Source organism: Paenibacillus sp. FSL W8-0919 (assembly GCF_038003785.1).
Taxonomy (GTDB): Bacteria; Bacillota; Bacilli; order Paenibacillales; family Paenibacillaceae; genus Paenibacillus_AQ; species Paenibacillus_AQ lactis.
The window spans coordinates 57,672-115,342 of record NZ_JBBOPV010000002.1 but is presented as its reverse complement, the minus strand read 5'-3'; the positions used below and the strand labels follow the sequence as shown (position 1 = coordinate 115,342).

Genomic DNA, 57,671 nt, shown 5'->3' with positions numbered 1-57,671 from the left:
TGAATGCGACAAACCCTGCGGTCGCCTGGACCTCCAGCGACCCAGCCGTCGCGGCGGTGAGCCAGAGCGGCGAGGTGACGCCGATCGCTGAAGGTACGGCGATCATTACGGTGACAACGGCCGATGGCGGGTACACGGCTTCCGCTACGGTTATGGTGCAGTCAGCGCCTGTGGCAACAGGGACGGTCATCGGCTCGGTATATGGCATTGGTAATACGCCGCTGACTGGTGCATCGGTATCGGCCGGCGGCGTAACGGACGTCACCTACGCTAATGGGGATTTTGCGCTAACGAACGTGACCGCAGGCATCCATACGCTTACGGTGACGGCAGAGGGTTATGGCAGCCATACGACAACCGTGAATGTCTTAGCGGGTGAGACAGCGGATGTAGGACGCATCGATCTGAGCGCTGCCAATCCCCCTGTACTGGAGACCCCTGAACCCGTTGAATCTCCATCCTATAGCGGGGGTCCTTCTTCCGCTCCTGTCCCTGCCCCTACGGCGGATCCAAGGATGACCGTGACGATCAACGGTCAACACGTTCGGGTGACCATCAAGAAAGAACAGGAGCCTGACGGACGTACCGTTCTACGGCTTATCCCGGGCGCCGAGCTGGTACGGTCGTGGGCTGCCGGCGGGGATGAAATCGTCATCGACATCGACAATGAAGAGCCGGTGGTGAAGGTGGATCTTCCGGCGGAAGCGCTGCAGGAACTCCTTGCGGCTAGGCCGAACGCCGCCATTCGGATTGGGGTGAACGGCGCAAGCTACAGCGTTCCGCTGCCCGTTCTAAGCGACCTTCGGAATCGAGCGGCTGTAACGATCGCCATTGCGAAAATGACGAAGTCTGCAAACCGCGAGCTGGAGGAAGAGCTGGCCCGCCAAGGGTACGTCATGCTGGCGGAACCGACGAGCTTTGACTTGTACGGCGATGGTGATGAGAGACTTGAAGCCGAGGGCACGTACATGGAGCGGACATTCTCAATGAACGCTGTGGCTGATCCTAATCGTTCCACGGTCATCCGGGTGGATGATGCTGGGAAGCTGCACTATGTCCCGTCCGTTTTCGAAAGGGAGACGGCGACTTTGTACAGCGCGCATAACGGCATATACACTGCGGTACGCTCTAACCGAACCTTCGAGGATATCCGGGGGCATTGGGCGCAAGACGATATCGAGCGGATGGCGAACAAGCTGATCGTGAACGGATCGGCTGACGGCAGGTTAGACCCCAACCGTACGGTGACCCGCGCCGAGTTCGTAGCGATGCTCGCCCGTGCGCTCGAGCTGGCCGATAAGCCGCAGCGAGCTTCTTACTCTGATGTTGCACCGAACGAAGCGTGGTACGCGGGTGCGGTTGGAGCGGCTTCCGCGGCCGGCCTGATCGAAGGCTATGCCGACGGTTCGTTCCGTCCGGACGCTGGGGTCACGCGAGAGCAGGCGGCGGTTATGCTGGGCAGAGCTGTCCGGTACGCAGGAGAGCTTCCGCAGCAGGACGCCTCCGTGTTAGAACGTTTCTCGGATCATGCCGAGGTATCCGGCTGGGCCAAGGGACCGGCTGCCGAGCTGCTGGCCGCGGGCTTGATCGAAGGCATCGGGAATGCAGCGTTCGCTCCGCAGGCATTTGCAACGCGGGCCCAAAGCGCCGCTCTCTTACACCGGATGCTCCACTACTTGAATTTCATCAACTAATCGCAGCCGCATGGCTCACGCGTACATTCCGCCAGAATGTGCGCGTTTTTTTGCGTTTCTTCCTTGATCATGCCTGTCCGCAATCTCGAAACATAGTATAGTATACAAATAGAAGGTAGATTGGTTAGCGGATTTCGGCTTGCGGGAAGCGGATGGGGTGAGGATATAACGAATGGAGAACATGGCAAGGCATCGCATCATCGGTTTTGATCGGGAAATGATGAGCTTCACGGATTGGCTGACGGACGCCCGGGCGAAGACATCCATCTTTTCGATATCAGGGATCGGGGGCATTGGCAAAACAACGCTGCTGCTTCAAATGGCTCGCACGGCAAGGCAGTTTTCCGTACGTTCTCTTTGGCTGGACGGACGAGGCGGCTTAACGACATCGGGTTCTTTTCTGGCGAGCCTGGAGATGAGTCTGGCAACCGAATACGGTAGAACCCGGGATCGGGATGCGGCGCTGCTGTCTTACATCGCTTCGGAGCTGTCGCTGGTGCCTACCGTCTTGCTCATAGACAACTGTGAGGAGATTGAAAGGCTGGAAGGCTGGCTGTTTTCGAGCTTCCTTCCGGAATTGAAGTCTGCCCGCGTGTTGTTCGTATGTGCCTCGCGCAATGGACTGCCGCTCCAGTGGCAGACGAATCCGGAATGGAAGTCCCGACTACGAAGATTCCCTTTGCGGCTGTTTACGCGAGAAGAGGTCTACGATTATTTAGGTAGCAGCGGCTTGCCTGTGGAATTGCAAAGGGAAGGGAGATTGCCCAGAAGACGGACGGCCACCCGTTGTCGCTCGCCTTGACCGTGGATATGCTGTTTTCCGAATCTGCGGAAGAGCGGGATGTATGGCGGGAAGTTCCGGCAGTTTTGAGCGCCGAATTTTTGCGGGAAGCAGCCTCCCCCAACCTCTACCGCGCGCTGACGGCCTTGTCGCTCCTGCCAGCAGCCGATGAGGCGCTGCTGAACCGTTTGTTGGACAAGCCCTTGGAAGGGGCGGACTACTACCAGCTGACGGCCCTTTCATTTGTTCGGGATACGATGGATGGAATATCGCTGCATCAGGTCGTCGCTCGAATCCTACGGGAGGATTTCGCCCGCAGAACCCCCGAGCAATTCGAAGCGGTTCGCCATCGGGCGTTCGTCCTGCTGGCGGAGCGGTTTCATTCGGTCGATCAACGGATGCAGATGCGCCTGAGTGCCCATATCATGGAGCTGTACCGCGAATTCTTGCCCTCGGCCCATGCTTATGCCAATTTCTCGTCAAGCCTGAAGCCCGGCGAGCAGAAGCCGTTCCAGCTGGAGGATCTGCCGGAGTTGCAGCGCTTTATGAAGGCGTCGATTCTCGGTTCCGACTGGCAGTCCGAGCTGGTCGAACCCGCCGATTACCCGGCTTTGCTGGACGGGATTGCCGCTCGATTTCCCGAGGGGATCTTTGTTGTGCGGGACGAGAAGGGGAGACCGCTGGCGTTCTGCGCAGGTCTGTGGCTGCACGCCTTGAGCATGCCCTTGCTGGAACGATACGCGCCTGGATGCAGACAGATGCTGGGCGAAGAAGCTTTTTCGCTGCATGAGCTTCCTCTGGAGGCGGCCGATACGATATTCGTCCTGTTGTCCGCAGTCAATTCCGAGCATTCCTTATATCGTCCCGAAGAGCTGGGGGCCTTGCTGATGGAGCAGTGGCTGGTCCATATGACTAGGGGGCTGCGGGGGATCCTGGCGGCAGCGGATCCGCAGTTGAATGCCTTATTATCGGTACTAGGCTTTCAAGCGTGCGGGAAAGTGACGGGATTCGCGGGCATCGAGTTGACGACATGGGAGCTTGATTTTCGGCAATCGGCCTTTGATCAGTGGATTCAGCGGATCATTCGGCAAACAGAGACAGCAGCAGCTCAACCAGCGCTTCCAAGGGAGAACGATCATCGTCTATCCATTGAAAGAAATGAAATGAAGCAAATGCTGGAACGGCTGTTTGAGCTAGACAAGCTAGAAGAACTCCCTGTCATGCGGCGTTTCTGTTGGAGCGGGATGCAGGTGAGGGCAACCATTCAGGAGATTCTGGCCGACACTCATCAGGCGGGGCCGCTGACGGCAATGGAGAAGGAAATCTTAATCGCGGGTTATCTGCGCAAGGACCGGAATAAAAGCGAGCTCGCAGCATCCTTTCATATGAGCAGGGCGACCTTTTACCGTCATATGCGTTTGGCCGAACAGCATCTGGCTTATGTGCTTGGCGATAGGCTGAGGCAGGCGGAAGTTGTTTTCAACAAAAATATTTGATAATTTGATATTTCTGAGCCAGATTGAACCTGAAAGATAATTATAAGAGCAGAGTAAATCGTTTTTTCGACTACTCAGGATAGTATTTGGCCGGGTGTCTGAACTTGAGGGAACAAAATTTATAATGTAAAAGAGGCAAAAACCCGACGTCATGGGGAATTTTGCCTCTATTTAATAAGCAATATACTACCTGTAATAATATCTCAGAGCACTTTCACTTGAATAATATGGGCAATCATTGGCCCTATGTTTATATAAGCCGGCCATCCCCCATTTTGAAGTTACATCAGTGAGACTGGACCATCCTTTTCCTGGAGCTGGGGGACCATATAAGACCGAATTAATAATTCCTGTGTGCTCGTTGCCAGAAGTGGAATAATAAATTCTATAACCAGCTGCACCCGAAGAGCTGGATTTGTAACTACCATCCGTCCAATAAGCGCTAGGATTATCCATCCAATATGGGTTGGTTGAGGACGTACTATACCAAGCATATGAGTGACAGTTATAGACTGAAGTTGCGTCCCTCAGTTTAGTTGCATTTGGATAGGAAAGTGCAATATCTTTTGCGATTTGCGCCTTATCTGCAGAGGATAACATCTCAGGGTTTTGGTAAACTAATACATTTGTCCCGTTCGGAGTTTTAACGTATGTGTTCGCCTGAACAGATGAATCATGACCTGACTTTAGTTCTTTCAGCTGTTCAGCAGACAACTTAGAAGATAGAACATTTTGCGATAGCATAACCTTCAAATACATAGAATCACGATAATTAGTCTGTTCAACATTCAAAGAGGAATTTTTCTTATTGTATTTTTCAAACAGCTTAATTCCCGCATCATCTCTTTTAAGAAGTTCTTGGAGACCGTTAAAATTTGATGCTACAGCATTGAAACCTTGTTCATATGAATTGAAAGCAAGCATATCAACTAGAAGAGGATAGTTCAAAACAGATTCAATTAGTGCTTCTGTGGAGAGTTTAGTTAATACGTCTTCAGGAATCTGGCTTACTTTTAGTTTTTCTTCTTTGTCCGCAAGATCTTTCCACTCATCTGTGCCAGGTTTTATAGGATATTCATACGGTTTATCAATAACAGATGGTGTCTGATCCCTGATTTCCTCGGCACTTACAATGAATCCAAGACTCATTAACATTACTGATAATACAAGGGCTAGGGAAAATACCTTTTTCAATAATTTCATTGATTAAGCACCTCACCTTTTTATTGTTAATAAGCTTAAATTACATTAAATGTGCTCCGTGTAACCACCTCCTAATAAATGTTTTAATCACATATTTTATGTCTTTTTATTCTGTCAAATATATAACACCCATAATAAGGTAAATGTTTTGTTTATTTTCTTTTTTTTTTATAAATCTCATCATTCAACTCCCTTCACTGGCAGGATTTACCCCCTCCCATAATGATCGACCGCGAAGCCGAACAATACCTTCATCACAAACAACACGCCAATGATCAGCATATAAGACGTGATTCCCGGCAGCATGGGCATGCAGGCCAGACCGGCGGCCATCAGCAAGCTCGCTGCGAATAATTGCGTGTGCTTCCCGATTAAAGCATTCACGATAAATGCTCCGATCACCGTATAAGCCCATATTCCCAAGGCATAACCCGTGTCGGTATTCAGTAGAAAAGCGATCAGGACGATATGGACATGGATCGCAATGAATACGATTCGATTGGCAGGCCGCGCTGCATAGAAGTTGCTGGTGGAAGCCGTAAAATTCGCAATGCAGCCGGCAAACACGTCGAAAATTAATAATAAGGCCAACGTGCTGCGCCATGCCGGCAAATGGCCGGTCATTTCCGGGAATCGGTAATATAACGCAGCCGTCAGCATGCCCCCAAACAGCAGGATTGTCAGAATGGCTCCTACCGATTGCCTTTCTCCAAATACATCGTGCAAATAAGAAGGAATTCGCAGCTGTTTCATTTCGCTTCACTCCCATCATGATTGGAACAGTCCATAGGCTTTCAATAAAAGTTATGTAGTAGATTTATTATTTCACTCTAAAACAATTATATCGACACGAATCCGATGGTTCAATATGTTTTGTAGTATTTTTATTGAATCAGTCTAAAACTTTGATTAAACTTACATATGAGGTGAAGGCTGATGAACGGCTACGAACGACGGAAGCAGAAGAAAATGGAGCAAATTTTCGAGGCATCGATTGAATTATTTTTCAAACACGGCTTTCAGAAGGTCAACGTTAATGAAATCGCGCAGCAAGCAGAGGTCTCTCCTGCAACGATATATAATTACTTCGGTACAAAAGAGAAGCTCTATGCCGATTCCTTGATCCATTGGATGGACAAGCAGCTGGAGCAGTATGAAGCCATTCTGGATTCCGGGTTGACTTTTCCGGAGAAGACGAAGGAAATCATGCAACTGGAGACACGGAATCTGAACATTTTGGGCGAGGAATTTCCGAAAGTCCCATCCTCCGAGTTGAGTGGGCTGATGGACATAATGGACCGTTACAGCGAGGAGAAAATCGTGGGCTTTTTCAAAAGGTTTATCACGCTTGGCAAGCAAGAGGGATATATTCGGGAGGATCGATCAGAAGAGATGTTGGTGCGTTACTTCACGATGTTCCAGAATGAACTGCGGCGGCATTGGGAGTCAGCGGATCAAGACCGGATGACCTGGAGCATGGATCAATGGATGGAATTGTTTTTCTACGGGGCAGCTGGACGGGAGAACTAACATGAAAAGGCTCATTCTAACCTGAACAGGAGTTAGAGTTGGGCCTTTTGTACGTTAAATCCATGAAAGAAGAATAATAAAGTCTATTATCTAGAATTTTTGGGCATATCTTGCATTTATACAAATATAATATACCAATATTAACCAAAAAAATATTTGCGAGGTGTGCTATGAATTCCGTTTATATCACAAGTGTGGGAAAGTTTCTCCCTGGTTCTCCGGTTAGTAACGAAGAGATGGAAGATTACCTTGGCAAGATTGGAGGAAAATCTTCCAAAACCAAAAGGCTCATTCTGGAAAAGAATCAAATTCGGTTCCGCTATTATGCCATGGATAAAGAGCAAAAGAGCTTATACACAAACGCTGAGATGGCTTCCCTGGCCATTCGGGATGCCTTGGATCGAAACGGCAACGTAACCGAACAAGATATCGACTTCTTAGCGACAGGTACGACAAGAGCAGATTTGCTCCTGCCAGGGTTTGCGAGTATGGTGCATGCAGAGACTGGCCTCCCCCCTATGGAAATTGCATCTCATTCCGGTTTATGCGCCAGCGGGATGCATGCACTCAAGAATGCGTATGTACATATCAAAGCTGGCGAGCACCGAGCAGCCATCGCCTGTTCCAGCGAGTTTTTGAGTCGCGAATTCAAACATACGAAATTTGAAGCGCAGGGGATTTATAGCAACAACCGGGTGCCTTTTGACACGGACTTCTTACGTTTTATGCTTTCAGATGGGGCAGGAGCAGCTGTATTGCAAAATGAGCCCTCCCCCAATGGGCCGTCGCTGCGTATTGAATGGATCGATAACCAATCCTATGCGAACCAGTATGAGGTGTGTATGTATTCAGGCATGAGTAAGGAGAGTGGAATCCGTTCCTGGCTGGACTATCCATCCATTCATGAAGCAGCCGACCAAGGAGCTCTGAATTTGAAGCAGGATGTAAGGCTTGTCAATGAAATAACAAAGGTAGGCACCAATCGAATACTGGAGCTCGTGGAGGAAGGGAGAATTGATCCTGAGAGAATAGACTGGATGGTGTGCCACTATTCATCGCATTTTTTCAGGGACGAAGTCTTCCGGCTACTGGACCTTGGCGGAGTGAGGATTCCGGAAGAGAAATGGTTTACGAATTTATATACAAAAGGGAACACAGGCGCAGCATCGATCTATATTATGCTGGAGGAGCTGATGAATGAAGGACATCTCACTGAAGGAGAGCAGGTGCTCTGCATCGTTCCGGAAAGCGGTAGATCTCATGCCTTGTCCGTTGTCGCGCACCTCCAATATGAGCTTGCCGGTGGAGGTGTAAATGTTAATTTCGATCAGCACCTCGCTCTGATTCTCATAGCCATATTTGATAGCGTTTTCGATTATCGGCTGCAGCAGCAGCTTGGGGACGTATACATCCAGGGTTTCCTCCGCGACGTTAACCCGATATTCCAGCCGGTCGTTGAACCGGATTTGCTGCAGCTTCAGGTAATCGCGCACATAGCTCATGTCATTCTTCAGCTGGACGCTGCGGTCAGGCCCGATGCTGTACCTTAGCAGCCGGGATAGAATCAGCACGATTTCCTGGGCTTGATTCGCGTCGATCTTAATGGCATAGCGCAGAGTTTCCAGAACATTGAAAATAAAATGCGGATGGAACTGCGATTGCAGCTGCTTCACCTCGATAATCGTGCGGAGCTCCGACAGCTCTTTATTTTTCTCGATCAACTCTTTCAACCGATCCAGCATTACATTGTACTCATTACCGAGAATTTGAAACTCGTCGTTCGTCTGAATGTCGACATAGCCATTGAAATTACCTTCGCGCAGCTGTTCCAAGGCATGGATTAATTTATCGATCGATTCGGAGTTGCGCGCCGACATTTTATTCGCCAGAAACTCGATCAACACCCACAACAGCAGGCCGGCAGCAAGGACAAAAAACGATACCGTAAAGTAGGTATATTGCTCCGATTTGTAGGAATTCAGCGTAACGACTTGAATCGGCGTACCGGGGATTCGCTTGGCATACATGTAGTATTTGCCTTCGTTCAGCAGTACGCGTCCCTTGTTATCGAGCTTGGGGCTGAATTTATTCAAGCCGCCTTTGGTCACATTGCTCGTCGTGGCTATGATGGTGTTATGCTCATCGGTGATCATGGCAATCTCATTATTTTGCTTGAAAATCACCTTCTGCATATCGGCTTCGTACAGCTGATAAATGATATAGCCGATCGTCTCGTTGTCCTTCACGATGGCTTGGCCAAACGTATAGCTCGTATCGCGGTCATGCGAATAACGGAAGCTGTTCATTTCCGTCAGCGTGTCGCCGGGCCGCTGGTCGATCCGATGAATGAGGTTGCCGAAGGCGAAATTGGAATACAGCACGTCGGGCGGGGCGGAGCTGGCCAGAAAGACCCCGTCGGTATTGACGATATGAAAAATGCTCTTGACCTTCTGCCGATTGTTGAAATCATAGAACTCGGAATATACCTGCTCGCTGCCCAGATGGGAGCTTACATAATGGATTACGGTAGGAGAAGCGGCCATCCGCTGAATCTCCTCCTCATACTGCCGGTATACGTCCGATATGGTCTGGCTGATGGACTGGGCGGCTTCGGTCGTTTTTTGGGTCAGGTTCATTCTGCCATTCACGATCGTAAACGCCAGGAACAATACGATTAAGATGGAGAACGGGATCATCGCATAGATGCGAAATAAATGACGGGTTGATTCCTTGAAGTTACGATTACGGATATGCTTCATGCTGCCCTCCACCTGCGGTTAGCTGTCAAACCTATTATACTGACTCGGAGCAACCGCAGATAATCCATATACATCCAAGCCGCTCCCTACAGACTGCAGGTGCCGACTTGGATGTATTCTGTGTTTTGTTGGTTTTACATGGAAACTTCCTTCTGTCCGGAGAGCTTCAGGAAGACGAGCAGGGATACCACCGTAATGACGGTCAGAATCGTGGACAGCGCTGCCGCCACCCCGTAGTTCCCGCGGACGACCTCGGTATAGATGGCCACCGTTACGGTCTTGGTCTTACCCGTATACAGAATGATGGACGTGCTTAACTCCGTAATGATGGTAATCCAGCTCAGGATCGCGCCGGACACAACGCCGGCCAGCATCATCGGGAGCGTAATCTTGAAGAACGTCTTCATCTGGGAAGCTCCCAGACTGATGGCTGCTTCCTCGATCCCGTCGTTAATCTGATGCAGGATCGCTGCGCTGGATCGGATCGTATACGGCAGGCGCCGGATGACAAAGGAGATGATCATAATGACGACCGTTCCGCTCAAAGCGAGCGGCTTATTGTTGAACGTGATCAGCAGCGCGATCCCGAGAATGGAGCCGGGAACGATATACGGGAACATCGTGAAGATATCCAGCGTGTTGGTTAGCGCATTCTTTCTGCGAACGGTAACGTAGGCGATCAGAATGGCCAGCAGGATGATGACGATCAGCGACACGATGGCCAGGAAGAACGTGTTCAGAATGACGCCGCCAATATTGCTGAAGGCATCCTGGTAGCTTTGGAGCGAGAATCCTTTAACGAACACTCTGCCGTTGGATTTCAGGAACGAAGTATAGATGACATAGAGCTGCGGCAGCAGCGCGATTAACGTGTACAGATAGATAACTACATGGGCCGCGATATTGCCGATGCCCTTCTTCTTCTTGGCTTCGATCGGATGCAGTGCGCTCATCGTAAAGGATTTGCGATTGGCCACGAACTTTTGCAGCAGGAAGATCGTAGTGGCGAACAGAACGACGATGACGCTGATCGCTGCCGCAAAGCCGTCGTCGCCGCCGACCTCGCTGATGAACTCGTTAAAGATCAGCACGGGCACGGTCTTGTAGCCCTCGCCGATCAGCATCGGCGTACCGAAGTCGGCCAGCGCGCGCATGAAGACGAGCAGACCCCCGGCCAGCAAGGTTGGGGTAATGAGCGGGAGGAGCACTTTGCGCATTTTGCTTAGGCCCTTATAGCCCATGCTTTCCGCAGCTTCCATCAGCGATTGGTCCATATTCTTCAAGGCGCCCGATACATACATGAAGATCAGCGGGACCATCTGCAAGGTCAAGACCACCAAAATCCCCGTAAACCCGTAGATATCCGGCATTTGGATTCCGAATGTGCTGCTCACGAATTTGGTAATGACGCCGCTTCTTCCCAGCAGCAGGATCCAGGAGTAAGCTCCGATAAAGGGAGCCGACATTGACGAGATCAGAATTAACACCCGAATGGCCGAGCTGCCTTTAATCTTCACCGTTGCCATGATGTAGGCCAGCGGCGTAGCGATAATCGCGGCAAGCAGGGTTACGCTGACGGTGACTTTGACGCTGTTGAACAGGGCATTTAAATAGTAGGGCTTGCTGAAAAATTTCGTGAAGTAAGCCAGCGAGAAATCACCGGTCGTGCCGTTGTACACACTTTTAAACAGCATCGTAAACAAAGGCAGGGCCAGAAACAGGATGTAGAACACAAAGATCAGTAACGAAATGTTGGTCCAGACATCAAATCGTTTGCGCGTGTCTCTCATAGCCGGGCGCCCCTTGTATAGTTCAGCTCTCCTGCCGCATCATAGACATTAATCTTCTCTTTCTTTACCTTGAGATAGATGACTTGACCAGGCTCGAGGATCTGTGACGCTTTCGATTCCTGGGTGATTTCCACGCGTTGACCGGACGCCAAGTCCACAAAATAATGGGTGTTCTGCCCCAGAAATACGCTGTGTACGATCGTTGCTTTCATGCCGGTCTGATCCTCGGTCAGAATGAACTCTTCCGGCCGAACCGAGATTTGAACATTTAGCGTATTAGCTGCGGCATCGGCCCTCGGAACCTCGATGTTAGACAGCTCTTCTGCATAGCCGGAGCCGAGCTGCAAGGCATAGCTGCCGCCTGCCGTTTTCGTTATACTTCCCGCAAGAATGTTGGTGCGGCCGATAAAGGTCGCAACGAATACGTTCGCAGGACGCTGGTAAATCTCCTGAGGTGTTCCGAGATGCTGAATGACGCCGGATTTCATGACCGCAATGCGGTCGGATACCGCCATGGCCTCCTCCTGATCATGTGTAACGTAGACGGTGGTGATTCCGACTTCTCTTTGAATGTCTTTAATCGCGTTGCGCATGTCGACGCGAAGCTTGGCGTCGAGGTTGGAGAGAGGCTCGTCCATCAGCAGGACATCCGGCCGGATCACGATCGCTCTGGCTAGCGCTACGCGCTGCTGCTGGCCGCCCGACAGATTCTTCGGCATGCGGTCCTTATAGGGCTCGATCTGAACGACCTTCAAGATGTCGTCGACCTTGGCGTTAATCTCGGCCTTGGATAATTTCCGATTCTCCAGTCCGAACGCAATGTTTCCTTTGACGGTCAAGTGGGGGAAGATCGCGTAGCTTTGAAATACCATCCCGATATTTCGCTTGCCCGGCTCCACCTGGTTAATGAGACGCTCGTTAAAGTGAATCGTTCCGCCTTCAATGCTGTTGAAGCCGGCGATCATGCGCAGCAGCGTCGTCTTGCCGCATCCCGAAGGCCCGAGCAGGGTGAAGAATTCACCCTGCTTGATCTCCAGGGACAGCTCGGGAATGACGGTCGTGTCGCCGTATTTTTTTACTAAATCTTGAATGGTTATGGTCACGCTCATGGTTGTCACCTGATTCTATAATTTATTTAACGCTAGTGAACAAATCGACATAGCGCTCAACGATTTCGGATTTATGCTCACTTACATAGTCTGTGTCTTCCTCAATCATGTAGATCTCCTCATAAGGCTTCATGTGGTCGCCGAGCTTCGTATCCTGGCGAAGCGGACGGTTCGTTAATTGGGTGCCGAATGCATCTTGTGCTTCTTTAGAGAGAATGAAGTCGATGAACTTCTTGGCATTGTCCATATGCGGAGCGTCTTTGACAATCGCCGAGCCCGCGTCGAGGAACACCGCGCCTTCTTTCGGATACACGATTTCGACCGGAGCCCCGTTCTTCACATAGGTGCTGGAAGGGTCCTCGTAAGTCAGGCCGACGACATATTCACCGTCTGCCACGCTTTTGTGCACCGCGCCCGAGCCGCTGGCGATTTTGCCGTCGAGGTTCTCGATCAGCTGGGCTACATAGCTCCAGCCTTGTTCGCTCTCATAATCGCCGCCCATCGCCTTCAGCATATTGGTTAGCTGGGCGAAAGCGGAGCTGGAGCTAGCCGGGTCGGCGGAAGCGATCTTCCCTTTGAGCTGCGGGTTCAGCAAATCCGCATAGCCTTCGATTTTGATGTCGCCGATGAGGTTTTTGTTGACGAGCAGCACGCTGCCATCCGAGATATAAGGAGTGGCGTAGCCTGTTTTATTGCGGTGACCTTCGATCAAATTTTTGTCTTCGGGAGAGACGTAAGGCTCCCACAGCGCGGCATTTTCACGGAAGCCGGCCATCGAACCGCCGAACATTACATCAGCGTAAGGGTTTTGTTTTTCCGACTGTAAGCGTTTAATAATTTCGCCCGTACCTGCCGTAACAAGCTCAACCGTAATCCCGGTTTCCTTCTCGAACATCGGAATGATCGTTTTGATGATTTCCTCGCTATTCGGGCTGTAGATGACGAGCTTATTCGACGAACCGGAGTCGGACTCGCCGCTGGCGCAACCGCTTAGCGCTCCTATAATGAGCATGCAGGTTAGTAGTAAAATCGACAGCTTTTTCATGGTTGATCCCCCTTGAACATAGTTCATTTCGTAATTGCATGTTCATTGTAGCAGGGATGATAACGTTTACATAATCCCATAATCCGCAAACATCGTCTAAAATACGCAACCTATTTTGGAGTGGAGAGGAATCCGGGCAGGAACAATTGTAAGAATTCTTTCTCCACGGTTAGGGCAAGATAGGCTTTGGAACGGGTCTGGCAAGAAAGCTGTTCCTGTCACCATTTTTCGAGGGAGTGAGCTATGATGGCTAACAAAAACGATCGTAATTCAAAGGTTGATTCTGACCGCGACACAACCAAGATGGATGTTAACGCTGGAGAAGCTTTAGGCACCGCTGGCGGTGGCGTTGCAGGTGCTGTTGTAGGCTCCGTTCTAGGTCCAATCGGCACCATTGCAGGTGGTATCGCTGGTGCAGCATTGGGGAACAAAGCAGGCGAGGCAGCAGACGATAACGACAAAGAATCCAAGTAACAGGCGTTAACACTACGATATCTGTACGAGTGAAAAAATAAGAGGAGACCGAGGAATGTCGGCGCTCTTGATCATTTAAGCTGTATTGTAGATAAAGAACCGCGCTCCCGCGCGGTTCTTTAATTTTACATATAAGCTCGATGTACGTATAAGCTCTATGTACGCATAAGTTCGATGAAGTCGTACATTCACTCCCTTCGCTTGACATATCACTACATGATGTAGTAGTTTATAATCACTACACTGTGTAGTGATTAAGCACGTTATGGACGCATAACGACGTAAAGAGGTGTTCACCGTGAACCAGGTTCAAAAATTATCGGATACTGAAATGGAGCTCATGGAGGTGATTTGGGAGTGTACCCCGCCTGTCACATCCACCGAACTACTTGCACTGTTCGCCGAGAGAGGGAAGGAATGGAAGGCGCAGACCATTTCCACCTTCTTATCGCGCTTGGTGGACAAAGGAGCACTAACGGCTACGAGGCATGGACGGACGAATAAATATACGCCTCGCATTTCGCCTGAAGATTATAAGCTCATGGAAACGCAGCATGTTCTGGACGGATTATATCAGGGCTCGGTTAAAAATCTAATTTCAGCTTTATATGACGGCGATAAGCTTTCAGATGAAGATATCGCAGAGCTGAAGCAATGGTTCTCGGAAAAGTAGGGGGGCATGATGAATACGATTCTCCAAATGCTGTTTACCCTTACCGCTGCTGGAAGTGCCGTCGTAGCCTGCATACTATTGCTGCGGACCGTATCCGCCAATGCCTTTCCTGCAAAGTGGCGCTATGGAATGAGCAAAATGGCGGTAGGCTTTTATCTTGTGCCCATAGCCCTTGGCATTCAGTGGATCTCGCCGTTGTTTACATTCAATGCAACAGCAACCGCTCCCACCGCGAACGAGCTGTCTTCAACTGTGCAGCATGCGCTGCCTGGTCCATATTCGGCAGTTCATCCGAAGCTGCTCGTCCCGGAACTGACCCTGTCAGCAACCGCGGCCGTTGTACTTATTTTCTTATGGGCACTCGGCGCTATAGCTTTTGCTGCATGGCAGATGTATTGTTATCGCAGATTTTTAATGAAACTAGAACCAACCCGTACGATCGCTCCGGAAAGCAGCGAAGCAGCCAAACAGCTCGCTTTCGTCAGGGAAGCCCTTGGTGTGAAAAGCAGCGTCAGGCTTGCCTACAGCCCCATCGTTCGGAGTCCCGTTCTCGTCGGCCTATGGAGACCAACCATTTATCTCCCTATAGAGAATACCGTTAACCTGGACATGGTGATTCGTCATGAGTTGGTCCATCTGAAACGGAAGGATCTATGGATCAAAGCGTTCACGCTCGGAGCAAGCGCCTTGCATTGGTTTAATCCCTTGGTGCACATCCTTCGCAAGGATATTCATCTTTGGAGCGAGCTGTCCTGTGATGAAGAAGTCGTACAAGAGATGTCTCATACCCAGCGAAAACGCTATGGGGAGACGATCTTAAGCGTCATGGCAGGATCAAGGAATTTGCCCGTGCAATTTTGCGCCTCCTTATCCGGTGACGGCAAACAATTGAAAAGGAGATTGATGATGATGCTTAATGTAAAGAAGCCTAAAAAGAAAACAGTGTACCTCACCATAACAGCGTTGTTTTTAGTGGGTGCAATTAGCACATCCGCAGCGGCATGGGCGTCTGGCAATTCGCCCAAAGTCGTTGGCAATGAGGAAAGCCGGCCGGAAGCTAAACCAAGCGAAGCGGCCCCTAAAGCGGCGCCTTCTGAAGCCGTAGCTGGCAATGAAGGGAACCAAGTTGTAACTTATCCCAAAGAAGCTGCCCCTGCCCCTAGAGAAGTCGTCGTTGAGAATGAAGGAAATCATGTTGTAACTCTTCCCAAAGAAGCTGCCCCTATGGCGGTCATTGTCGAGAATAGAGGAAGCGATGTTGTAGCTGCTCCAATAGAAGCTGCTCCTAGGGAAGGTGTCGTTGAGAAAGCAGGGAACCAGGTTGTAACCTATCCAACAGAAGCTGCCCCGGCGGAAGCCGGCGTTCAGAATGAAGGAAGCCAGGTTGTAGCTCCTCCTAAAGAAGCAGCTCCTTCGGAGGCGGTCGTAAGTGAAGGGAACCAAGTTGTTGCTCCTTCAACAGAAGCTCGACCTGCCAAGGAGGGTTATAAGCTGCAGCCAAACGAGGCCCCACGGGAAATTCCATCACGCTAAGATTCATGACACTTGAAGAGCTTGCTGAGTATGTTTGATACTGATAAGTTGCGCATTCCAACATATACGGTGAACGTTAATTCGAGCAAAATGAGAGAAGAGGGGGCCCCCTCTTCTCTTTACTTTATACAGAATGGCATCAGATTAATATTTACAGCTGTAGCTGTAGTTGTAGCTGTAAAAGCCAGCCTATGGTACGATGTGGATGATTGATAGCTAGCAAACTAGCAGATCATCATCATGCGATCATAGACATCTGGATAGGGGATAAGATCTTGAAGAAATTTAAGAAGGTTTACATAGAAATTACGAGTATTTGCAATCTGGCCTGCACGTTCTGCCCGCCTACGGAGCGTAAGGCCAACTTTATTAAGGTGGAGGACTTCGCGAGAAGATTGGACGAGATCAAGCCGCATACGAGTTACATTTATCTGCATGTGAAGGGGGAGCCGCTGCTTCATCCGAAGATCGATCAGCTGCTGGATGTGAGCCATGAAAAAGGGTTCAAGGTCAACATCACGACCAACGGCACGCTGATCGCGAAGAACCGGCATAAGCTGCTGGGCAAGCCGGCCTTAAGGCAGATGAACTTCTCGCTCCACAGCTTTGACGGCCATGTCGGCTCCACGGACCGTGAGGGATATTTGCGGGACATTCTCTCTTTCGTACGGGATGCCAAGGAGCATAATGTGATCTTCTCCTTCCGCTTGTGGAATTTGACGCAGGACAACCAAACGAACCTGGAGAAGCAGCGAAACCGCCAGACGCTTGAAATTCTGGAGAAGGAATTTAATCTCGACTACCGCATCGAGGAAAAGGTGGAGCCCGGCGGTGGCGTGAAGGTGGCCGAGAACGTCTACCTGAACCAGGACTACGAATTCCAATGGCCAAGCCTGTCGGCACCTGAGGATGACGGCAAAGGCTTCTGTCATGCGCTTCGCAGCCAGGCCGCCATTCTCGTGGACGGGACGGTCGTGCCGTGCTGTCTGGACGGGGAAGGCGTCATTAATTTGGGTAATATCCACCGAACGTCGTTCTCGGATATCGTTGACGGGGAGCGGGCCAACAACCTTGTGGATGGATTTTCGCGCCGGGAAGCCGTCGAGGAGCTATGCCGAAAATGCGGGTATCGGCAGAGATTTGGGGCGTAATCTGACTGCATATAAAAGCGATTGATCGGGGCTGCGCGCTAAGGCATCAGCATATTGTAATTAAAAAAACGATCCATAACAGGATCGTTTTGTATATACGTGAGGTCCATCTCGACGTTTAGCTTTTCTCTTGTGATTTAGTTAACTGCCTCCACGACCTCGGCGGTATCTTTCTTGTTATTGCCCATTATGACAACGTTAAGCTTTACGAGCTCCTTTTCTTTCAAATCTCCTTCAGCGACAGGTCCAGAATCGTTCTTGGCGCCGGAACCGGAATCTTTGCCTCCGCAAGCGGCAAGGATCATCGAAAGCGCTAACATGATGACGAGCCCGCATGACAAATCTGAAGGTTGCGTTACAGTTGTATACTTTGAGGGATTACGATCAGGAGGATTTCGCTGCGAAGCTTGGAAAGGTAAGGGAGGCCGGCTATGACGGCGTTGAATTCGTAGGATTTGCCGATATTTCGGCAGAAGCGATGAAGGCGATGCTCGAGAAGTCAGGACTGGAAGCCATGGGCAGCCATACCCGAGTGGAGGAGCTGATGGATCATCTGGACGAGGTTATTGCTTACAATCAAGTGATCGGCTCGTCCTATATCGTGATCCCGTACTATAAGATTGAATCGATGGAAGACGTACATAGCCTGGTCGATATTGTGAAAGAGATGGGTCCGAAAATCAAGGCTGCCGGCATGGATCTTCTATATCATAACCATTACCATGAGTTTACGAATGAGTTCGGAGACAAGCCGATATTGGAGATGCTGCGAGAAGCAACAACGGAAGCAGAGCTGGGCTTTGAAATCGATATGTTCTGGACGACGCATGCTGACCGTGAGCCGGTGGGGGTTATGGAACACTTCGGTTCCCGCTGCAAGACCGTTCACGTGAAGGACATGGTAAATAAAGAAGGTAAAGAGATGACCGAGGTAGGAACGGGCATCCTTGATCTGAAAGGCATTATCGAAAAGGCCAAGTCCTTGGGTTACAAGTGGGTCGTTGTTGAGCAGGATCGCATCAAGATCGATGGCTATGAGAGTGTCAAGATTTCGCTTGATCATGTGAAAGCAATGCTGGAGGATCATTAAGGTTAGGTAAAAGCTATATCAACAGTTCGGGGATCGCCAACAGCATAGCCGGACTTCAAGAGGCGGAGATAAATTCCGCTTCTTTTTTCATGCCGATCTGTGGTATCGTTATGTGTTATGACTTAAATTTCAGGTATTCACCATAAAGGAGACCCCATGACATTTCAAGATTTAAATATATCCCCGATCATTCTCAAGGCGCTGGCCAAGGAGAATTACAAGACGCCGACGCCTATTCAGGCTCAGGCCATCCCGGCTGTGTTAGCCGGCAGAGATTTGCTTGGCTGTGCCCAAACCGGGACAGGGAAGACCGCTGCTTTTTCGGTACCGATGATCCAGCTGTTAAACGAACAGCCTCCTAAACCAGGTATGGGACGCCGCATTCGCGCGCTGGTGTTGTCGCCGACTCGCGAGCTTGCCCTGCAAATTTCGGATAACGTCAAAGCTTATAGCCAGTTTACGAAGCTGCGTTCGACCGCAATTGTTGGCGGCGTTTCGCAAAAAACGCAGGAGCGGGCCCTTCAGCAAGGAGCTGACATTCTCATCGCCACCCCGGGCAGACTTATCGATCTCATAAATCAGAAGCACGTCGATCTGCAGCATGTGGAGATTTTGGTGCTGGATGAAGCTGACCGTATGCTGGATATGGGCTTTATTCATGACGTGAAGCGGATCATCGCCAAAATGCCGAGCAAAAAACAAACGCTCTTCTTCTCGGCAACGATGCCTTCAGAAATCACCCAGCTGGTCAAAACACTACTGCATAATCCCGTGAAAGTAGAGATTACCCCGGTTTCCTCTACGGCCGAGCGTATCGTGCAATCCGTGTACCTGCTGGAAACGGGGAGTAAGCAGAAGCAATTGAACGAGCTGCTGAAGGATCCATCGATTGCATCCGCATTGGTCTTTACCCGTACGAAGCGCGGAGCTGACCGGGTTGCGCGCGGTCTGAACAAGGTGAATATTACGGCTCAGGCCATTCACGGCGACAAATCGCAAACCAGCCGTCAGAACGCACTTAATAATTTCAAAAGCGGCGAGACGCGGGTATTGGTGGCAACGGATATCGCCGCGCGAGGCATTGATATCGACGAGCTGTCACATGTCATTAACTTCAATCTCCCGAATATCCCCGAAACGTATGTTCACCGGATTGGCCGAACAGGGCGCGCGGGGCTGAGTGGAACGGCAATTTCGTTCTGTGAAGTGGACGAGGTGCCTTTGCTCCGGGATATAGAGAAGTTAATCGGAAAGTCCATTCCGGAAGTGAAGGATCATGCCTATCCGATGTCCGGCTCATTAAGAGCCGCCAAGGTAGACCAATCCCCGAAATCGGGCTCGGCCAAGCCCGGCCAAGCCAAGTCGGCAGCAGTCAGACCTGCTAAACCGAAAGCCGATACCACTCGCAAGCCAAAGACCGACAAGGCTCGTAAACCGAAATCAGACGCGGCTCGCGATTCGAGCACGAATTCGCCACGTAAGCCGAAAGCGGAGGCCGTTAATAATCCGTATTTAGAGATGGCACGTAAGCTGAAGTCGGAAGCTGCTCTGAACCCTAAGGATGGCCAAGCCCGTAAGCGCAAGTCCGATGGGTTCAAAAAGGGAAGCAAGACGGGCAGATCCTCGTAAGCAGAAATAACGTATGGGGGATGATTTCATAGGCGACAGCCATCCGGGCATACTCCAAACCACGCATCGTGCGCACGATGTATACGGGCATTCCCGGCATTTCTGACAATCCCCCTAATAGAAAGCACCCTGTCTCACTTTGTTGAGAATGACCCCCGTTTGTGAGACAGGGATCAAAACACCTTGCAAGTTTAAGCAGCCAGTCGCCGTAAATTAACCGGTGACTGGTTATTTAGTTTCGTTTGAATGGGAGACTAACGATGATGCATCTAACAATTTCGGAACAATAGCAATATTCCAGCGTATATACTAGGAAATGATTCCGGAGGAGTTGGAGGCGGCAATGAGCAAGGACAAACGGTCGTACTGGGGATTAGGCTATGGGCTTTTCATAGGCGTCATCTTGGGTTGGATTATGGATAATTTTATAACTGGCATTTCGATCGGGATCGTGTTTGGGATATCATTATCGAACAATTTCTTGTAGTCTCCCACCTTCTACAATCCAATTCGTAGTACCCGCTACAAATGTATTGGCTTCATTGTCATAAGTCACTTCCTGAACTCCCAGCGTTTCATTTAGGTTTGCTACAACAATATGAGAGGGCTCTAGTTTGTAAATTGAAGTTTGAGCAATCGTACCGACCGTAGAGACAATTTCCTTAATTCCATCCTTGTCAACGTCCGCTTCTACGGTATGTGCTTCAATTCTCATTACTCTTGGAGAACCCGTATCTACATCAATGTAGTTGCTAATCGGACAGTTTGCTCCGCATGCGCCACTGACTTTGATATAGTTTTTGCCTAATGCATCAACTTGTTTAACTGTAAACAGTTCAGTATTTTGTGCAGAGTAGCCAACTTGACCGATCTCGAATCGATTTGTTCCCAGCTGTATAGCTGCGTTAACCTCTCCATGATCTCGATTTTTATGATAAAAATACACGGTGTAGTCACCGATCTTTTGTGTAAGTATGCTATTGGTTAGTTGCTTTGCAGTTATTTCCATTAGCGGCTTCTCTATGTCAGCAATTTCAAAACTTAAGGTATATTGCTGAGCTTCATTGGTGTCTGTGTTCAACCCATGGATATCGGATTCATAAAGTGTTGAATTCATTGCGGGGACGTCAGATGCTTGATTGCAACCTGCGAGGAGACATAGTGCGGTTAATATTGCTAATCTTAGTTTCTTCATTATTTCATCCCTTCGGCTCCGATTTGTTATATTTGGAATAAGTAGAAATCCAATTCCGGACTTATTATAGTAGATTCTCTGGACTGGAAAGTTGATACAATGTATTTCTTTTATGAAAGATTAGTAATCTTTTGATTAGCTGACGAACTTACATAAGGTCCTTGACCGGGAGGAGGGGATTCGATGTTCATCGTCAACGTAGAAGGTGCCGTATACAGGGACGGGCAATGGCTCGTCATTACTCGCAGCATGAAGGAGGAGCATGCCGGGGGGACTCTCTCGCTTGTAGGAGGCAAAGTCGATGAAGAAGGGCATTCGCAGGAGATTCTTGAGCGAACGGTAAGGCGCGAATTGTTCGAAGAGGTCGGAATCCGGGTTAAAGATGAGGCTGCATTCGTATACAGCTCTTCCTTTGTAACTGATGATGGAAGTCATGTCATTAACGTGGTTTTCCTGTGTGAATACGAAGAGGGAACGGCCTATTGCAAAAGTCCTGACGAGGTCGAAGCGGTGCACTGGCTGGATTACGAGGCTATTATGAATCACTCGCAGGCGCCGCCTTGGACGAAGGAGAGCATTAGAAGGGCGGCGTTGATGAAGGAGAACAGCTGCTCATCGTGATAGATTCGTTAACGAATGATAGAGTATGCCTAGCAAAAGGAGGCCATCCTTTGGCGGTGCTTCAGGATATGCGTGAGCCGGGGACATGGGTTGAATTTAGGGATGTCGGCTTCAGTTCAAGTTTTGCAAGGCGGGGCAGCTTATATATGACCTTGAGTTTGGCTGGACCAATATAACGATCAGAAATTATATCAAGGTCACTTCACAGTTTCCCGTTGAACCCCTGCACAGCATGCCTTCGAAAGGATTGTTCATGTCGTTCGAAAAACATCTATATCAGCTGGACTGGGAGGAGACAGGACCAGAAGGTTGCTACAGGTTAAGATTTTTTGGATCGGATCAGGATTTTATGCTGACCGTCCATAAGGAGTCCGTAAGAAACTTTGGCAGGGCATTCAGCAAGGAATGGGAGCATGCACCCTTAACTGTTCTGAAAGGCAAACGACATACTCGTAAAAATAGATAAGTTGGACAAGTCCCTTACCCAACATCCATTGTTTTAACCGAGGTGATACACCATGGCGATATTGAAAAATGACTGGGCTGACTATTTGACGCCGGAGTTTGAGAAGCCCTACTATTTGAGGCTGCGCAAATTTCTTGCGGAAGAGTATAAGACGAGACGGGTTTATCCGGATATGTATGATATTTTTAACGCATTGCATTATACGTCGTTTGCCGATACGAAGGTCGTCATTCTTGGGCAGGACCCTTATCACGGGCCGGGGCAGGCCCATGGGCTGAGCTTCTCGGTCAAACCGGGCGTGACGCCGCCGCCGTCGCTGCAGAACATTTTTCAGGAGCTGCACGATGATCTGAACTGCGAGATTCCGAACAACGGTTATCTTGTTCCTTGGGCCAAGCAGGGAGTGCTGCTGCTGAACACGGTGCTGACGGTTCGAGCGCGCACGCCCAATTCGCACAAGGAGATGGGATGGGAAACCTTCACGGATCAGGTGATCCAGACGCTGAATCGGAAGGAGGAGCCGGTCGTCTTCCTCCTCTGGGGGAGCCATGCCCAGCGGAAGGCGGAACTGATTTCGAACCCGAAACATCATCTGATCCGGTCACCGCATCCGAGTCCGTATTCGGCAATGCGCGGTTATTTCGGAAGCCGTCCGTTCTCCCGGGCCAACCGCTTCTTGCGTGAGGCGGGTCTGCCGGAGATCGATTGGCAGATTCCCAATATATAAGGGCTCTGCGCTCAAAAATATCGTTAGGGTAACAGGAGGAATGTAGAAAATGAGTAAGCCTGTGATGCAGGTCGCGCTGGTATGCGGACCGGATAGTGATATGGAGGCCCAGGCCGTGCGGGCGGCATTGGAGTGTTTCGGGGTACGCGTCTTTACCTACTGGATCGGCAGGCCGAATGACCTGATCGACGTCTTGTCCGGCGATGATTTATATGAAGGCACCGATATGATTCTGCTGAGTTTTCACGGGGATGAAGGCCGTCTAATCATGCCGGAGCTCGGTGATGACGTATATGAGCCAAACGAACCGAAAGGCGATTTCGGGCCGGACGAGATCCGGCGATTTGCAAGGCTGGACGGAAAGACGGTGATCGCGAATGGCTGCACGCTGGGAGATCCGGCGCTGGCCGAAGCGTTCCTTGCCCGGGGCTGTAACATGTTCATCGGGCCGGATGACTATCCGGACGGTAACGATGCGCTAATGTTCGTGCTGCGGCTGTTCTATGAGATCATTCAGCAGGGCCGTGATGTGAAGGAAGCATTCGCGATGACCGTACCTATGAGCAGCGAGCTGTCTATGTACCGTTTGTATGAATGAAAACGATGAATGTAAAAAAGACGGATAGACTATAGAAAATGCTATTTTGTCATCTCCTAGCTGTTCCGCAGGAAAGTCCTTGGAGATCTGCCGTACAACCGTAATACATAAGAAAGTCGCCGTGATGAGGCGACTTTTGTTTTTCGCGAATAATTTTTTTCTAATGCTAAGGGCTAAAGCTTTCGTCCATCCCTAATTCAAATGATACAAGGGTAGACAGCAAGAGCGAAATCATATATTTTATTACTTATTAAAAGTATTTTAATAATAGGCAAGGGAGTCGGCGCACCATTCATGAGTCCAATCAGCAATAATACGACGCAGATCAAGAAAATGAATCAAGAGTTAGTCCGGCAGGCTCTCCGAGCCATGAGGCAGGGGACCAAGTCCATGGTGGCACAAGCAACAGGTCTGAGCGTTGCCACTTGCGGCAGCATTTTAAATGAGCTGCTCGGCAACGGCGAGCTGTTGGAGCTGGGGATGGAGGAGCCAAGCGGCGGCCGCCCGGCCAGATTGTACAAGTATAATGAGCATTTTTCTTATGTTGCCTGCATTCTGATCAAAGCTGGAGTAAAGACCCATTCGTTAACCTATAAGGTAGCTAACCTCGCGGGAGAGACCATCGAGGAAGGATACCAGGAGCATGCTCGGGTTGACCTTGCTGCGGTTCATAGGCTGGTTGACCAGATCATCGGTCAATTCCCGCAAATCCGTGCGGTTGGCCTTGGCGTACCGGGAGCTGTTCATCAGGGAGTCATGAATACTAGCGATATCCGGGAGCTGGTTAACGTTCCGCTGGAGGCTTCCATTCGTGAAAAGCATGGGGTGGAAGTCATTATCGAGAACGACATGAATCTCACCGTGTACGGCTTCTACCGGAAGCAGGGATATGAGGAAGAAACATCGGTTGCGGTTGCGACCTTTATCGAAGGCAGCCTTCCAGGGGCAGGTCTGATGGTGAATGGACATATCCACAGAGGGAGCACTCGGTTTGCGGGAGAAATTGCCTTTTTGCCGCTGGGCATGTCCCAAGAAGAGCAGTTTCGGCAGCTGCATGACCGGTCGACGTTTCATGCACTGGCTGGCCGTATGGTATCTAGCTTGATTGCGGTTATGAATCCGGAGACGATCGCTCTTACGGGGAGCTTGGTCGGACACGCCGATGTGGAGCTTATTCGTCAGAAATGCCTGAAATCGATTCCGGAGATGCATATGCCGCAGCTGACCCTGCTCGAGCATCCGGAGGAGGATTATATGTACGGGCTGATCACAATGACCCTCGAAAGCCTGGCCTATTCGCTTCAGCTGGTGGAGAAACGATTGTAGGCAATTAACCGCTGATATCCCGGGTTCTTCGGCCATATTCGCCGGACGCTAACCATTTCGGAACAAATACATGATATGAGAGAGGATTGGGAGTACCACATGAAAACAGAAAAGCAAAAAATGCTCGATGGAGAGCTATACAAGGCTTGGGACCCTGAATTGGTGCGTGAGCAGGCCTATGCCAGACGGATGACGCGCATGTATAACCAAACCACCGAAGCCGACGAGGAACTGCGGGTGCGGATTCTTAAAGAGCTGCTGGGATCGACCGGGAATAACCTGAAGATGGAGCCGAACATCCGATTCGATTATGGCTACAACATTCATGTCGGTGAAAATTTCTTCGCCAACTTTGACTGCACTATTCTGGATGTATGCGAGGTACGGATTGGCGATAACTGTATGTTCGGACCTGGCGTTCACATCTACACGGCTACGCATCCGGTGGATCCGTATGAACGGATCAAGGGACCGGAATACGGGAAGCCGGTTATGATCGGCAACAATGTATGGGTTGGCGGACGCGCCGTCATTAATCCGGGTGTTACGATTGGCAATAATGTGGTTATCGCCTCAGGAGCCGTGGTGACCAAAGATGTTCCGGACAACATGATTGTCGGCGGCAATCCTGCGAAGGTGATTAAAGAAATTCACATTTAAAAAGATGTCGCTGCCTAGCATTGTATAAGGAACATTTCGCTTTCGACGGATCTCCTGGATGAAATAAAGAAGCGATATTATTGGCGATATCGTTTCTTTTTATATACTTGAGGTACTAATATAGAATCAGCAGCCGATCAGATTTGATCAGATTTGCCTCTATGTTGACGCTTCTCGGTGAATAAGTGGGGAGGGATGATGTTGCCTGTGAAAAAGAAGCTTGGTTTCGTCCTATTGATGATCTTTTCGCTGTTTATGATCCATCCGGCTGAGGCATCCGTAGATCCCGTTGAGGAAATTAGGGAACTGGTAAACCCTGAGTTTATGACTTACACATCAGGCTCTTTACGTCCGGTTAAGGATGATTATGGGATCACCGACACGGAGGATGTACAGCTTGGTGAAGGGCAGCCTTACTACATCGTCTCATCCGAATTTCTGAAGTCTTCGAGTGCAGACGGGGAGCACACAAGCGATGATATTTTTGAACACGGCGGGTTTTTATTTGTTATGGAGGAGAACGGAAAACCTGTTGGGAACGTAGACGTTACCAAAGAAAATGGGACTTGGAGCATCTCCAGGCTCTCGAGTGGAATCAGCCCCGTTCAGGCGATAATCGATACCCGTCAACAATTAGCAGCCGTTCCGGATACCAAGCTGATCTACGATCAAGCCTTTGGTCTGTTGGGGATTAGTCAAAATGAGAAATATATACAAACAGCAGGTGAACATCAGCTGAGCAATACACAGGAAATCGACATCCAATCGCTTGGGAATCAACTGATTCGGCAATATCAAGAAAGTCGGAAGCTCCCTCCTGGTTCAGCGGGGGGAAGACTGTTTCCATCTGATTCTACGAATGCGCATGGGAAATATTATACTGTGGGAGCTGTTATTTTTGCCGGATTCGCCATCATCGGAGCCGCAGTCATGCTGCTTAGGAAAAGAAGATCCAAGCTTTAAATAGGAGCAATGGATTGGTGTTACTGAACAATATCATTGAAAAAGCTTCGTATGTCCTCCAGCTCCTGAGTTTTCAGCACCACTTCCTTATCGTTCGTTACCATGATCGCAGGAAATCGGTTGAGGCCGATTTTGTCGGCGATGTCTCGGTTTGTCGGGGTCTCGAGATCATATACCTGAATGCCTTGAATCACTTTCAAGAGAACATCGCTGGAGTTCATGAATTCAAGAAGCTGCATGTCGAGACCCGAGTAAGTTTCATAGAATAAATGGATTTTATATTGATCTTTCGAATCGGATGATAGAAAATCTAGCACATCCTGCTTGCTGGTTCCCGAGCAGCCAAGGGCCATAACCAACAACAGCATCGCGAAAATCTTACCAAATACATTAACGAAATACCGTTTGCTCCTCATGTATTCACCTCACTAACATAATTTCCTATCCCTTTGGCACTTCTTCCTTACAGGCCGAGACGATGCCGTACCGTTCCAGCGCCTTCGTGGATGACTCCAGCATCCGCCGCCGTAAATAGGCACCCTCCCGGATGCGCACCCGCCGGCCGAGAAAGCGAAGCTTGGATAGCAGATACTCCTGCTCGTCACCGGGCACCAAGAGCCGGACACTGTAGGTATCCTGCCCTTCGTCATACGTTACTTCCTTATCGAAGCAGGAGAGAGCGTACAGAATTCGGGACAGCTCCCCGTTATACCGGGGGACGACGTCAATGACGGCTTCCGTCCGCCTTGCATCGAGCAGTTGCGGAATCCTCTCCAGGATGCGGTCCGCATCGGATTCGGCGATCGGTTCCTCGGACACCGACAGGATGCTGTACAGCCGGGTGCGGAGCAGTGAGCGGTTCTTCCGGTGATACCAGAGCAGGTACCACTCCTGCTTGACCATGGAGAACTCCAGCTTATAAGGCAGCCCAGGCTGGTCCTTATGGGTACGCCCGCCCTTGATTGCGTAGGAGATGCAGATCGCGTGCTTGCGCATGATCGCTCGGCGCAATGGCCGCAGCAGCGGGTGGACGACCGGTTTGCCGGCGGCCTTCGCTTTTTCCAGCAGATGCTCCGGGGTTTCCATTCCCGCATCGGGTTCCAGGATCGCCCGCAGCTTCTCCAGCGTGGCAGGGGAGAAGGCATCCGCTGCAGCCGGATGGTCCAGCATCGTTTTCAGCCAGCTGCGCTCCTGCGAGGTCACCATGAACGTGCCCGAGTCCTCGAGCCGGGATAGGATCTGGTAGTTAAAAATTTTTTCAAACGGATTCATAGGCGGCCTGGATCTCCTTCCATTCGTCGATCATTTCCTGGCGGAGCGTCAGCGGCTCCAGAATTTCGCAGGCAGAGCCGAAGCTCCGCAGCCAAGGCTTGATCTCGGTTGTGCCGTTCACGGTAATTTCGTATATGAAGGAGACCTCGTCTTCCTCGATGATCTCCCCCCATTGTCCTTGCAGCAGTACGCGTTCCTTCACGAAGCTCGGCCCGGAGACTCCTGGGTGGAAAAATCGGGCCCGAACCGTCACCGGACGGCCGGTATCGATCAGCCAGCTGTGCCGGATACGCTCCTCCAGCTCCTGCATTTTCGCCTCGAACCATGCCTCGTCAACCGCCGCATCTTCCTCAATTTGAGTCATGCCCTCCATTCGATATTTGCGAATGCCTTCCCGGCCATTAGCGAGCAGATACCATCTGCCGTACTGGTGGTCGTAGACGACCTTCAACGGAAGCACCTTCTCCCATCTGCCCTTGGATTCCCGCTCGAACAGCGGGTTTGTATTTTTAGACGCATAGCTGAGCTCCGTTTTCGGCGAAAAGTACAGAAAGCGTACCTTGTGCCGATTGCGGATGGCCTTAAGGAGGGTGAACAGATGCGCTTCGTCTAAGATGCGGGAATGATAGTGATACTTGTATAAAAGGGTCTCGGTAAACGGCATGGCTTCGCTTCGTTGAAGCTGCTTTTTAAGCCCGTCGCGGAGCAGGTATCCCGGCACGGATGGCACCTGTGTATTCGCCATGATATCAACGAAGTCATAGAGGTCCAGGAGCTCCTCTTCGGACAGCTCATGGACAAGCTCGCTGCGGATCCGGTACCGGTAAGGCCGGGGACCGGGCTCCCTGCAAATGACGCCGACCTCCTCGAGATATTTCAGGTCGGAGCGGACCGTTTTTTCATCCGGGTAGGGAACGCCGTCCGGGGTTCCGCCGCAGCAGGCGTCCAGCAGCTCCGAGACCGTTAAGGTCTCATCACGCATGGCGCTGAGGAGCAAAGAAATCCGGAGTCCCTCGGATTCCTTGACCGACTTGGCGCGGAACAGGAACAGCAGTACCGGATCGGCCGACTCATAGTAGCTGAACCGGAGGGCATCAGCCAGCTCGGCGCCCTGCTCCATGGGCAGCTGCTGGTGCACGGTGCTGACGATGTCCTTCAGCTTCCGGATGGTTTTATCAAAGGTATGTACGGAAATGCCGAGCCGGTCGGCGAACTGCTGCCGGCTGTAGGCGCCGCTCGTCAGTGCAAGCATGCGCAGAAACTGGATCTCCTTGTCAAAGCTTTCCTTGGCCATGGTCAACCTCCGTTCGTTAAGCAGGCTATCTCTCTATTGTATCAGGGGTTGAAAAGCGGTGAAACGGAAAACTTTAACCCGGATTTGCCGCTTCGTAATACTTTTGCCATGTTCAACACCCCCGGAATGCGCGAAGATAGAGGCAACAAAGAACCGAGTCCCTAAAAAGGACCTGTGGAGCGTGAAAGAGTCGGGCAGTGGCGAGCAAGTCCCCAAAAGGGACTTGTGGAGCGCAAACGAGCAGGACAGTGGCGAGCAAGTCCTCAAAAGGGACTTGTGGAGCCCAAACGAGCCGGGCAGTGGCGAGCAAGTCCCCAAAAGGGACATGTGGAGCGCAAACGAGCCCTGCCGGGGCGAGCAAGTCCCCAAAAGGGACATGTTGAGCCCAAACGAGCCGGGCAGTGGCGAGCAAGTCCCTAAAAGGGACATGTGGAGCGCAAACGAGCCTGGCAGTGGCGAGCAAGTCCTCAAAAGGGACTTGTGGAGCCCAAACGAGCCCTGCCGGGGCGAGCAAGTCCTCAAAAGGGACATGTGGAGCGCAAACGAGCCCGGAAGTGGCGAGCAAGTCCCCAAAAGGGACATGTGGAGCGCAAACGAGCCGGGCAGTGGCGAGCAAGTCCTCAAAAGGGACTTGTGGAGCGCAAACGAGCCGGGCAGTGGCGAGCAAGTCCTCAAAAGGGACTTGTGGAGCGTGAACGAGCCCTGCCGGGGCGAGCAAGTCCTCAAAAGGGACTTGTGGAGCGCAAACGAGCCGGGCAGTGGCGAGCAAGTCCCCAAAAGGGACTTGTGGAGCGTGAACGAGCCCTGCCGGGGCGAGCAAGTCCCCAAAAGGGACATGTGGAGCGCAAACGAGCCCTGCCGGGGCGAGCAAGTCCCTAAAAGGGGCCTTCGGAGCGCGAGCGAGCGCTGCCAGCGCACGAGTGAGTTGTACTACGTGAGTTAGCTCTCAAAACCTGCTTCAACGGAGCAGGCGGAATCAGGTCGGAAAAGCGTCAGCGTTCTCCTTTGTCCTCTAATTTTAACAACTGTGAAGATCATTCCAAAAATTAGAGGACAACAGAGATTGGAGACATGATCCGCATGCGGAGTGCTGATAGGCGACGAACAAAGGTACTGATCCGTATGCGGAGTGCTGATAGATGAACAAAGGTACGATTCGCACACGAAGTTATTGCCAGGCGTGCTTGAACAGAGAGTCCCAACGACGACGGTCCGGCATCCGAAGTGATGTGACCGCACCAATAGACCCCCAAAGGAGGAATTCAACATGTCGCAGATCAAGCAAACGATCCTCGAAGAACTGAAGCGCATTGAACGGGAGGAGGGCGTCCGGATTCTATATGCGTGCGAGTCGGGCAGCCGGGCGTGGGGCTTTCCTTCCCGGGACAGCGATTATGACGTGCGTTTTCTATATATCCGGCCGGTTGAGTGGTACTTATCCATATTCGACAAGCGGGACGTGATTGAACGACCGATCAGCGATAGGCTGGACATCAACGGGTGGGATTTGAAAAAAGCGCTCCGTCTCTTCCGCAAATCAAACCCGCCGCTGCTCGAATGGCTGCAGTCGCCAATCCGGTATTTGGAATGCTACTCGGCCGCTTCGCGAATCCGGGAGCACGCGTCGCAGATGTTTTCGCCTAGAGCGTGCATGCATCATTACTTGCATATGGCCAGAGGGAACTACCGGACCTACCTCCAAGGCGATACCGTCAAGATCAAAAAATATTTCTACGTGCTTCGTCCGATCCTGGCTTGCGAGTGGATCGAGAAGCATGGCGCGATGCCGCCTATGGAGTTCCAGCGGTTGGCGGATGCATTGATTCCCGAAGGGAGCGGGCTGAAGACGGCCGTTCAGGAGCTGCTCGCCCGCAAAATCGCCGGGGATGAAATGAAAGATGAGCCTAAAATCGCCGTGATCAATGAATATATTGAGACCAAATTAGCCGAATACGAGCGGATCGCGAAGGACATGCGGACGGCCGAAAGGGACGAAGTCGGCATCGATGCGAAGCTTGACGATCTGTTCCGGTCGGTAGTATATGAAGGATGGGAGAAGGATGAGTGCGATGGTCATTTTGTTTAATCAAGCGAAACGGATGCCTTGGGAGGGGAAGACCTCTATATACGATCATATTCGGCAGCAGGGCGGCACGGTGGACGGCTCCCTGCCGGATGATGAGGAATTCTGGGCGGGAAGCCGAATGCGTTGGGTGGCCGGAGGATTGGATGGCGCGCTTGGGCACCATGCGGCACCAGCCGGCGCTTCGGAGGATGTCCGGGAGCTGATCCGCCTGCTGGTAAAGCTGACGAGAAAGCCTGGGGCGTTGAAGCGTAAGGCCGTATACGAACAGCTGATGAAGCTGGATATCGGCGGCAGCATCGATGCCGTGCTGGAGGAGATTCGGCAAGCTCCCGGCATCGAGCCGGAGCCGCTGTTTTACGAAGCTAAATGGTTTGCGGAATGCGGGGCACACCGCAATGTCGTCAAATTCGGCATGGCCGTGCTCGGGTTGTTCCGAAACGAAGCGGCGAAGGACCTGCTCCTGACGCTGGGAAGGCATGAAGAATTTACACTGTATGCCGCCGTAGCGATCACGAACGGGATGGAAAACAGCAATGACGTGTTGTTTGAATTGGCCCAGACGGTCCATGGCTGGGGAAAAATCCATACAGTCGAACGGCTGCAGCCCGATACACCGGAAATTCGGGCGTGGCTGCTTCGTTACGGCTGCCCAAACAGCATCATGGATGAATACCTGGCTTGCATTTGCGCACGGAACGGCGAGCTTCATGAAGCGCTCTCGGCAAGCCGCGTCGATGACGAGCTGTTTGAAGGCGCGACTGATATCATTCAGGCGCTGCTCCATGGCGGACCCGCCGAGGATATCGACGATTACGAGTTCGCCCCGCAGGTTGTAACGGACTACGTGCGGCTCGCGGAGGAGCAGGGGCGGACGGCGAAGCATCTGACGGTCATTCTGAAGCTCCGTGAATATCTGGACGCTTCGGATGAAGGCTGGGTGCAGCGGTTAACCGCGGGATGGACCGAGGAGCGGAGACAAGCCGCTGCCGGCACTTGCGAACGCATCCTATCGAAGCCGATGTGGCAAGAAGTCGTCATCGGAGCGGTCAAGAGTGGAAGTCCCGCGGAGCAATGGTACGGGGTGTCCGCTGCCCGCAGGCTGGGCGTTGATATCTGGCAGGAGCTTTTTGCTCAGCTTACGGTGGACCCGCTGCTAGATTCCCACTATTTGGAGCTGATGAAATCGAACGATTCCATGCGAATCCGGGAGCTTGTCGACTTCGCCGAGCAGCGGCTGCCGCTCGCGGAGATTGCCTCGGGCCCGGGCGAGGAGATGGGGTTCGGCGAGGAATTTGCGGCACACCGATGCCTTAGCAGCATCCTTCAGAACCTGGACCGTCATGAAGGGATCGGCCTTGAGCTGATCGCAGCCGGCCTAAACAGCCCGGTGGTGAATAACCGGCATATGGCGCTTACCGCGCTGGAGGCATGGACGGTAGCTTCTTGGAAAGCACGGCTGTCCGAAGTGCTGGTTCAGGTGTTGGCGGTTGACCCGGATGAATCGGTCCGGGAACGCATCCGCTCCCTTTTGGAGGAGATCGGAATTTCAAACGAACAGGCAGCGCAGGGAGAAACGTAAGTAAGTTGTTTATGGGAGCTCTTAAGGTGGGGTCATGAAAAGAACGCTTGAGGCTTGCTCCAAGAAAAACGCCTTGGAAGAACTCCCAAGGAACTCCCAAGGAAAAAAACTCCTAAGGAGGACTCTTGAGAATGAAGAGAACTTTTGAAGAGAACTCCTCAAGATCACTCTTAAGGAGTCAGCTCCTAAGAAACGCGTAGAGAAATACGCCTAACGAGCACTCATACGTGTAACCTTTAGGGGAAGCATTAGAACAGAAGGCAATCATTTTTTAAAATACTGGAGTGAACGGAAAATGGGATATCAAAACATCGACGGTGTACGGGTGTGGGGAAAGCCGGATGAAAGCGCGGTGGCCCAAGCGCGCAGATGCGCCGAAACCGGCAATGTCATCCGGACCTTGCTCATGGCCGACCATCATAAAGGGTACAGTCAGCCGATCGGAGGCGTCGTTGTATACGACGGCCAGATCTCACCCTCGGGCGTAGGCTACGATATTGCCTGCGGGAACAAGGCGGTACGGACGAACCTGCATGCGAAGGACATCAAGCCGATGCTGGGACGCATAATGGACGACATCGCGCGCAGCATTTCCTTCGGGATCGGGCGCGTCAACAACACGCGGGTCGATCATGAGCTGTTTGATGATCCGGACTGGGACGTGTACCGCTCGATCGGGAAGAAGGAGCACGACAAGCTGCTGGCGCTGGCCCGGAGCCAGCTTGGCACGGTCGGCAGCGGCAACCATTTCGTCGATCTGTTTGAGGAGCAGGAGACGGGACGGCTGTGGGTCGCCAATCACTTCGGCAGCCGGGGCTTTGGACATAAAACGGCGAGCGGCTTCCTCAATCTGAGTGCCGGACGCGATTTTCTGGCAAATGCCCCGGGGGAATCGATGGACCAACCGCCGGTGCTGTTCGACCTGGACAGCGAGCTTGGCGATATGTATTATCGGGCGATGAAGCTTGCGGGCCGTTACGCCTATGCCGGACGGGATTACGTCATCGGGCAGGTGCTGTCGATGCTCGGGGCCGAAGCCGACTTCGAGGTGCATAATCATCACAATTATGCTTGGAAGGAGACGCATGACGGGAGAGAAGCCATTGTCGTGCGGAAGGGAGCCACGCCGTCGGCACCGGGGCAGACCGGGTTTATCGGCGGCAGCATGGGTGATATATCCGTGATCGTTCGGGGCAAGGATTCGGAGGAAAACCGGGACGCTTGCTACAGCACCGTACATGGGGCAGGACGCATCATGAGCCGGACGCAGGCGGCCGGCCGAATGAACTGGAAGACCCGGACCCGCAGCGGCGGACAAATCTCGACAGCACAGATGCTGGCGGCAGTTAAGGAATTTGGCGTGGAGCTGCGCGGCGCCGGTACGGACGAAAGCCCGTTTGTGTACCGCAAGCTCCAGGACGTTCTGGATGCGCACGCCGGGACGATTGAGGTACTGCATGTGCTGAAGCCGATCGGCGTCTGCATGGCGGGTGCAGATGAATTCGATCCGTACAAGGATTAACGCGTATACTGGTATCATCGGACTTACATGGATTACATTGGATTACGTTGCTTTGCATTGCATTGTGCCGTATTGCATTGTGCCGTATTGCATGTACCGTACTGCATGTATCCGTATTATGTATCGTATTGCATGTATCGTACTACATGTATCGCATTGTATTATATCGCATTGCATTTTATTTTATTGTATTGCATTGAAATGAATAAATATGAAATGAATGAATTGAACAGCATTGAATTGCGGCCGTTTCCTGGAATATCACCATGGAAACGGCCGTTATTATTTCACGGATTATCATAGGACGAATGAAGTCCTGAGTCGTTCATTGGAACACATGATTGAACATCTAATGCCAGACTTTTCGTGGTCATCAACGCAATGAAGCCTTACCCGTTCTTAACCCCCTCCAAGAACAAAAACAGCGGAATCCGCCGCCGGCGTTCATACGTCTCCTCGGTTAGGAAATGCTCGCGAACCGGCTTTGATTCGCGAAGGGACGCCACGCGAAAGCCTGCTTCCGTAAGTGCCATAAAATAATCCTCCACCGTGCGATGATATTTATGGACCGTTCCCCCAAGCCACTGCTGCTCCCGGTACCCCTCGATGAAGTAGTTGTCCACGACCCAATTCGTCCTTATCCCGGACGGCTGAAGGGTAGAGGTAATGACCGGATGCTCAATGGAGAAGATGAATTTTCCGCCGGGCTTAAGGGTCTGATGAATGCCTCGAAAGACGCTCTCGATATCTTGTAGATAATGAATGGCGAGCCTGGAGATTACCACATCATAGGTATCACGCGGATACGCATAATCCTCCATCCTCATGTGCTGAACGGTCCCGTTGTTGAAACCGGTTAGATTACTCTCCGAGGCCTCCGCCATTTTGCGGGAACCCTCGATTCCCACGTAGGCTGCACAACCTTTTTTCAACAATTCCACGCCAAATCCGGCATCCCCGCACCCCAGATCCAGTATATGACGATCCGAAATATCCCCCAGCAGCTCCATAATGACGGGCTTCTCTAAGGTATCGTTAGCGTTCTCCTGCCATTGACGGCGCTGCATATACTTCTCGAAGTTCGCGTCGTTGTCATAAAAATCAGTTCCGTGATTGCGCATTAGGTCCCTCCCTCGGATAATGCCCCAAATCCTTCCATCGTGTACTTTAACACAAAAGCGGGGCACGATGCTATCGGAGCAGAGAGAGGTACGATCATGGTGCTAATTTTACCGTGCTGTGCTGCAAGGAAGCCTCAAGGTAGAGGAAAAATGAAATGACGGCCGGTGGATGAAGACGCACCAACAACCGGCCTTTTTCATATGGTACAGGAGCGGATCTTATGATGAAGGGAGTTATTGTTTGATGTACGGAAACTACTACCATGCTCCAGGACCCATGACCAGGCAGAGAGTTTCAATGCAGCAAGCCCAAGAAATTGCACTGGCCCGCGTTCCGGGGCGAATTGTGCATGTCGATATGGAGCTGGAGCACGGCGTGTTGGTATACGAAGTATTTATCCTGACATCCGAGAACAGGCTGTTCGAAGTCGAGGTACTCGCGAAGTCAGGGAGAATCTTGAAGATCGAGGAAGAAGACGACGAAGATTAAGGCGGGTCGGGTTATAGAAACAACGAACCGAGTGAGACGTGGGGAAACCATCGTTTCGCTCGGTTTTTTATCATGGAGATGCAAAGGCATAACCCGCCTGTCATGTTCATGACATATAGCAGGACAGCAAAATTCCGGATCCATATCCCGAAGCTTGCAGCATACATTCGATATCAAGATTAGGTGAAGCTCGAACCTCGAAGCGATATATGTAAAAAAGGTTTAGAGGCGTTTATTCCCTATATTTTGCATCAAGTTGGCCTCTATAATGGAGTTGAACATGCATAGCGGCTTGTATCCCTAAGGATATGAATTCTCATAACATGGGTTAAACGCATCAATGGAGCTGCTCGTGTACAGGTTCGCTGAAACAAGAGAGAGATATCAAACTAAAGGAGATATGAAACATGGCTAAAACGAAACGGGGCCGAGCCCTGTGGAACACGCCTTCCCGGGGCCGCGGCACATGTCCGGTATGCAGCACATCGCGCATCAAGCTGCTCTATACCGCGAACAAATCGGACGGCACGGCGCTGAAGGTATGCAAGCGATGCCAGAACGCCGACCCGGCCAGGGTGGACGCTGCCGTAATCTAGAGGGGGTCGGTGCAAGGCGCCGGATGGCGGGAGTGAGCCGCCTTTCTAATAAGAGGCATCCATCAAAAAGTCCATTCCTTATTCAAGGGGATGGTCTTTTCATTTTGACAGGATAACGCTGCCGATGGTGTAGACCTCCAGCAGACCAATGGTAAGCGAGCTGAGGTGTACGTACGTCGTGCCCATGCTGGTTTACTTTTCCCTGCCGTTGGTTTAATATTTAATTAGATGAATATTAAATTAGACGATGATTAAACTAACGGATTGGAGGGACCCGGACAATGCAACTGGATAAAGTGGTCAACTATCACAAAGCACTTGCGGATCCAACGCGGATTAAAATCCTCATCCTGCTCGCCGAAGGGGAATTGAACGGGCAGGTCCTTGCGGAGAAGCTCGGCGTTACGCCGGCAACGATTACGCATCATGCCGCCAAGCTGCGGGAAGCGAGCCTCATTAAAGAGCGCCGGGACAAGAACACGATTTATTTTTCGCTCAATCATTATTTCATTAAGAACAGCGCGTCGGCAACGGAGAATTTAATCTACCAGCGCGTGAACCCGGAGCATACAGCCGAGCGCATTCCGGATGCGGATCAGCAGCTGCGGGAATCGGTGATCAAGAACTTCTTCACACAAGACGGGAAGCTGAAGAGCATTCCGGCACAGCTGAAGAAGAAGCTCATCGTGCTGACGCATATCGTATCCATGCTGGAAAATGGACGAAAGTACAGCGAGAAGGAGATCAACGAGTTCATCGCCGGATTCCATGAGGACTTTGCGACGATTCGCCGGGAATTCATCATGCACCACTTCATGTACCGGGACAATGGCGTGTACGAGCTGAACCCGCAGGAGATGTGGGCCCGGTGGGAGGATTTAAAGTAAAAACAGCGCGCAGCTTGCACCTTAGCACTCCATTCCATGCATGGAATCCGTTTTGATATATAACAATGAAAAGAGCGGATGGCAAGCCCTCGGACCTTTTTAGAATGCTGGTCCAAGGGCTTGCTTTCCTTATGTCCGGTCCGCATTCGCAGACGCTCCCGATACCGAACCGTAGCCAACCGACCCGGCAGCGGTTACAATAAGAAAATACAAGGATAGAAATTCCAAGTGAGGTGAAAGGATGGACGTTTACCGCTGCATGAACCATCCTGAAGCGCCGGCCATCGGTCAATGCAGGCGCTGCGGGAAACCGATCTGCAAGGACTGCTATAACCTGGACACCGGCTGCTGCCGCTACCGCTGCGGCGAGATCGGCTATGCTCCGCATACGCCGCCCCGGCCCAAGAGCGCGTTTTGGAGCGTCATTGTGTCCCTGCTTGCCATTCTCGGCGGATTGGCGGTGCTGCTGCTTGCGATTTGCGGCGCCATGCTGTTTTCCTATTAGGCAATGAATCTTATGCGTTAAGTTTGTAAATCAAGGAGTGGGCAGATGGAATTTCCCGTTTATATATACCTAGGTTCCTGGCGGATTCATCCGCATGTGCTGTTTGAAGCACTGGCCTACTTTATCGGCTTTCGCGTCTATTTGTGGACCCGGCGGCCCAGCGGCATGTCCAAGCTGATGAGCCTGCAAATTTTGGCAGGGACGATCGCGGGCGCGGCCATAGGGTCCAAGCTGCTGTTTTGGCTGGAGGATCCGGCCGCCACGTGGGAGCAGCTGAGCCAGCTCCATTTGCTGTGGGGCGGGAAAACGATTGTTGGGGGTCTCCTAGGGGGCCTAATCGGGGTGGAGCTGACGAAACGCTGGGTGGGCTGGAAGCATTCTACCGGCGATGATTTCGTATACCCGCTTATCCTGGGCATGGGGCTGGGACGGATCGGCTGCTTTCTGACCGGTCTGGACGACCATACGTACGGCACGGCGACGTCCTGGGTGACGGGCGTGGATTTCGGCGATGGAGTCCTTCGCCATCCGACTCAGCTGTATGAGATTGTTTTTCTGATCGTCCTGGCACTGCTGCTTATCCCGCTGTACCGTCAGAGCCGCAGCCAATCCCCCGGTGAAGGTTATGTATCGGGCCGGATGTTCCAATGGTTCATGGCCGGGTACCTGCTGTTCCGTTTAGGGGTCGAATGGATCAAGCCGACGCCTCACCCCTACCTGGGGCTGAACAATATCCAGCTGGCCTGCATTGCCGGCCTGATCTACTACGCCTGGCTCATCGGCGGCAAGAGCAAGCTTCGCCGATCGATCCCGGAGTCCCATCTTCCAAGCTGATCAAGATAAAGGAGCGTTACATTATGCCGAACCGGCCTTATCTGTATCATGAACTGACGAATAGCATTTGCACGACCTGTTACCGTAAAGTCGAAGCCAAAATCATTGAGGAGAACGGCAAGATCTATATGGTCAAGCGCTGCCTTGTTCACGGCCCGGAGAAAGTGCTGATCTCAACGGAGGTCGATTACTATCACCAGACCCGGAAGTTTATTAAGCCCTCCGAAATGCCGCTTAAGTGGAACACGCCGATACGTTACGGCTGTCCCTACGACTGCGGTCTATGCCCCGATCATGAGCAGCACAGCTGCTTGACCCTCCTCGAGATTACGGACCACTGCAATCTGCAGTGTCCGATCTGCTTCGCGGAATCATCGCCGCACCGTACCTCTTACCGGTCGCTTGAACAGATCGAGTTCATGCTCGACCGGATCGTCGAGAACGAAGGCGAGCCGGATATCGTGCAGATCAGCGGCGGGGAACCGACGACGCACCCGAATTTCTTCGAAATCCTGGATATGTGCAAGAGCCGTCCTATCAAACACATCATGGTGAACACCAACGGCATCCGTATTGCTCAAGATGCCGATTTTGCCCGGCGGTTGTCGGAATATATGCCCGGATTCGAGATCTATTTGCAGTTCGACAGCTTTGAAGCCCATGTATTGAAGGAGCTGAGAGGGGCCGATCTGAGACGTATCCGCCAGCAGGCCATCGATCGCTTAAATGAATTTAATATCTCCACTACGCTCGTGGTTACGCTGAAGAAAGGGCTCAATGACGGCGAGATCGGCGACATTATCCAGTATGGGATGAAGCAGCGGGCGGTGCGAGGCGTGACGATTCAGCCGATTCAGGCGGCAGGTCGTCTGGAAGGCTATGACCCGTCGACGGATCGGCTTACGGTTAGCGAAGTGCGCAGGATGATCATCGATCAGTCCGGAGTGTTCCAGGAGGCCGACATTCTGCCGGTGCCTTGCCACCCGGATTGCCTGGCGATGGGCTATGCGCTCAAGCTGGGCGGGGAGGTGCTGCCTCTGACAGGCATGATCGATCCGAACATTCTGCTTGAGGGCGACAGCAATACGATCGTATTTGAGCAGGATCCGGTCATTCGCGGCAAAATGTTCGAGCTGCTCTCTACCGGACATTCCCCGCAGTCCTCGGCGCTGTCCTTGAAGAGCCTGCTTTGCTGCCTTCCTTTGGCGGCTGTGCCGGAGCAAATTACCTATGATAATGTGTTCCGCGTCATTATCATGCAGTTCCTCGATGCCCATAACTTCGATGTCCGCTCGGTCAAAAAATCATGCGTTCACATCGTCCATCCTGACGGGCGGATGATCCCGTTCGATACCTATAATCTGTTCTATCGGGACGATAAGGAAGAGCTGCTGAAGGAACGCAAAGAAGAGCTGGTCACCGCCTGGGACAGGGGGTAAACAACATGGGAAGTGATAGCGAGAAGCTAACATCCAGCCCTCTGTATCAATTGGACCGCAATATGAGCATCGGCAGCCCGCTCTCGGACCGCCTGCAGTGGCATTCCCCGCTGGAGGCCCCGTTTCTCGTAGCCGGATTCGGCTGGTTTCAGGCCGAGCGCCTGTACCGGAGATTGCCGGCGGTGCCGGACGTACCGGTCCGCCCGGAAGTGGATGCTTTGTCGAACTGCACCTCGGGAGGCCAGATCCGGTTCCGAACCGATTCGCGCACCGTATCGGTTCGCGTCCGCTTAACGTCAGGCTCCGGCATGTACCATATGCCGCCGACCGGGGAGTGCGGCATGGATGCCTATATCGGAGGCCCCGGGCATTGGATTCACGCGGGAACGGCAAGCTTCAAGCCCGGTCAGGAAGAATACGAGAGCAGCCTGTTCACCTGCGAGGACGCCGAGGAGCGCTCCTTCATGTTGAACATGCCGCTATATCAGGGCGTACGAGAGCTATGGATCGGATTGGAACCAGGTGCGAAGGTGTGGGCACCAGAACCGTATGATTCAAGCAAAAAGGTGATCCTGTACGGCACTTCCATCACCCAGGGCGGGTGTGCGTCACGGCCCGGCATGTCCTATCCGAATATCCTTAGCAGGCATATCCATCTGGAGTTTATAAACCTCGGCTTTTCCGGCAACGGAAAAGGCGAGCCGGAGCTGGCAATGCTCGCCTCGCAGATTTCGGATCCGGCATGCTTCGTTATCGATTATGAAGCGAACTGTGGAGGAACCGAGGAATACCGGCATACCTTGCCGGGCTTCATCAAGACGTACCGGGAAGCCCATCCGGATGTGCCGATCATTCTCGTATCGCGGATTCCGCATGGAGCGGAGTCCTTCAAGCCGGAGATCCGGGAAGGGCGGCTCGCCAGGCTGAAGTTCCAGTCGGAGCTTGTCGCGGAGCGGAATAAGGCCGGGGACCGGCATATTGTGTTCGTGGACGGGTCGGATCTGCTCGGCGACGATCCGGGCGAGGCGATGGTGGACGGCGTTCATCCGACGGATCTGGGCTTTCAGCGGATCGCAGACGGTCTGCTGCCGGTTATTCGGCAAGCGACGAGCCGGTAATACCAAGCATCCGGCTGGTAATGGCCGATTCGTTCAATCATTTACCGCCGAATAGCGGCGGGAAACAAGACGGCACGGGAGTCATTCCTGCGCCGTTTTTATTTTGCTTAGCTCCGCTACAAAAACTTCACTGTAGGCTCAATCGCAAGTCCTCAGCAGTAAGCTCGATCGCAATACCTCCATTGTGAGCTCCACACTCATGTTCACTGCAGACCCTCCATTGTAAGCCCCACCGCAGATTCTCCGCTTTAAGCTTCATCGCAAGTCCTTCACTGTGAGCACCATTGAAACTCCTCAACTATAGGCTCAGCCTCGAGTCCTACACATCTCCTCCACAGCTTAACCACAGGTCCTTCCACCGTAGCCCCACCGCATGTCCACTGGCGTCAAGCTCGACCTCACATTCACTACCGCAAGTTCTCTACCGCAAGGCAAAAGATAAAAATCACGATTGTTTTCCTAATTATTATGATGTTATGATAACAACAAACTAACATAATGATGATAGAAAAAGGATGTGCTGTTCACATGGCAGGCAAAGTAACGATGCAGCAAATTGCCGATCATCTCGGCCTTTCGAAGTTCGCGGTTTCTAAAGCGCTTTCAGGAAAGCCCGGCGTTAGTCTGGAAACGCGGGAGCGAATTGTGAGCGTGGCGACGCAGCTCGGGTATTTCGCGAATAAAGCGCCAAAAAACGGAAGCCGGAAGAGCGAGGCGGCGGGCGGGCAGACGGCTGCGCGCGAAACCGTCATCGTGCTCGTCCCGAACGTCCGCTATCAGACCCGCGACTCGATGTATTGGGGGCGCATCATCGACGGAATAACGAGCGAGCTTGAGCGCAGAGATATGGGGATGGTGATCGTGACCGACCAGTTCAAGGACAGCTTCGCCAATCTCATCAATCCCGCCGGCGTCAAGGGCATCATCGGCGTGGGCTTCATCTCGTCGCAGCTGCTGCTTGAGATCCGCAGCCTCGGCATTCCGTTCGTGCTCATTGACCATGAAGACCCGCTGATCCCGTCGGATGCGCTGTTCATGAATAATGTGGAATGTATCCGCAGGACAGCCAGCTACCTGATCGGCTGCGGCCACCGGAAGCTGCAGTTCGTCGGCAACATCCACTTCTCGAGGAGCTTCGCGGACCGCTATCAGGGATATCGGGCCATTCTGGAAGAGCAGGGGATACCGCTCGGCCAGAACGAGGAGCTGCTTCGTCTTGAGGGCGAGAACCGATCCGAGTTGACCGAGGCGCTGGAAGGAATTTTGGGGAGGATGGATGAGCTGCCGACGGCCTTCGTATGCGCGAACGACTCCATTGCCATTTGCGTCATGACCGTACTCGGAAGAATGGATGTAGCGGTACCGGAGCAATGCTCGGTTACCGGCTTCGATAACATCGAGGATGCGGCGAGCTCGTCCCCGTCGTTAAGCACGATCCATGTGCATAAGGAGGCGCTCGGCCAGCGGGCGGTGGAGAGCTTGCTAAGACGCGTGGAGCAGCCGGACAGCCCGCTGGAGAAAATACTGCTGGCCGGGGACTTCGTCATCCGGAATTCAACAGCTTATGCAAGGAAGGTTGACTGATGTGACAGGCTTCCGCCGTATTGCGCAGCTATGGAGAGAGCGGCCGGCCGGCCGGCTGGACCGCAAGCTGTCTGTCGTATTTTTATTTCTGATCATGCTGCCGATGGGGCTCATCACGTATTTTGCGGCGGAGCGTTATACGGCTTCGATCGAAAAGAATACCGTGGCCTATGTCTCCCAGCTGTCGAGCAAGATGATGGGCAAGCTGGACGATTACGTGAATGACATGATGAAGATTTCCATTATCCCTTCGTATTTGAATGAAATTCAATCAGGGCTGGACATGTCGAACCGGTATTACGAAGAGGGAGGCCCGTCTAAGGCAGCGGACCGCCCGAACGAGAGCGAGGTCAAGCTGCAGATTACGCGGAAGGTCGAGCGCAGCATTTATTTTATGAACAATATCAAGGAAGGTACCAGCAACGTATATCTGTTCGATCTTTACGGCAACCCGTATTTCGTGGTCAAAAGCGGCGGCAGCCGCTCGAATCTGCAGCAGTATTACGAGGGCTGGAGAAAGCTCGCCACCGCGGCGAACGGCCGGCCCGTGCTGGTCAGCACGCAGGAGATTGCGGTTCCTGCCGGAAGCAAGCAGTATATGTTCACGGTCGTCCGCGACATCATCGACAAGTCATATCACTCCATCGGGACGATTGCGGTCGATGCAAACATCGGCGTGATCGAGAATATCGTGACCGACCTCGAGGATACGACCCGCGGAAAGACCTTTATTTTGGATGATAACGGAACCGTCATTTACGACAGCGAGAAAAAATACTTGGCGCGCAGCATGAACGAGCATGCGGCCCTGGCCCAGGTTACCGGAAGGGAGGGGAGCTTCCGCATGACGATTGAGGGCGAGCCTCAGCTCGTCGTGTACAAGAAATCCGAGAAGACGGGATGGCTGATCCTGATAACGGTACCGGAGCAGCCGCTGATGAAGGAGGCCTTCGATACCCGCCGGATCACCATTGCCGCCGCCGTAGGCGTCACCGGATTTGCGCTCATGATCTCGCTCGTCCTTATCTATGCGCTGATGCGGCCGCTGAGATCCATTGTCCAGCATATGAAGCAGGTGCAGACCGGCAACCTGGATGTCGTATTTCCGGTCCGCAGGCGGGATGAAGCGGGTTTGATCGGGATTTCCTTCAACCGCATGATGGCCCGGATCAAGCAGCTGATCGACGATATCTACGCGATGGAAGCGAGGAAGAAGGAAGCTCAGCTGGAGAGCCTGCAGCACCAGATCAACCCGCATTTTATTTACAATACGCTCGAGACGATCCGGATGACGGCCGTGCTTCATGATGATGCCGAGGTAGGAGAAATGGTTCAGCTGCTGGGACAGCAGCTGCGGTACAGCATTCACGCCGGCAGCGAAATCGTCGAAGCGAGGCAGGAGTGGGCACATATTAAAGCCTATATTGAGCTGCTGAATTACCGATATGGAGATCGTTTCGTGCTCTCGCTGCCGGAAGAGGAAGCCGTTCATTCCATCCGGGTCATGAAGCTGCTGTTCCAGCCCATCATTGAGAATGCCGTGAATCATGGCTTTGATGAAACGAAAGCCGTCCTGCATCTGACGATTACCCATGAACGCGAGGGGGATCATCATATCTTCACCGTAGCGGATGACGGACTGGGCATGCCGCCGGCAGCGCTAGTGCGGCTGCGCCGAGCGTTGGAGGAGGAGCAGCCGCAGGCAGCGGAAGGGCGGGGAATCGGTCTGCGCAACGTTCATGAACGCTTACAGCTGCGATATGGCAGAGCTTACGGGCTTGCCGTTCAGAGCGAGGAGGGGCTCGGAACGACGGTCCGGATTACGATTCCAAGTGACGATACAGAGCAACATTTAAGAACAGGAGTTGGTTGAGGATGCTTACGATTGCTGTGGTGGATGACGAGGAGCGAATTCGGCTGGGGCTGGGCAAGCTGATTCGGGACGCGGGCGAGCCTTACCGTGTCGTCGGGACGTTCGCAAGCGGCCAGGAGCTGCTCGACCGAATGCATGAGCTGCAGCCGGACCTAGTCATTACCGATGTCAAAATGCCGCAGATGGACGGCCTACAGCTGATGGCACGCGTGCGGGAGCTCGCGAGCGGCGCGAAAATCGCCGTGCTGAGCGGCTACAACGATTTTGAGTACGCCCGGACGGCCATGCGCCAGGGCGCCGTGGAATATTTGCTGAAGCCGGTCAACATCAAGGAGCTGCATCAGCTGCTTGCGAACGTGCTAGAGATGGTGCAGAAGGAGCGAAGCGAACGAAGACTCGAGTCAGATGATCTGGTGAGCTTCCTGCTGGGTCCGGGTGAGAACAGGGTGCCGGAGCATCTCTTCGAAGAGGTGTGCGCAAGACTGGACCGCCAGCCCTTGTTCCGGGGCTACTATGCCATCCTGCTGCTTCAGGCTTCCTCGGAGGTGACGCCCGCCGGACTGGAGCATCTCACCGCCGAGTGGGGGGAGGAGCGCAGAATCGTGGGCTGCATCGACGGCCGAAGGGCCGTGATCCTGCCGGTGAGGCCCATCGAGCATGCCGGCATAGCCAGGGAACGCTCGGTGATGCTGCTGCAGCAGCTGCCTGCCGGAACCGCAGCCAAAGCGGGCATCAGCGGCGTGTTCTCCGGCAGCCAGTGGCTACCGCAGGCCTACGAGGAAGCGCTGCGCTCGCTGGAGCAGGCGTGGTACAGCCGAGAACGGCGGGTATGCGGAGCCCAGGGGGACGGGCAAGGGGCGCGGAGGCAGCCGGAGGAGCGCTACCGCCTGGTGCGGCTGCTGGACAAGCAGCTGTTTCCGGCTCTGCACGGGGGCGATTATGCCCGACTACCGAATTTGGCCGGCGCCTGGCTGGATGAGATTGCACCGTTGGCACCCGGGTGGGCGGAGCTTAAAGAAGCGTGCGCAGCGATCGCGGCCCATGGCTCGGAGGAGCTGGAGCAACGCGGGATTCCCAAGGATGAGGTCGAATGGCCCCATGATCCGGGGCGGTTTGAGGATTGGCGGGCTTTTGCCGCAGCGCTGAAGGGCGCGGTAGAGAAGCTTGCAGGTCTGCTGGAGCAGGTGAAGACTGAGCACCGGGCCGTTGAAACGGTCAAAGCTTATATCCAGCAGCATTTTACCGAGGAGCTCGAGCTTCAGCATTTGGCCGATCTCGTTTACTTAACGCCGAGCTATTTAAGCAAGCTGTTCAAGACCGAGACGGGAGAGACGATTACGGACTATATCATCAGCGAGCGGATTGCGCTGGCGAAGCGGCTGCTGAAGGAGGATCGCGGCCTGAAGACGTATAAGGTCGGCGAACGGGTAGGGTACCCCGATCCGGCTTATTTTACGAAGGTGTTCAAGAAGATGACGGGAAAAACGCCGAAGGAATACCGGGACTTTGTTAGGTGATTGTTATCTAAAATGAGGACAATAAAACGAAACCGAATCTATTATTTTTCAGCATGCTGTCTTTTATAATTATGAAATCGGTACCATTTCAAGCAGAAAGCGAGGAAGGGAGCTTGTTCAATTTCAGTTATAAAACACAGCGCTATCTTATTCTGTTCGGGTTCCTCACCATTCCTGTTGTCCTGTCTCTGACCTTCTCGTATTATCCGGCGATTTCCCTGCTGTATTACAGCTTGACGGATTGGACCGGCCTCGGCTGGGATATGAATTTCATCGGACTGGATAATTATGTGGAAATATTTACGAAGCCTGAAGTGTTCAGCACATTGAAGAACAATCTGTACTATTTGGGCGGCGGCCTGGTGCAGGTCGTCTTTGCCCTGTATTTCGCGGTCATTCTGACCGGGAAGCTGAAGGGGAGAAACGGCTTTCGCGTAGCTCTGTTTCTGCCGTATGTGCTGCACAGCGTTGCGACGGTGATCATGTTCAAGAACGTGTACCACATGGAATACGGCTCGCTGAACACGCTCCTTGGCGCGCTCGGGCTGGATTCTTGGCAGCAGAGCTGGCTCGGCGACAAGCGGATCGTGAATTTCGCGCTGGCATTCATCTCCATGTGGAAATACATGGGGCTGAACATGGTGATCTTCATCGGTGCGCTCCAGTCCATCCCCGGCGATCTTTATGAGGCCGCTTCCATCGATGGCGCGTCGGGCTGGCAGAAGTTCCGCTATATTACGCTGCCAAGCATCCGCGGCGTACTGGAGCTGATGCTCATCCTGACCCTGACGGGCGCGCTTGAGGCATTCGATATTCCGTTTGTCATGATGCTAGGCGCAAACGATACGTCAACCTTTGTCATCCATACGGTGAATACGGCGTTTAAGTACCAAAACTTTGGCCTGGCTTCGGCCATGGCGGTCGTGCTGCTCATCATGGTGCTGCTGTTTATCGTCATTCAGCGGAAGCTGTTGTTTAGGGAGGGGAGAAGCGAATGAAGCGGGAACGATCCATCGCAATGACGATTTTTAATTATTTTACGCTGGCGGTTGCGCTGTTCGTTGTCTTCTTCCCGATCTACTCGATTGCGGTGGGAGCCTTCAAGACCCAGGTGGAGTATTATCAATCGGGTCTTGCGCTGCCGGACAATTTCTTCAATCTGGAAAACTTCAAGCGGGTGATCGACATTGGCGATCTGGGCCTCGGCTTCCGCAATATCCTGATTATTCTGGCCATTTCCGTGGCGGGAAACATCGTGCTCGGGACAATGGTTGCCTATGCGGTGGGACGCTTTGATTTCAAGCTGAAAAAGGCGATCATGGGCATGTACCTTGTAGCCCAGGTTATCCCGATGGTTACGACCCAGGTGGCAACGTTCAGCGTGATCCAAAGCCTGGGCGCTTACAATACGATGCTTGCACCGATTCTGCTCTATTTGGGCGCGGACGTGCTTCAGATCGTCATTTATCTTCAATTCGTCAACAGCATTCCCAAGGATTTGGACGAGAGCGCCATGATCGAGGGAGCATCCCTGTTCAAAATCTATCGCTCCATCATCTTCCCGCTGCTTGCACCGGCTACGGCAACGCTGATCATTCTGAAGAGCATTTCGATATATAACGATTTCTACACGCCGTATCTGTACATGCCGAAGCAGGATCTGAAGGTGGTATCCACCGCGATTTATTCCTTCATCGGTCCGAACGCGGCGCAGCTGAATGTCATTTCAGCGGGGATACTGATCATCTTTATTCCGACGGTGGTGCTCTTCTTGTTCATGCAGCGGTATATTTTTGCAGGCGTGACGAACGGGGCGGTCAAGTAATTAGGGGGACGCTGACGGTGACGGATCAAAAAGGGTTCGGCGGGCCCGATGTGACGGATGGATGCATAGGGTTCGACGAGCCGGTGTGACGGATGAACGCACTAGAGTTCGACGCCCCGGTTTGCCGAGCCTAAAAAAGAGATAAAAAACGACATAACGGAGAGGGAGAGTGCCAATATGAATACAAACAAGATATGGCCGGAGTATGTTAACGGCATGACATGGGGGTGGACCGGCGTCCGGGGCACCTGGAGCGGACCCGAAGCGGAATTCTCCATGGAGCGAATGGCGGAGATGAATGTAAACTGGACGGCGCTTGCGCTTTCCGCCGTGCAAGCAACGCCGCAATCGACGGAGATTCCGTTTCGCGAGGAGCCGACGGTAACGGATGACGAGGTCCGATGGGCGATCCGCAAGGCGAAGCAGCTTGGCCTGAAGGTGTGCCTGAAGCCGGTGGTCAACGTTGGCAACGGCACATGGCGGGCGCATATCAGCTTCTTCGATGAAGAGGTGCCTGGCGAGCCAAGCTGGGCGGAATGGTTCCGTTCCTACGGGGAGTTCATCCGCCACTATGCTGTGATCGCCGAAGAAGAGGGCTGCGAAATGCTGTGCATCGGCTGCGAGATGGTACAGGCCGATAAGCGCGAGGCCGAATGGCGGAGCCTGATTGCGGATGTCCGGTCGGTATATGGAGGCTTGATTACCTATAATTGCGATAAGTACCAGGAGGATCGTCTGACCTGGTGGGACGCGGTCGATATCATCTCGTCGAGCGGCTATTATCCGATCGATCAATGGGAAGCGCAGCTGGACCGAATCGAAGACACGGTCAAAAAGTGGAACAAGCCTTTCTTCTTCATGGAAGCCGGATGCCCGAGCCGCGAAGGCTCAGCGGCCCGGCCGAATGACTGGTCGCTGCCGGGCGGGCCGTCCGAAGCGGAGCAGGAGCGGTACTATGAAGCGATGTTCGCTGCATGCGCACAGCGGGACTGGATGCAGGGATATATGCTGTGGGACTGGCCGGCCCGGCTGTACGACGCGCAGGAGGCTTCGGAGAACGACGATTATTGCATGTACGGCAAACGCGCGGCGGGAACGGTGCGGCGCTTCTACGCAAGCGGCTCCCTGGCATTGGAAGCCGGTGAGAGTTCCGATGCTCGATAACACGCAAGTTTAAATAGGTTTATTGCTTTGTGAAGTGAACCGCATCGCATGCAGCTTCTGGTGCATGCGGTGCGGTATTTGCTTGGGAAGAGGCACGCTGTCGGGAGTCGGTAGGATCGATAGAATCCCCACCTAACAAAATAATCATAGGTTAGCATAATTTATGACAATAAAAACAAATGTACTTCATTTGTTTTGTTCTTGTTAGCTATTAATATTTGAGTTGTAAGCGATAACAATATCGGCATTCCCTTTTTGGGAGACGCCGGATCATTACAAAGTACAGGGGGAAGAGACAAATGAAGAACAGACTGACAATGCTGCTGCTTCTGTTATTTACCGTATCATCCATATTGGCCGCCTGCGGAGGCAACAAAGCGAATGATGCGGGCACGACGCCTGGTGCGAGCACGGGCAGCGAAACGGCCGGCACGGAGGGAGCGACCGAGCTTGGCGGCAAGCTAAAGGTGCTGACGCACCGTACGGATCTTGTGAACGACGGAACGCTCGATAAGTATGAGGAGGCTTTTAAAGCCAAGTATCCGAAGGCCGAAATCGAATTCGAAGGCTTGACGAACTACGCCCAGGATATCCAGGTACGTTTGACGACCGGAGAAGCCGGTGACGTGCTCATGATTCCGACCGGCCTTGCAACCTCGGAGTATCCGAAATATTTTGAGCCGCTGCCGGATGCGATGTTCGAGAACGTGTATTTCGCGGACAACACGCTGTTCGAAGGCAAGCGTTACGGGATTTCGACCGGCGTGAATACGCAAGGGATCGTGTATAACAAAAAAGCGTTCGAGGCTGCCGGGATCGACAAGGTTCCCGGGACGCTGGATGAGCTCTATGCCGCGGCCGAGAAGCTGAAGGCAGCCGATATCATTCCGCTCTACATGAACTTCGGCGCTCAGTGGACGATGGGCAACTGGGCCGATAACTCGGCATGGTATGTGGCAGGCGATCCGCAATATCACTCGAAGCTGGTATCGGAAGAGGCTCCGTTCCAGGTTGATAATGCATGGGGCACGCTGGCCCAGATTGCACGTACCTTCGTGCAGAAGGAGTGGGTAGAGAAGGATCTGTACACGAATAACTGGGAGATTTCGAAAGGGGAAATGGCTGCCGGCAAAGCCGGGATGTATTTCCTTGGCAACTGGGTCATTCCCCAGGTGATCGGCGCAGGCGCCGCTTCAGAGGACATCGGGTTCTTCCCGCTCCCTTACGACAACAGCGGCAAGTATAACGCACCGCTTGGCTCGGACTACTTCGTTGCAGTCAGCAAGGACAGCGAGAACAAGGAGCTGGCAACCGCGTGGGTGGAATTTTTCGTGAAGGAATCCGGCTACGTGGAAGATTCGGGCTTTATGCCGATTATCAAGACGGCCGAGTCCACCATTCCGCAGCTGGCTGAATTCCAGTCGTTCAATCCGACCCTTATCGAGAGTGAGGCGACCGATCCGAAGTTTAACGAGATTGCGAATAAAGCCCAGATCGGCATCGGAACCGGCGACTATGTACAGGAATATGTCGTAGCCGAGGATCTGCAGGCAGCGTTCGACAAGCTGAACGCGAAGTGGAAGGAAGCGAAAACCGCGCTCGGTTATTAATTAGATCAAGCCGAAGCTGTCTCCATCACGGGGGCTGGCTTCGGTTTTCTTACATAACCAAGGCTGCTTGCTCCGAAATGAAGTATGTAAATCATGGGAAGGGATAAGTTTTTACAAATTTGTTACTTCTTACTTGCATAAAATGAAATATTATAGAATAATAAAATAGAGCGCGGCTTTCCACGAAGCAACCCGCGTTTTTTTTGCTATTCGCCCCGGCCATTCGTCTCTGAGCGTAAAGGACTATCCCTTTAGGAGATGAATCAGGGGAGGAACGGGAAGCATGCATGAGCATTTTACAGGTAGAGGTGCGCTTTTCGAGCTTTTCCATGTATAATAGAAGAAATCATCTAAATAGGAGCTAGGAAATGAAAAAGCTAGGAAGAAACGATCTATGTCACTGCGGAAGCGGGAATAAGTACAAAAGATGTTGTCTTGAGAAGGATCAACGCACGATCCAAGGTAAGGTCATTCCGTTCCCTGGTACCAGAGCTGCATCCGTACCACAGCAAAAGGCTGACCAGCTGCGCCAGATGATTCACGATAAGCTGGATTGGATGGACTGGAATGCGGACGAGCACCGTGAGCTCGCCGAGTCGTTATTTCCGCAGATTTGCCGGGATTACGAGCTTAAGAGCGAGGAGCAGCTGTTTCAAGTGTTCAGCCTGCTGATCGTCTGGAATAACTTCTCCAGGGAAGCCAATCCGAAGTACCGCAAGCCAGGCGGATACGCCAGTGCATTAGAATATATTGCGACTTCACTGCTTAACATCTCCGTGACGAAGTCCGACATTGCGAAGAAGCATGAGGTTGCCGTAGCAACCCTGACCCGCAATAGCGGACAGATTCAAGATTTTATGGATGGCATAGCGGCCTCCGGTGACCAGTTGGATTCCGAGGATGCAGAAGAAAGCCATGAGGATCAGGATTTGTCTGTAGGGCGTTAAGCAGTCTTACGGAAATATAGAGAAGCCGTCCCGGTTCGGGGCGGCTTATTCGCGTTGTTTACTCCAAGCGCGTGCGTGCCCGTGCACCCGCCAATAGCCTCCCCAATACAACCCCATACAGCAAGTGGCCGGACAGCCACAGCAGGAAAGAGACCGGATCGGTAAGCTCCGGCGTCCGATCGGATAATGCTGTTGTCGGGTAGAGCAGAACGCCCACACCGGTGCAGGCGGCTGCGACAAAGGTGAAGGCTCGTGCAGGCGGCAAAAGCTGCATGCGCAGAATCTGAGCCAGCACAGCGCTAAGCAGGACGGAAATCGCAAGATGGAGCAGAAACTCCACCCATTCCGGCAGCTCCAGACGATTTAGGCCGGGGATATAATCGACGTTCAGAAGCAGCGTATACACGTTGAATGAAGTGAAATGCTCGATAAATTTAAGGTATATCCCCAGAAGGCTGCCTGCAGCTAAGCTAGAGCCGAGCATTCGAGCCGGCGTAATTATAGGTTCTTTCAACATATACGCCACCTTGCTGTTTGTTGAACTGGTTTGTGTCGGATATTCCATACAGATAATTCCATACAGAAGGGCTGTTTCCCTTCACCTTCACGACTTCGGTGAGGAATACAGCCCCGTGCATTTCGGTTGCTATGCGGTTGTCAGCTCTCGGAGCCGTTCCGTCTCCTCTGGAGCAGACGAGGCGGTTTGCGTCCGGCGAAGGCCCTTTCCATGCGGAACGCACATCGGCGTCCCGTACAGCGGGTCGGGAATAATCTCGCACGGCAGCTGGAACACCGTCTGCATCAGCTCGGAGCAGATAATATCCTCCGGTCTTCCCATCGCCTTGATGCTGCCGTCCCGGATGGCGACAATATGATCGGCGTAACGGCAGGCCAGATTGATGTCATGCAGCACCATGACAATGGTTCGTTGTTCCTGCACGTTCAGTTCGTACAACAGATCAAGCACCTCGATCTGGTGCGTCAGGTCCAAATACGTCGTAGGCTCATCCAGCAGAATCAGCGGCGTCTCCTGCGCAAGCGTCATCGCGATCCAGGCCCGCTGACGCTGCCCGCCGGATAGCGAATCCACCGTTCGATCGGCAAGGCCCGTAAGTCCGGTCGACTCAAGAGCTGCCATGACGGCCTTCTCGTCTTCAGGCGACCATTGGCGAAGCCAGCTCTGGTAAGGGTAGCGTCCCTGCTTGACGAGCTGCAGGACGGTCAGCCCTTCCGGTGCCGTCGGACCCTGGGGCAAGATGGCCAGCTTGCGGGCCACATCCTTGGTCGACATGCCGGCAATGTCGGCGCCGTCGAGCACGACCGCGCCGCGCTGCGGCTTCAGCAGCCGGGCCATGGAGCGCAGCAGCGTCGATTTGCCGCATCCGTTGCTGCCGATGAACACGGTGATTTTACCTACGGGCACGGTCAAATCCAAATTTTCAAAGATGTAGTCTCCCCCATAGGAGAGGCTCAATCCTTTCGCTTCGAGTGCACTCATCATGTCAGCTCCTTTTTTTCATATTAAAACCGATTCCGATTGCGGTACAGCAAATAGAGGAAGAACGGCGCCCCGATGGCGGCGGTGAATACGCCGGCCGGAACGTCGCGCGGCAGAAACGCCGTCCGCGCCACCAGATCGGCGGCAAGCAGCACGATCGCGCCGATCAGGGCGCTTACCGGCAGCAGGCTGCCGAAGGAAGGTCCGACCAGCCTGCGGGCCATATGCGGGGCCATCAAGCCGATGAAGGCGATCGCGCCTCCGATGGAGACAGCCGCCCCGGCAAGCGCCACGCTTAAGCCGATCAGCAGCAGGCGCTGCTTCTGCACATGGGCGCCCGCGCTGCTGGCAACATCGTCCCCGAGTGCCTGGATGTTCACATTGCGGGCCTGCAGCCAGGTCACCGGCAGAAGGACCGCTACCCATGGCAGCAGCGTCATAACGTCCTTATCCCAGGACATTCCATATATGCTGCCTGCCATAAAAGTAAGAGAGCGATCGGCCAGCTGGAGCGGGCCGGAGATGATCAGCATATACGAGATCGATTTGACCGCCGCAGACACCCCGATGCCGATCAGCACGAGACGAAGCGGCGATACGCCCCCTTTCCAGGCCAGCACGTACAGCAGCCCGGTAATGAGGAAGGCGCCGAGGATTGCGAACAGCGGCAACCAGTGAATCGATACGGTTCCGGTGAACAGGAAGATGAACAGCACCGCGCCGAGCGATGCGCCTTCCGTCATGCCGATCACGTCAGGAGAGGCGAGCGGATTGCGGATTACGCCCTGCAGGATGGCGCCGGCTACAGCCAGCGCCGCCCCGATCAGCACGGCGATGATCACCCGCGGCAGCCGGAGCTTCATGACGATGACCTGCTCCATCGGCGGGGCTTTGCCCGCCAGCGCTTTGATGACGTTCAGCGGCGATATGGGCTGGCTTCCCATGCCCGTGCTAACCACAATGACGATGAAGCATACGGCAAGCAGGATGAGGGATACCCAGACGGTTCTTCGCTCCAGCATGAATGAGATGCCGGCCTTTCCTCCACGGAGGATGCGGTGCTTGCTCATGATGTTCGCCTTCCTTTCCTGGCAATGTACACGAAGAACGGCACACCGATGATTGCCGTCATAACGCCGACAGGAACTTCCTTCGGCATCGCGATGTACCTGGAGCCCAGATCGGCCGTTACCAGCAGGATGGCGCCGAGCACCGCGCTGTAGGGCAATATCCATCTGTAATCATTTCCTATAAAATAGCGCACGATATGCGGAATAATAATGCCAATGAATGCAATCGGTCCGGCGGCGGCAACGGATCCGCCAGCCAGCAGAATGACGGCGGCCGCAGCAAGCAGCTTGATAAGCGCGGTCTTCTGTCCAAGGCTTTGCGCGATGTCATCGCCCATGGAGAGCGCGTTTAGATGCCGCCCGAGCAGGAGGGCGATCAGCATACCTGCCGCCATGTAAGGCCAGACGGCGTTCAATTGGTTCAAGTCCCGACCGGCAACTAAATCCAACGAGCCAGATCAGCACCTGGTCGAACATTTTACCGTCGGAGAGCATCAGTCCTTGGGTCAAGGAGTGGAAGAATGCGGCCATGGAGGCGCCTGCCAGCGTAATCTTGACCGGGGTCATGCCGTCACGGCCGATGCTGCCGAGCATAAATACGATGCCTCCGCTGACAGCGGCGCCGATCAGGGCCACCAAGGTAAATGCTTGCAGCCCGTCAACCCCGAGCCAGCCTGCGGCCATAATAATGAAGAAGGCTGCACCGGCATTCACGCCTAGCGTGCTGGGCGATGCAATAGGGTTGCGGGTGATGACCTGCATCAACGCGCCTGCGATTGCGAGGCTCGCCCCTACGGCTGCTGCGATGAGTGCCCGGGGAACCCTTGCGGTCAGGATGATGAGATGCTCGTTGCCGCCATTATAGTGAGCGAACGAGTTCCATACTTCCGTTAGCGGAATGTTCGTTACGCCGAACGCGATGCTGCCCATCATCGCGGCGGCAAGCGCCAGCAGCGATATCAATAGTCCGAGTAAGCGCATATATACTCACTTTCTTAAGTTCATGGATTATTAAGTTCATATGAATTTTAGGTGAAAGGGAGCCGATCTGTCAATGAACTTGATAATCATTCTCAAAAAATATATTGATATTTTTGCTGGAAACCGTTATAGTTTTGAATCGGTAAGTGATAATGATTTTCAATAAAGCGGAAATGATACGAGGGGGATTACGATAGGAATGGGACAAGGAACAGCTAAGAAACCGGGCCGAGGGCTGAAATGGAGCTTGCTGGCGCTTATTATGGTTGTCATACTCGCAGGCTGCGGATCGAATGGAACGCAGAATAATGCAAGCCAGCCATCGAACGAAGAAAGCGGAACGGCTCCTGCGAATAACGGCTCCGGTGCATCCGGCGATTCGTACGAAGTGGTGCATGCGATGGGAACCGAAACGATCAAGGGCACGCCGCAAAAAGTGGTCGTCCTTACGAACGAAGGAACGGAAGCCTTGCTCGCACTGGGCGTGAAGCCGGTAGGCGCCGTTAAATCCTGGACAGGCGATCCGTGGTACCCGCATATTAAAGACCAGATGGAAGGCGTTACCGTGGTCGGCGAGGAGAGCCAGCCTAACATTGAACTGATTGCCGGACTGCAGCCTGACCTGATCATCGGCAACAAAATGCGTCAGGAGAAAGTGTATGAGCAGCTGAAGGCGATCGCGCCGACGGTATTTGCGGAGGATCTTCGCGGAGAATGGCAGAACAACTTCAAGCTCTACGCACAGGCAGTGAACAAGGTAAGCGAAGGGGAAGAGCTTCTCGCGGCGTACGACCAGCGTATTCAGGATTTCAAGGAGAAAGCCGGAAGCAAGCTGGATGAGACCGTTTCTGTGGTGCGCTTCATGGCCGGAAAGACGCGCGTTTACCATACGAACACCTTCTCGGGGGTTATTTTCGATCAGATCGGCATCGCACGTAATGAGATGACGAAGAACGCGAAGGACAATTTCGTGGACGAGATTACGAAGGAACGGCTTCCTGAGGTGGATGCCGACAGACTGTTCTACTTCACGTACGAAACCGGCGACGGCGGCGCCAACCAGACCGAGCAGGAATGGGTCAACGATCCGTTGTGGAAAAACCTGAACGTCGTTAAGAACGGTCAAGCCCATAAGGTCGATGACGCGATTTGGAACACCGCAGGTGGCATTCTGGCGGCAAACCTGATGATTGATCAGCTGTATGAATTTTACGGCTTGGAGAAATAAATCGTGTCCTGCCCCCATTTTATATAGAGAGTATGATGGGATACTAGTAAAAGCAGCCTGTTGAGTCCGCTCAACAGGCTGCTTTCGTTTGTCCAGTGTTTTCGCATTCGTCAAACACTAAGCATTGCCACCGGGTAACAATTGGACGGTTCGATGGTGTGAAAAGGAATATATTGCCATGGTTCCTGACTTTTTCCGCAACTTGAGCAAATGTATGATCCAGATTCTATTCTTTCAAAATTATGCCCTGTAGTTAAGATTAGACTTGCGCAAGCTACTGCTTTTTTGAGCGCTTTGGGAACCGACAGCGGTTGATCTGCATATTACCTATGAAAGGAGCGTGAGAGTCGTGGAGCAGGAAGAAAGACTAAGGGACTGGATGGAGAAGTATACGAACCGATTGTACAGGCTTGCGTATACCTTGACTCACAGCAAGGCCGAAGCCGATGACCGCGTCCAGGACGGATTCATCAAAGCATATTATGCGATGGGGACGTATGATCAGCTGCGAGATCCTTTTCCTTGGCTGGCGAAGATCGTCATAAACGAGTGCAAAATGGCAAAGCGACGAAGTTTTCGCGAGATCGTAACTAATCTTCTTCCCGAAAGATTGTCCGTTAGTACTGAGGAGACCGTTCTGCGTTTGGCAACGAGCAACGAGATGTATGAAGTGATTTTACGATTGCCGCTGATTATGCGCATTCCCATCGTCCTTCACTATTTTGAAGAGCTGAGCGTCCAGCAAATCGCAGACATTACCGGCGTGCCGACAGGAACGGTGAAATCTGGACTGGCACGAGGAAGAGCAAAACTTAACCGATCGCTAAAGGAGGCAGGAGTTCATGATCGACCAACAGATTCAGAATGCGAAACGATCCTATGAATCAATGGAGACCGATGTAGACCGTTTGATGGAGCGTGTCCGGTACAGTGTTAGCAGCGAGGATTGTACAGGCATGCTTCATAATAACCGCTCACAGCGGATTATCCGCCGCTTGTCGCTAGCCGCAGTCGGAACCCTTGTGGCCTGCGCAGTGATACTCGGCAGCGGCTTCGTCTCCCCTATTATGGCATCCGTACTACAAGAAATACCGTTCGTAGGTTCTGTTTTCCAGCGT

Annotated in this window: 52 protein-coding genes and 2 pseudogenes (2 of these 54 cut by a window edge); 38 read left to right on the top strand and 16 right to left on the bottom strand. The window is 52.6% G+C overall.

Annotated elements, in window-relative coordinates; translation table 11 throughout:
- The 3 genes from NST44_RS30760 to NST44_RS30750 all read left to right on the top strand — a co-directional run.
- A protein-coding gene (locus NST44_RS30760) for an S-layer homology domain-containing protein (protein WP_251536582.1) crosses the window boundary here: on the top strand, positions 1-1,694 show its 3' portion. The gene continues 1,666 nt to the left of window position 1, outside the view; the window shows 1,694 of its 3,360 coding nt (coding positions 1,667-3,360); the start codon falls outside the window, past its left edge; it ends in the stop codon at positions 1,692-1,694.
- A 172-nt stretch (positions 1,695-1,866) separates the two neighbouring features.
- The gene (locus NST44_RS30755) at positions 1,867-2,496 is read left to right on the top strand and encodes a hypothetical protein (protein WP_251536584.1); all 630 of its coding nucleotides are present in this window, start codon (positions 1,867-1,869) and stop codon (positions 2,494-2,496) included.
- A complete protein-coding gene (locus tag NST44_RS30750; RefSeq protein WP_340901494.1) occupies positions 2,481-3,971 on the top strand; it encodes a bacterio-opsin activator in 1,491 nt (496 codons plus the stop codon). The genes NST44_RS30755 and NST44_RS30750 overlap by 16 nt, the downstream gene beginning before the upstream one ends.
- A 186-nt stretch (positions 3,972-4,157) precedes the next feature.
- On the opposite strand, the gene NST44_RS30745 is transcribed toward NST44_RS30750, so the two are convergent.
- Together NST44_RS30745 and NST44_RS30740 are read right to left on the bottom strand one after the other, a co-directional pair.
- On the bottom strand, positions 4,158-5,174 hold the full coding sequence (locus tag NST44_RS30745; RefSeq protein ID WP_028406424.1) for a hypothetical protein: 1,017 nt from the start codon (positions 5,172-5,174) through the stop codon (positions 4,158-4,160).
- A 207-nt stretch (positions 5,175-5,381) separates the two neighbouring features.
- On the bottom strand, positions 5,382-5,927 hold the full coding sequence (locus NST44_RS30740) for a hypothetical protein (protein ID WP_340901493.1): 546 nt from the start codon (positions 5,925-5,927) through the stop codon (positions 5,382-5,384).
- Positions 5,928-6,110: 183 nt separating this feature from the next.
- Between NST44_RS30740 and NST44_RS30735 the strand changes: the two genes are divergently transcribed.
- Positions 6,111-6,704: a TetR/AcrR family transcriptional regulator gene (locus NST44_RS30735; protein ID WP_340901492.1), complete on the top strand. Its 594-nt coding sequence runs from the start codon at positions 6,111-6,113 to the stop codon at positions 6,702-6,704.
- Positions 6,705-6,874: 170 nt separating this feature from the next.
- Positions 6,875-7,885: pseudogene (locus tag NST44_RS30730) on the top strand (beta-ketoacyl synthase N-terminal-like domain-containing protein); the annotation flags it as partial.
- Here the strand turns inward: NST44_RS30730 and NST44_RS30725 are convergent.
- The 4 genes from NST44_RS30725 to NST44_RS30710 all read right to left on the bottom strand — a co-directional run bounded on the left by NST44_RS30725 (position 7,841) and on the right by NST44_RS30710 (position 13,407).
- The gene (locus tag NST44_RS30725) at positions 7,841-9,463 is read right to left on the bottom strand and encodes a sensor histidine kinase (protein WP_340901491.1); all 1,623 of its coding nucleotides are present in this window, start codon (positions 9,461-9,463) and stop codon (positions 7,841-7,843) included. The pseudogene NST44_RS30730 and the gene NST44_RS30725 overlap by 45 nt on opposite strands.
- 134 nt (positions 9,464-9,597) lie before the next feature.
- Positions 9,598-11,253, bottom strand: a complete 1,656-nt coding sequence (locus NST44_RS30720; protein ID WP_251536590.1) for an ABC transporter permease — start codon at positions 11,251-11,253, stop codon at positions 9,598-9,600.
- Positions 11,250-12,362 carry an ABC transporter ATP-binding protein gene (locus NST44_RS30715; RefSeq protein ID WP_251536591.1) on the bottom strand — a complete coding sequence of 371 codons (1,113 nt, stop codon included), beginning with the start codon at positions 12,360-12,362 and terminating at the stop codon, positions 11,250-11,252. Before NST44_RS30715 ends, NST44_RS30720 begins: the two co-directional genes overlap by 4 nt.
- Before the next feature lie 22 nt (positions 12,363-12,384).
- Entirely contained in the window at positions 12,385-13,407 is a 1,023-nt protein-coding gene (locus NST44_RS30710; protein WP_340901490.1) for an ABC transporter substrate-binding protein, read from the bottom strand.
- A 246-nt stretch (positions 13,408-13,653) separates the two neighbouring features.
- Here NST44_RS30710 and NST44_RS30705 point away from each other — a divergent pair, with 246 nt between their 5' ends.
- The 4 genes from NST44_RS30705 (at position 13,654) to NST44_RS30690 (ending at position 17,238) form a co-directional block, all read left to right on the top strand.
- A complete protein-coding gene (locus NST44_RS30705) occupies positions 13,654-13,881 on the top strand; it encodes a glycine zipper domain-containing protein (protein WP_340901501.1) in 228 nt (75 codons plus the stop codon).
- Between the two features lie 298 nt (positions 13,882-14,179).
- On the top strand, positions 14,180-14,554 hold the full coding sequence (locus tag NST44_RS30700; RefSeq protein ID WP_028406413.1) for a BlaI/MecI/CopY family transcriptional regulator: 375 nt from the start codon (positions 14,180-14,182) through the stop codon (positions 14,552-14,554).
- A 9-nt stretch (positions 14,555-14,563) separates the two neighbouring features.
- Positions 14,564-16,087, top strand: coding sequence for a M56 family metallopeptidase (locus NST44_RS30695; protein ID WP_144870952.1), 1,524 nt, complete (start codon positions 14,564-14,566; stop codon positions 16,085-16,087).
- Positions 16,088-16,362: 275 nt separating this feature from the next.
- Positions 16,363-17,238, top strand: a complete 876-nt coding sequence (locus tag NST44_RS30690; protein WP_144870950.1) for a radical SAM/SPASM domain-containing protein — start codon at positions 16,363-16,365, stop codon at positions 17,236-17,238.
- Positions 17,239-17,375: 137 nt separating this feature from the next.
- Here the strand turns inward: NST44_RS30690 and NST44_RS30685 are convergent, their stop codons facing one another.
- Positions 17,376-17,558: a hypothetical protein gene (locus NST44_RS30685; RefSeq protein ID WP_340901489.1), complete on the bottom strand. Its 183-nt coding sequence runs from the start codon at positions 17,556-17,558 to the stop codon at positions 17,376-17,378.
- Positions 17,559-17,572: 14 nt separating this feature from the next.
- On the opposite strand from NST44_RS30685, the gene NST44_RS30680 reads away from it, so the two are divergent.
- Positions 17,573-18,328, top strand: a complete 756-nt coding sequence (locus tag NST44_RS30680; protein WP_007131179.1) for a sugar phosphate isomerase/epimerase family protein — start codon at positions 17,573-17,575, stop codon at positions 18,326-18,328.
- 156 nt (positions 18,329-18,484) lie between these two features.
- A complete protein-coding gene (locus tag NST44_RS30675; RefSeq protein WP_007131180.1) occupies positions 18,485-19,957 on the top strand; it encodes a DEAD/DEAH box helicase in 1,473 nt (490 codons plus the stop codon).
- A gap of 466 nt (positions 19,958-20,423) precedes the next feature.
- Here NST44_RS30675 and NST44_RS30670 read toward each other — a convergent pair whose 3' ends face one another.
- The gene (locus NST44_RS30670) at positions 20,424-21,152 is read right to left on the bottom strand and encodes a hypothetical protein (RefSeq protein ID WP_340901488.1); all 729 of its coding nucleotides are present in this window, start codon (positions 21,150-21,152) and stop codon (positions 20,424-20,426) included.
- Between the two features lie 183 nt (positions 21,153-21,335).
- On the opposite strand from NST44_RS30670, the gene NST44_RS30665 reads away from it, so the two are divergent.
- From NST44_RS30665 to NST44_RS30640, 6 genes are all read left to right on the top strand, one after another.
- Positions 21,336-21,773: an NUDIX hydrolase gene (locus NST44_RS30665; RefSeq protein WP_340901487.1), complete on the top strand. Its 438-nt coding sequence runs from the start codon at positions 21,336-21,338 to the stop codon at positions 21,771-21,773.
- A 518-nt stretch (positions 21,774-22,291) separates the two neighbouring features.
- Entirely contained in the window at positions 22,292-22,966 is a 675-nt protein-coding gene (locus NST44_RS30660; protein ID WP_340901486.1) for a uracil-DNA glycosylase, read from the top strand.
- A 49-nt stretch (positions 22,967-23,015) separates the two neighbouring features.
- Positions 23,016-23,564 (top strand): delta-aminolevulinic acid dehydratase, encoded by a 549-nt coding sequence (locus tag NST44_RS30655; protein WP_340901485.1) that lies wholly within the window; start codon positions 23,016-23,018, stop codon positions 23,562-23,564.
- 294 nt (positions 23,565-23,858) lie between these two features.
- The gene (locus tag NST44_RS30650) at positions 23,859-24,890 is read left to right on the top strand and encodes an ROK family protein (RefSeq protein WP_340901484.1); all 1,032 of its coding nucleotides are present in this window, start codon (positions 23,859-23,861) and stop codon (positions 24,888-24,890) included.
- Between the two features lie 99 nt (positions 24,891-24,989).
- Entirely contained in the window at positions 24,990-25,550 is a 561-nt protein-coding gene (locus tag NST44_RS30645) for a sugar O-acetyltransferase (protein ID WP_028406399.1), read from the top strand.
- Positions 25,551-25,757: 207 nt separating this feature from the next.
- Complete coding sequence (locus NST44_RS30640) at positions 25,758-26,513, top strand: hypothetical protein (RefSeq protein WP_340901483.1); 756 nt, start codon at positions 25,758-25,760, stop codon at positions 26,511-26,513.
- A gap of 20 nt (positions 26,514-26,533) precedes the next feature.
- Here NST44_RS30640 and NST44_RS30635 read toward each other — a convergent pair whose 3' ends face one another.
- From NST44_RS30635 to NST44_RS30625, 3 genes are read right to left on the bottom strand one after another with little or no spacing between them, the layout of a single operon-like run.
- Positions 26,534-26,929, bottom strand: a complete 396-nt coding sequence (locus NST44_RS30635) for a hypothetical protein (protein WP_340901482.1) — start codon at positions 26,927-26,929, stop codon at positions 26,534-26,536.
- A 25-nt stretch (positions 26,930-26,954) separates the two neighbouring features.
- Positions 26,955-27,785, bottom strand: a complete 831-nt coding sequence (locus NST44_RS30630) for a WYL domain-containing protein (protein WP_340901481.1) — start codon at positions 27,783-27,785, stop codon at positions 26,955-26,957.
- Entirely contained in the window at positions 27,772-29,079 is a 1,308-nt protein-coding gene (locus tag NST44_RS30625; RefSeq protein ID WP_340901480.1) for a WYL domain-containing protein, read from the bottom strand. The genes NST44_RS30630 and NST44_RS30625 overlap by 14 nt, the downstream gene beginning before the upstream one ends.
- Positions 29,080-30,346: 1,267 nt before the next feature.
- Between NST44_RS30625 and NST44_RS30620 the strand changes: the two genes are divergently transcribed.
- The 3 genes from NST44_RS30620 (at position 30,347) to NST44_RS30610 (ending at position 34,266) form a co-directional block, all read left to right on the top strand.
- The gene (locus NST44_RS30620; protein ID WP_007131193.1) at positions 30,347-31,165 is read left to right on the top strand and encodes a nucleotidyltransferase domain-containing protein; all 819 of its coding nucleotides are present in this window, start codon (positions 30,347-30,349) and stop codon (positions 31,163-31,165) included.
- Positions 31,140-32,744 (top strand): limonene hydroxylase, encoded by a 1,605-nt coding sequence (locus tag NST44_RS30615; protein ID WP_340901479.1) that lies wholly within the window; start codon positions 31,140-31,142, stop codon positions 32,742-32,744. Before NST44_RS30620 ends, NST44_RS30615 begins: the two co-directional genes overlap by 26 nt.
- Positions 32,745-33,039: 295 nt before the next feature.
- Positions 33,040-34,266, top strand: coding sequence for an RtcB family protein (locus NST44_RS30610; RefSeq protein ID WP_340901478.1), 1,227 nt, complete (start codon positions 33,040-33,042; stop codon positions 34,264-34,266).
- 389 nt (positions 34,267-34,655) lie between these two features.
- Here NST44_RS30610 and NST44_RS30605 read toward each other — a convergent pair whose 3' ends face one another.
- Entirely contained in the window at positions 34,656-35,387 is a 732-nt protein-coding gene (locus tag NST44_RS30605) for a methyltransferase domain-containing protein (protein WP_144868969.1), read from the bottom strand.
- Positions 35,388-35,631: 244 nt separating this feature from the next.
- On the opposite strand from NST44_RS30605, the gene NST44_RS30600 reads away from it, so the two are divergent.
- The 15 genes from NST44_RS30600 to NST44_RS30530 all read left to right on the top strand — a co-directional run bounded on the left by NST44_RS30600 (position 35,632) and on the right by NST44_RS30530 (position 51,776).
- Positions 35,632-35,877 (top strand): PepSY domain-containing protein, encoded by a 246-nt coding sequence (locus NST44_RS30600; RefSeq protein ID WP_340901477.1) that lies wholly within the window; start codon positions 35,632-35,634, stop codon positions 35,875-35,877.
- Positions 35,878-36,284: 407 nt separating this feature from the next.
- Entirely contained in the window at positions 36,285-36,473 is a 189-nt protein-coding gene (locus NST44_RS30595) for a hypothetical protein (protein ID WP_340901476.1), read from the top strand.
- 281 nt (positions 36,474-36,754) lie between these two features.
- Positions 36,755-37,360, top strand: coding sequence for a DUF2087 domain-containing protein (locus NST44_RS30590; protein ID WP_144868960.1), 606 nt, complete (start codon positions 36,755-36,757; stop codon positions 37,358-37,360).
- 241 nt (positions 37,361-37,601) lie between these two features.
- Positions 37,602-37,865 (top strand): B-box zinc finger protein, encoded by a 264-nt coding sequence (locus tag NST44_RS30585; RefSeq protein WP_028405444.1) that lies wholly within the window; start codon positions 37,602-37,604, stop codon positions 37,863-37,865.
- Positions 37,866-37,910: 45 nt separating this feature from the next.
- On the top strand, positions 37,911-38,699 hold the full coding sequence (locus tag NST44_RS30580; RefSeq protein WP_007131201.1) for a prolipoprotein diacylglyceryl transferase: 789 nt from the start codon (positions 37,911-37,913) through the stop codon (positions 38,697-38,699).
- A gap of 23 nt (positions 38,700-38,722) precedes the next feature.
- A complete protein-coding gene (locus tag NST44_RS30575; protein ID WP_007131202.1) occupies positions 38,723-40,138 on the top strand; it encodes a radical SAM protein in 1,416 nt (471 codons plus the stop codon).
- 5 nt (positions 40,139-40,143) lie between these two features.
- Positions 40,144-41,256 (top strand): SGNH/GDSL hydrolase family protein, encoded by a 1,113-nt coding sequence (locus tag NST44_RS30570; protein WP_144868957.1) that lies wholly within the window; start codon positions 40,144-40,146, stop codon positions 41,254-41,256.
- A gap of 528 nt (positions 41,257-41,784) precedes the next feature.
- The gene (locus NST44_RS30565) at positions 41,785-42,840 is read left to right on the top strand and encodes a LacI family DNA-binding transcriptional regulator (RefSeq protein WP_028405442.1); all 1,056 of its coding nucleotides are present in this window, start codon (positions 41,785-41,787) and stop codon (positions 42,838-42,840) included.
- A 1-nt stretch (position 42,841) separates the two neighbouring features.
- Positions 42,842-44,713 carry a sensor histidine kinase gene (locus NST44_RS30560; RefSeq protein WP_244869172.1) on the top strand — a complete coding sequence of 624 codons (1,872 nt, stop codon included), beginning with the start codon at positions 42,842-42,844 and terminating at the stop codon, positions 44,711-44,713.
- A gap of 2 nt (positions 44,714-44,715) precedes the next feature.
- Positions 44,716-46,230 (top strand): response regulator, encoded by a 1,515-nt coding sequence (locus NST44_RS30555; RefSeq protein ID WP_340901475.1) that lies wholly within the window; start codon positions 44,716-44,718, stop codon positions 46,228-46,230.
- 113 nt (positions 46,231-46,343) lie between these two features.
- The gene (locus NST44_RS30550) at positions 46,344-47,228 is read left to right on the top strand and encodes a carbohydrate ABC transporter permease (protein WP_028405439.1); all 885 of its coding nucleotides are present in this window, start codon (positions 46,344-46,346) and stop codon (positions 47,226-47,228) included.
- The gene (locus NST44_RS30545) at positions 47,225-48,055 is read left to right on the top strand and encodes a carbohydrate ABC transporter permease (RefSeq protein WP_007131208.1); all 831 of its coding nucleotides are present in this window, start codon (positions 47,225-47,227) and stop codon (positions 48,053-48,055) included. The genes NST44_RS30550 and NST44_RS30545 overlap by 4 nt, the downstream gene beginning before the upstream one ends.
- A 177-nt stretch (positions 48,056-48,232) precedes the next feature.
- Positions 48,233-49,219, top strand: a complete 987-nt coding sequence (locus NST44_RS30540; RefSeq protein WP_028405438.1) for a glycoside hydrolase family 113 — start codon at positions 48,233-48,235, stop codon at positions 49,217-49,219.
- A gap of 299 nt (positions 49,220-49,518) precedes the next feature.
- Positions 49,519-50,829 carry an ABC transporter substrate-binding protein gene (locus NST44_RS30535; protein ID WP_210095372.1) on the top strand — a complete coding sequence of 437 codons (1,311 nt, stop codon included), beginning with the start codon at positions 49,519-49,521 and terminating at the stop codon, positions 50,827-50,829.
- Between the two features lie 368 nt (positions 50,830-51,197).
- Positions 51,198-51,776, top strand: coding sequence for an SEC-C metal-binding domain-containing protein (locus tag NST44_RS30530; RefSeq protein WP_007131211.1), 579 nt, complete (start codon positions 51,198-51,200; stop codon positions 51,774-51,776).
- A gap of 58 nt (positions 51,777-51,834) precedes the next feature.
- On the opposite strand, the gene NST44_RS30525 is transcribed toward NST44_RS30530, so the two are convergent.
- From NST44_RS30525 to NST44_RS30510, 4 genes and pseudogenes are all read right to left on the bottom strand, one after another.
- Complete coding sequence (locus NST44_RS30525; protein WP_251536607.1) at positions 51,835-52,293, bottom strand: hypothetical protein; 459 nt, start codon at positions 52,291-52,293, stop codon at positions 51,835-51,837.
- A gap of 129 nt (positions 52,294-52,422) precedes the next feature.
- Positions 52,423-53,274 (bottom strand): ABC transporter ATP-binding protein, encoded by an 852-nt coding sequence (locus NST44_RS30520; RefSeq protein ID WP_050954056.1) that lies wholly within the window; start codon positions 53,272-53,274, stop codon positions 52,423-52,425.
- A gap of 23 nt (positions 53,275-53,297) precedes the next feature.
- On the bottom strand, positions 53,298-54,344 hold the full coding sequence (locus tag NST44_RS30515; RefSeq protein WP_210095374.1) for a FecCD family ABC transporter permease: 1,047 nt from the start codon (positions 54,342-54,344) through the stop codon (positions 53,298-53,300).
- A pseudogene (locus NST44_RS30510) lies at positions 54,341-55,325 on the bottom strand (FecCD family ABC transporter permease). Before NST44_RS30510 ends, NST44_RS30515 begins: the two are co-directional and overlap by 4 nt.
- 199 nt (positions 55,326-55,524) lie before the next feature.
- Between NST44_RS30510 and NST44_RS30505 the strand changes: the two are divergent.
- The 3 genes from NST44_RS30505 to NST44_RS30495 all read left to right on the top strand — a co-directional run.
- Entirely contained in the window at positions 55,525-56,553 is a 1,029-nt protein-coding gene (locus NST44_RS30505) for an ABC transporter substrate-binding protein (RefSeq protein WP_144878185.1), read from the top strand.
- Positions 56,554-56,902: 349 nt separating this feature from the next.
- Positions 56,903-57,436, top strand: coding sequence for an RNA polymerase sigma factor (locus NST44_RS30500; RefSeq protein ID WP_213614793.1), 534 nt, complete (start codon positions 56,903-56,905; stop codon positions 57,434-57,436).
- On the top strand, positions 57,396-57,671 hold the start of the coding sequence (locus NST44_RS30495) for a DUF4179 domain-containing protein (RefSeq protein ID WP_340901474.1). It continues 1,128 nt past the right edge of the window; the window shows 276 of its 1,404 coding nt (coding positions 1-276); it begins with the start codon at positions 57,396-57,398; its stop codon lies off the right edge, out of view. Before NST44_RS30500 ends, NST44_RS30495 begins: the two co-directional genes overlap by 41 nt.

Coding starts and splice junctions, on each gene's coding strand:
- NST44_RS30625 (WP_340901480.1), bottom strand. CDS start 29,079: ATGGCCAAGGAAAGCTTTGACAAGGAGATCCAGTTTCTGCGCATGCTT.
- NST44_RS30525 (WP_251536607.1), bottom strand. CDS start 52,293: ATGTTGAAAGAACCTATAATTACGCCGGCTCGAATGCTCGGCTCTAGC.
- NST44_RS30725 (WP_340901491.1), bottom strand. CDS start 9,463: ATGAAGCATATCCGTAATCGTAACTTCAAGGAATCAACCCGTCATTTA.
- NST44_RS30630 (WP_340901481.1), bottom strand. CDS start 27,785: ATGAATCCGTTTGAAAAAATTTTTAACTACCAGATCCTATCCCGGCTC.
- NST44_RS30705 (WP_340901501.1), top strand. CDS start 13,654: ATGGCTAACAAAAACGATCGTAATTCAAAGGTTGATTCTGACCGCGAC.
- NST44_RS30635 (WP_340901482.1), bottom strand. CDS start 26,929: ATGAGGAGCAAACGGTATTTCGTTAATGTATTTGGTAAGATTTTCGCG.
- NST44_RS30680 (WP_007131179.1), top strand. CDS start 17,573: ATGACAAATCTGAAGGTTGCGTTACAGTTGTATACTTTGAGGGATTAC.
- NST44_RS30580 (WP_007131201.1), top strand. CDS start 37,911: ATGGAATTTCCCGTTTATATATACCTAGGTTCCTGGCGGATTCATCCG.
- NST44_RS30650 (WP_340901484.1), top strand. CDS start 23,859: ATGAGTCCAATCAGCAATAATACGACGCAGATCAAGAAAATGAATCAA.
- NST44_RS30720 (WP_251536590.1), bottom strand. CDS start 11,253: ATGAGAGACACGCGCAAACGATTTGATGTCTGGACCAACATTTCGTTA.
- NST44_RS30645 (WP_028406399.1), top strand. CDS start 24,990: ATGAAAACAGAAAAGCAAAAAATGCTCGATGGAGAGCTATACAAGGCT.
- NST44_RS30670 (WP_340901488.1), bottom strand. CDS start 21,152: ATGAAGAAACTAAGATTAGCAATATTAACCGCACTATGTCTCCTCGCA.
- NST44_RS30610 (WP_340901478.1), top strand. CDS start 33,040: ATGGGATATCAAAACATCGACGGTGTACGGGTGTGGGGAAAGCCGGAT.
- NST44_RS30505 (WP_144878185.1), top strand. CDS start 55,525: ATGGGACAAGGAACAGCTAAGAAACCGGGCCGAGGGCTGAAATGGAGC.
- NST44_RS30710 (WP_340901490.1), bottom strand. CDS start 13,407: ATGAAAAAGCTGTCGATTTTACTACTAACCTGCATGCTCATTATAGGA.
- NST44_RS30615 (WP_340901479.1), top strand. CDS start 31,140: ATGAGTGCGATGGTCATTTTGTTTAATCAAGCGAAACGGATGCCTTGG.
- NST44_RS30605 (WP_144868969.1), bottom strand. CDS start 35,387: ATGCGCAATCACGGAACTGATTTTTATGACAACGACGCGAACTTCGAG.
- NST44_RS30715 (WP_251536591.1), bottom strand. CDS start 12,362: ATGAGCGTGACCATAACCATTCAAGATTTAGTAAAAAAATACGGCGAC.
- NST44_RS30575 (WP_007131202.1), top strand. CDS start 38,723: ATGCCGAACCGGCCTTATCTGTATCATGAACTGACGAATAGCATTTGC.
- NST44_RS30695 (WP_144870952.1), top strand. CDS start 14,564: ATGAATACGATTCTCCAAATGCTGTTTACCCTTACCGCTGCTGGAAGT.
- NST44_RS30590 (WP_144868960.1), top strand. CDS start 36,755: ATGCAACTGGATAAAGTGGTCAACTATCACAAAGCACTTGCGGATCCA.
- NST44_RS30535 (WP_210095372.1), top strand. CDS start 49,519: ATGAAGAACAGACTGACAATGCTGCTGCTTCTGTTATTTACCGTATCA.
- NST44_RS30740 (WP_340901493.1), bottom strand. CDS start 5,927: ATGAAACAGCTGCGAATTCCTTCTTATTTGCACGATGTATTTGGAGAA.
- NST44_RS30565 (WP_028405442.1), top strand. CDS start 41,785: ATGGCAGGCAAAGTAACGATGCAGCAAATTGCCGATCATCTCGGCCTT.
- NST44_RS30595 (WP_340901476.1), top strand. CDS start 36,285: ATGGCTAAAACGAAACGGGGCCGAGCCCTGTGGAACACGCCTTCCCGG.
- NST44_RS30675 (WP_007131180.1), top strand. CDS start 18,485: ATGACATTTCAAGATTTAAATATATCCCCGATCATTCTCAAGGCGCTG.
- NST44_RS30685 (WP_340901489.1), bottom strand. CDS start 17,558: ATGTTAGCGCTTTCGATGATCCTTGCCGCTTGCGGAGGCAAAGATTCC.
- NST44_RS30555 (WP_340901475.1), top strand. CDS start 44,716: ATGCTTACGATTGCTGTGGTGGATGACGAGGAGCGAATTCGGCTGGGG.
- NST44_RS30600 (WP_340901477.1), top strand. CDS start 35,632: ATGTACGGAAACTACTACCATGCTCCAGGACCCATGACCAGGCAGAGA.
- NST44_RS30530 (WP_007131211.1), top strand. CDS start 51,198: ATGAAAAAGCTAGGAAGAAACGATCTATGTCACTGCGGAAGCGGGAAT.
- NST44_RS30545 (WP_007131208.1), top strand. CDS start 47,225: ATGAAGCGGGAACGATCCATCGCAATGACGATTTTTAATTATTTTACG.
- NST44_RS30745 (WP_028406424.1), bottom strand. CDS start 5,174: ATGAAATTATTGAAAAAGGTATTTTCCCTAGCCCTTGTATTATCAGTA.
- NST44_RS30660 (WP_340901486.1), top strand. CDS start 22,292: ATGGCGATATTGAAAAATGACTGGGCTGACTATTTGACGCCGGAGTTT.
- NST44_RS30655 (WP_340901485.1), top strand. CDS start 23,016: ATGAGTAAGCCTGTGATGCAGGTCGCGCTGGTATGCGGACCGGATAGT.
- NST44_RS30585 (WP_028405444.1), top strand. CDS start 37,602: ATGGACGTTTACCGCTGCATGAACCATCCTGAAGCGCCGGCCATCGGT.
- NST44_RS30520 (WP_050954056.1), bottom strand. CDS start 53,274: ATGAGTGCACTCGAAGCGAAAGGATTGAGCCTCTCCTATGGGGGAGAC.
- NST44_RS30540 (WP_028405438.1), top strand. CDS start 48,233: ATGAATACAAACAAGATATGGCCGGAGTATGTTAACGGCATGACATGG.
- NST44_RS30515 (WP_210095374.1), bottom strand. CDS start 54,344: ATGAGCAAGCACCGCATCCTCCGTGGAGGAAAGGCCGGCATCTCATTC.
- NST44_RS30570 (WP_144868957.1), top strand. CDS start 40,144: ATGGGAAGTGATAGCGAGAAGCTAACATCCAGCCCTCTGTATCAATTG.
- NST44_RS30755 (WP_251536584.1), top strand. CDS start 1,867: ATGGAGAACATGGCAAGGCATCGCATCATCGGTTTTGATCGGGAAATG.
- NST44_RS30665 (WP_340901487.1), top strand. CDS start 21,336: ATGTTCATCGTCAACGTAGAAGGTGCCGTATACAGGGACGGGCAATGG.
- NST44_RS30620 (WP_007131193.1), top strand. CDS start 30,347: ATGTCGCAGATCAAGCAAACGATCCTCGAAGAACTGAAGCGCATTGAA.
- NST44_RS30735 (WP_340901492.1), top strand. CDS start 6,111: ATGAACGGCTACGAACGACGGAAGCAGAAGAAAATGGAGCAAATTTTC.